This window comes from Terrimonas ferruginea DSM 30193, from assembly GCF_000425585.1.
Classification (GTDB): domain Bacteria; phylum Bacteroidota; class Bacteroidia; order Chitinophagales; family Chitinophagaceae; genus Terrimonas; species Terrimonas ferruginea.
This window is the reverse complement of record NZ_AUDS01000029.1, coordinates 1-48541: the sequence shown is the minus strand read 5'-3', so window position 1 is coordinate 48541 and position 48541 is coordinate 1. Positions and strand designations below refer to the sequence as shown.

The 48541-nt window shown below is 48.5% G+C and carries 40 protein-coding genes and 1 pseudogene; 17 read left to right on the top strand and 24 right to left on the bottom strand.

Going from position 1 to position 48541, the window contains the following annotated elements:
- The 6 genes and pseudogenes from H608_RS22120 to H608_RS0111360 form a co-directional block, all read right to left on the bottom strand.
- Window positions 1-377, bottom strand: a pseudogene (locus H608_RS22120) (hypothetical protein); the annotation flags it as partial.
- Between the two features lie 117 nt (window positions 378-494).
- Window positions 495-4184 (bottom strand): RHS repeat domain-containing protein, encoded by a 3690-nt coding sequence (locus tag H608_RS0111380; RefSeq protein WP_028787783.1) that lies wholly within the window; start codon window positions 4182-4184, stop codon window positions 495-497.
- A 51-nt stretch (window positions 4185-4235) separates the two neighbouring features.
- Window positions 4236-5621, bottom strand: coding sequence for a coiled-coil domain-containing protein (locus tag H608_RS0111375; RefSeq protein WP_155990136.1), 1386 nt, complete (start codon window positions 5619-5621; stop codon window positions 4236-4238).
- A 244-nt stretch (window positions 5622-5865) separates the two neighbouring features.
- Entirely contained in the window at window positions 5866-6336 is a 471-nt protein-coding gene (locus H608_RS0111370) for a hypothetical protein (RefSeq protein ID WP_028787781.1), read from the bottom strand.
- 133 nt (window positions 6337-6469) lie between these two features.
- Complete coding sequence (locus tag H608_RS0111365) at window positions 6470-8062, bottom strand: ABC-F family ATP-binding cassette domain-containing protein (RefSeq protein ID WP_028787780.1); 1593 nt, start codon at window positions 8060-8062, stop codon at window positions 6470-6472.
- A gap of 125 nt (window positions 8063-8187) precedes the next feature.
- On the bottom strand, window positions 8188-8574 hold the full coding sequence (locus tag H608_RS0111360) for a hypothetical protein (protein WP_028787779.1): 387 nt from the start codon (window positions 8572-8574) through the stop codon (window positions 8188-8190).
- A gap of 115 nt (window positions 8575-8689) precedes the next feature.
- On the opposite strand from H608_RS0111360, the gene H608_RS0111355 reads away from it, so the two are divergent.
- The gene (locus H608_RS0111355; protein WP_028787778.1) at window positions 8690-9022 is read left to right on the top strand and encodes an ArsR/SmtB family transcription factor; all 333 of its coding nucleotides are present in this window, start codon (window positions 8690-8692) and stop codon (window positions 9020-9022) included.
- Complete coding sequence (locus H608_RS0111350) at window positions 9022-9522, top strand: SRPBCC family protein (protein WP_028787777.1); 501 nt, start codon at window positions 9022-9024, stop codon at window positions 9520-9522. Before H608_RS0111355 ends, H608_RS0111350 begins: the two co-directional genes overlap by 1 nt.
- On the opposite strand, the gene H608_RS0111345 is transcribed toward H608_RS0111350, so the two are convergent.
- The 3 genes from H608_RS0111345 to H608_RS0111335 form a co-directional block, all read right to left on the bottom strand.
- Window positions 9507-10391 carry a retropepsin-like aspartic protease gene (locus H608_RS0111345; protein ID WP_028787776.1) on the bottom strand — a complete coding sequence of 295 codons (885 nt, stop codon included), beginning with the start codon at window positions 10389-10391 and terminating at the stop codon, window positions 9507-9509. The two genes, H608_RS0111350 and H608_RS0111345, sit on opposite strands and share 16 nt — an antisense overlap.
- 286 nt (window positions 10392-10677) lie before the next feature.
- A complete protein-coding gene (locus H608_RS22115) occupies window positions 10678-11055 on the bottom strand; it encodes an HPF/RaiA family ribosome-associated protein (protein WP_051268247.1) in 378 nt (125 codons plus the stop codon).
- Window positions 11056-11226: 171 nt separating this feature from the next.
- A complete protein-coding gene (locus tag H608_RS0111335) occupies window positions 11227-12726 on the bottom strand; it encodes a S10 family peptidase (protein WP_028787775.1) in 1500 nt (499 codons plus the stop codon).
- Between the two features lie 62 nt (window positions 12727-12788).
- Between H608_RS0111335 and H608_RS0111330 the strand changes: the two genes are divergently transcribed.
- Complete coding sequence (locus H608_RS0111330; protein ID WP_028787774.1) at window positions 12789-13475, top strand: class I SAM-dependent methyltransferase; 687 nt, start codon at window positions 12789-12791, stop codon at window positions 13473-13475.
- A gap of 45 nt (window positions 13476-13520) precedes the next feature.
- Window positions 13521-14186: a YdcF family protein gene (locus H608_RS22110; protein ID WP_071836952.1), complete on the top strand. Its 666-nt coding sequence runs from the start codon at window positions 13521-13523 to the stop codon at window positions 14184-14186.
- Between the two features lie 183 nt (window positions 14187-14369).
- On the opposite strand, the gene H608_RS0111320 is transcribed toward H608_RS22110, so the two are convergent.
- Window positions 14370-15479, bottom strand: a complete 1110-nt coding sequence (locus H608_RS0111320; RefSeq protein WP_028787773.1) for an AI-2E family transporter — start codon at window positions 15477-15479, stop codon at window positions 14370-14372.
- A 205-nt stretch (window positions 15480-15684) separates the two neighbouring features.
- Here H608_RS0111320 and H608_RS22105 point away from each other — a divergent pair, with 205 nt between their 5' ends.
- Window positions 15685-16005: an RNA recognition motif domain-containing protein gene (locus H608_RS22105; protein WP_051268248.1), complete on the top strand. Its 321-nt coding sequence runs from the start codon at window positions 15685-15687 to the stop codon at window positions 16003-16005.
- Window positions 16006-16201: 196 nt separating this feature from the next.
- On the opposite strand, the gene H608_RS0111310 is transcribed toward H608_RS22105, so the two are convergent.
- Window positions 16202-16798 (bottom strand): Crp/Fnr family transcriptional regulator, encoded by a 597-nt coding sequence (locus H608_RS0111310; protein ID WP_155990135.1) that lies wholly within the window; start codon window positions 16796-16798, stop codon window positions 16202-16204.
- A 123-nt stretch (window positions 16799-16921) separates the two neighbouring features.
- On the opposite strand from H608_RS0111310, the gene H608_RS0111305 reads away from it, so the two are divergent.
- The 3 genes from H608_RS0111305 (at window position 16922) to H608_RS0111295 (ending at window position 19244) form a co-directional block, all read left to right on the top strand.
- The gene (locus tag H608_RS0111305) at window positions 16922-17686 is read left to right on the top strand and encodes an SDR family NAD(P)-dependent oxidoreductase (protein ID WP_028787771.1); all 765 of its coding nucleotides are present in this window, start codon (window positions 16922-16924) and stop codon (window positions 17684-17686) included.
- Window positions 17687-17702: 16 nt separating this feature from the next.
- Entirely contained in the window at window positions 17703-18554 is an 852-nt protein-coding gene (locus H608_RS0111300) for a fumarylacetoacetate hydrolase family protein (protein WP_028787770.1), read from the top strand.
- Window positions 18555-18752: 198 nt separating this feature from the next.
- Window positions 18753-19244 carry a DinB family protein gene (locus tag H608_RS0111295; protein WP_028787769.1) on the top strand — a complete coding sequence of 164 codons (492 nt, stop codon included), beginning with the start codon at window positions 18753-18755 and terminating at the stop codon, window positions 19242-19244.
- Window positions 19245-19332: 88 nt separating this feature from the next.
- Here the strand turns inward: H608_RS0111295 and H608_RS0111285 are convergent, their stop codons facing one another.
- Entirely contained in the window at window positions 19333-19776 is a 444-nt protein-coding gene (locus H608_RS0111285; RefSeq protein WP_028787768.1) for a DUF1801 domain-containing protein, read from the bottom strand.
- A 145-nt stretch (window positions 19777-19921) separates the two neighbouring features.
- Complete coding sequence (locus H608_RS22100; RefSeq protein WP_081658872.1) at window positions 19922-21172, bottom strand: DEAD/DEAH box helicase; 1251 nt, start codon at window positions 21170-21172, stop codon at window positions 19922-19924.
- A 337-nt stretch (window positions 21173-21509) separates the two neighbouring features.
- On the opposite strand from H608_RS22100, the gene H608_RS0111275 reads away from it, so the two are divergent.
- Both H608_RS0111275 and H608_RS0111270 read left to right on the top strand, forming a co-directional pair.
- Window positions 21510-23252, top strand: coding sequence for a GMC family oxidoreductase (locus H608_RS0111275; RefSeq protein WP_028787767.1), 1743 nt, complete (start codon window positions 21510-21512; stop codon window positions 23250-23252).
- A complete protein-coding gene (locus tag H608_RS0111270; protein ID WP_028787766.1) occupies window positions 23252-23947 on the top strand; it encodes a gluconate 2-dehydrogenase subunit 3 family protein in 696 nt (231 codons plus the stop codon). Before H608_RS0111275 ends, H608_RS0111270 begins: the two co-directional genes overlap by 1 nt.
- A 5-nt stretch (window positions 23948-23952) precedes the next feature.
- Here H608_RS0111270 and H608_RS0111265 read toward each other — a convergent pair whose 3' ends face one another.
- The 6 genes from H608_RS0111265 to H608_RS0111235 all read right to left on the bottom strand — a co-directional run bounded on the left by H608_RS0111265 (window position 23953) and on the right by H608_RS0111235 (window position 35844).
- On the bottom strand, window positions 23953-26091 hold the full coding sequence (locus H608_RS0111265; RefSeq protein WP_028787765.1) for an elongation factor G: 2139 nt from the start codon (window positions 26089-26091) through the stop codon (window positions 23953-23955).
- A gap of 102 nt (window positions 26092-26193) precedes the next feature.
- Entirely contained in the window at window positions 26194-26565 is a 372-nt protein-coding gene (locus tag H608_RS0111260) for a hypothetical protein (protein WP_028787764.1), read from the bottom strand.
- 125 nt (window positions 26566-26690) lie between these two features.
- Entirely contained in the window at window positions 26691-27734 is a 1044-nt protein-coding gene (locus H608_RS0111255) for a PorP/SprF family type IX secretion system membrane protein (protein WP_028787763.1), read from the bottom strand.
- A 19-nt stretch (window positions 27735-27753) separates the two neighbouring features.
- Window positions 27754-32103 (bottom strand): T9SS C-terminal target domain-containing protein, encoded by a 4350-nt coding sequence (locus tag H608_RS0111250; RefSeq protein ID WP_028787762.1) that lies wholly within the window; start codon window positions 32101-32103, stop codon window positions 27754-27756.
- An 885-nt stretch (window positions 32104-32988) separates the two neighbouring features.
- On the bottom strand, window positions 32989-34242 hold the full coding sequence (locus tag H608_RS22095) for a DUF3748 domain-containing protein (protein ID WP_038008244.1): 1254 nt from the start codon (window positions 34240-34242) through the stop codon (window positions 32989-32991).
- Window positions 34243-34251: 9 nt separating this feature from the next.
- Window positions 34252-35844, bottom strand: coding sequence for a class I SAM-dependent methyltransferase (locus tag H608_RS0111235; RefSeq protein ID WP_028787761.1), 1593 nt, complete (start codon window positions 35842-35844; stop codon window positions 34252-34254).
- Between the two features lie 64 nt (window positions 35845-35908).
- Between H608_RS0111235 and H608_RS0111230 the strand changes: the two genes are divergently transcribed.
- From H608_RS0111230 to H608_RS0111215, 4 genes are all read left to right on the top strand, one after another.
- On the top strand, window positions 35909-36598 hold the full coding sequence (locus H608_RS0111230; protein WP_028787760.1) for an NUDIX hydrolase: 690 nt from the start codon (window positions 35909-35911) through the stop codon (window positions 36596-36598).
- Between the two features lie 76 nt (window positions 36599-36674).
- Window positions 36675-37586 (top strand): NUDIX domain-containing protein, encoded by a 912-nt coding sequence (locus tag H608_RS0111225; protein WP_028787759.1) that lies wholly within the window; start codon window positions 36675-36677, stop codon window positions 37584-37586.
- 11 nt (window positions 37587-37597) lie between these two features.
- Entirely contained in the window at window positions 37598-39058 is a 1461-nt protein-coding gene (locus H608_RS22090; protein ID WP_051268246.1) for a nicotinate phosphoribosyltransferase, read from the top strand.
- Between the two features lie 64 nt (window positions 39059-39122).
- Window positions 39123-39665, top strand: coding sequence for an RNA 2'-phosphotransferase (locus H608_RS0111215; RefSeq protein ID WP_028787758.1), 543 nt, complete (start codon window positions 39123-39125; stop codon window positions 39663-39665).
- A 75-nt stretch (window positions 39666-39740) separates the two neighbouring features.
- On the opposite strand, the gene H608_RS0111210 is transcribed toward H608_RS0111215, so the two are convergent.
- The 4 genes from H608_RS0111210 to H608_RS0111195 all read right to left on the bottom strand — a co-directional run bounded on the left by H608_RS0111210 (window position 39741) and on the right by H608_RS0111195 (window position 43481).
- A complete protein-coding gene (locus tag H608_RS0111210) occupies window positions 39741-41153 on the bottom strand; it encodes a DNA recombination protein RmuC (protein WP_038008241.1) in 1413 nt (470 codons plus the stop codon).
- A 72-nt stretch (window positions 41154-41225) separates the two neighbouring features.
- Window positions 41226-42260 (bottom strand): LLM class flavin-dependent oxidoreductase, encoded by a 1035-nt coding sequence (locus H608_RS0111205; RefSeq protein ID WP_028787756.1) that lies wholly within the window; start codon window positions 42258-42260, stop codon window positions 41226-41228.
- A gap of 161 nt (window positions 42261-42421) precedes the next feature.
- Window positions 42422-42895: an OsmC family protein gene (locus tag H608_RS0111200; RefSeq protein WP_028787755.1), complete on the bottom strand. Its 474-nt coding sequence runs from the start codon at window positions 42893-42895 to the stop codon at window positions 42422-42424.
- 109 nt (window positions 42896-43004) lie between these two features.
- Complete coding sequence (locus H608_RS0111195; protein ID WP_155990134.1) at window positions 43005-43481, bottom strand: hypothetical protein; 477 nt, start codon at window positions 43479-43481, stop codon at window positions 43005-43007.
- Window positions 43482-43831: 350 nt separating this feature from the next.
- Here H608_RS0111195 and H608_RS0111190 point away from each other — a divergent pair, with 350 nt between their 5' ends.
- The 3 genes from H608_RS0111190 to H608_RS0111180 are packed head-to-tail and all read left to right on the top strand — an operon-like array spanning window position 43832 to window position 48066.
- Complete coding sequence (locus H608_RS0111190) at window positions 43832-46426, top strand: phosphatidylglycerol lysyltransferase domain-containing protein (protein WP_028787753.1); 2595 nt, start codon at window positions 43832-43834, stop codon at window positions 46424-46426.
- Entirely contained in the window at window positions 46423-47079 is a 657-nt protein-coding gene (locus H608_RS22085) for an AcvB/VirJ family lysyl-phosphatidylglycerol hydrolase (RefSeq protein WP_051268245.1), read from the top strand. Before H608_RS0111190 ends, H608_RS22085 begins: the two co-directional genes overlap by 4 nt.
- Window positions 47080-47133: 54 nt before the next feature.
- Window positions 47134-48066, top strand: a complete 933-nt coding sequence (locus H608_RS0111180; RefSeq protein ID WP_162142869.1) for a DUF4421 family protein — start codon at window positions 47134-47136, stop codon at window positions 48064-48066.
- A gap of 201 nt (window positions 48067-48267) precedes the next feature.
- Here H608_RS0111180 and H608_RS22080 read toward each other — a convergent pair.
- Window positions 48268-48541 (bottom strand): hypothetical protein (locus H608_RS22080; RefSeq protein ID WP_038008236.1); only part of this gene is annotated, 274 nt, incomplete at its 5' end.

The following is a 48541-nucleotide window of genomic DNA, read 5'->3' as shown; positions in this document are numbered from 1 at the left end:
CAGGTATACACCGGAATCTGCTGCGCACCGAGCACATCGCCTTTTGCCGCAAGGCGGAAGGTCACGTTATACTGCGATGAACAAAACGAACGAATGGCACTGTCCGTACGCGATTCATTGCCAAAACTGTTGGTTGGAAAACCGATCACGATCAGGCTGTCCGCATGTTGTTGTTGCAGTTGCTGCAACTCCGCCAACTGCGCTACTTTATCGCTGCCGGTGGCGATATTAACCAACAGTAGTTTTTTCTGCTGAAAATCATTAAAGATAATCGTACTGCCATCCGCCGCGGGTTGCTGGTAGATGTAAATGCTTTCTACCGGAAGAGTCCAACTGAGCAGGAATGCTGCGGTAAGTGCGATGAATATTTTTTTCATATTGAGATGAGTTATAAGTAATAAGTTGTAAGTATTAAGTTTTTAAGCGTTGCACTGAGCTTGTCGAAGTGTAAACAGCCATTTATCGTTCGCTGCTTAAACAAACACTCCTGCTAATCAAAATTCAATGGTGTTACAGCCTCCGGTTCCGGGTGCCTCGTAGGTCGGACTCACACTGTTATCGCTGAACTTATAATGGTAATAGTGTTTCCAGGTATTTCGGTCCACGCGTACCACACTCTCACAAATCTTCTCTCCCGTTTCGCATACGCCGTTGATCACCTTCTTGCTTTCCCCTTCGCATACGCAGGTGGCATCAGGCTGAGCCGAAGTAACGGTACGTGTTTGGTTGAAAGTGGAACTGTTGGGGTTCATGTCTTTTTCCACGGTGATCAGGTATCCGGTGAAATTGCCGTTCGATACCTGGCAAGAACTGCTCTGTACCTGCCATTGGGGTGAGGTACCGCCGCCACAATCCTGCACCTGTCCATAATAATTATAACAGATGCGCTTCAGGATATTGTTATCCTGGTCGCGTACGAGGGTGAGGCGATTGTAGCTGTCATATTCGTAATACGCCGTGATGCCATTCGGGTCTGTTTCCGTCGTCACACCCACCAGTGGCGTATAAGTATACGTCGTCACCAGGCAATTGCTCAAGGCCCTGAGTTTGTTCAACTCCGTCAGCATGGCGGCATTGGAAGATGGATTGTTTAATACGGAAAGACTTACACCGCTCAAGCTTACCGCATCGTCATAGCTCTTGCCCGTTACTTTCGCTACCAGGTGTTGCTGGCGGTAACCCCAGATAAAGGCCGTTACCACGCCGTCGCGTGCTACATATTCGAGTACGTTGCGTTTGTCGTCGTATTTATTAAAGGTAATGTCCGTGATCAACGTACTGCTGCCATTCTCGCTGTGTTTGATGGTGGCCGGTGCGGTGATCGTATTGCTGTTCCACAGTGCATAATCCGTTTGTTTGGTCTGCAGTTGGTTTAACGGGCTGCCGTTTTCATACACATCCGCTACCACTACGGGGCTCAGGATGTTGCGGGTTTGCATGGTCGCTGCGATCGTTCCGGTTTCTGCCGCGTATTGCATCGCCTGCGTTTGTGTTTCGGCTTTACTATCAGTTGTGGTGCTGGTACGCAGGTAAGTGCTCGAAGGATCGTAGGTATTTTGTACCGTGGTGGTCAACACGGTGCTGCCGGCATATTCTTTAGTCAACGCCTGCGTCAGTTCTGTATGCGCAATCGTCATGCGATAGTTATCAACTGCATAGTATTTACCAGGAAAATCAACCCCCGAAGCGATCGCCCCCACTTTCAGGCTGCGGGCCGCAGCGGTGGTGTCCTGCTTGTAGGTTGTATTGTACGTGTTGATGGTCTCTCGCTGCAATACGGCCGAAGCATCCTTTGTTTTTTCTGTCATCAACATACCCGTCAATTGCGGATAGTCGTACAAGGGGATATAAGGAAATTTACCAGGATACACGTCATCATAAATATCGTCATAGGTCCGCTCGATGACACCCGCATTGGTCAGTTTCTCCGTTACTTTTTTATAAATGAGCGGCGCTCCCCCGCTGTAGTTGAGTGTGTAAGTGGGACTGCTGCTGCGGTGGATTTTTTGGGTAATCAGATCATGTCCCCCGTTAGTGGCCATATTGATAGTGGTGCGGTAGTAACCATAATTAGGTACTATACTCAGCGACGCGGATGAACGGCCGTCGGCACCATTGTAATCGTATTCTTTGCTGGTAACATTGCCCATACCATCGTCCATGAGTACTTTTTTGATACGCAAACCACCTACCAGTTTGTCCTGCGGCGTAGTCTTGTATTTAGCATAGGCCACTGCTTTGAAGGGATATTCGTAAGCACAGGTCATACCCGCATCGTACACCAGTTTGATCTGGTAATCGCCGCCCGTCAGCGGCATAGTCAGTGTGGCAATATAACCATTCAGGAAATGATTGTATTGGGCCTGCACTTCTTCATAATATACGCTTAACCCTTGGGTGATCTCAAAAGTAACCATGGTTACATCCTGCATTTCACCAAAACAGGTAGGAGGATTTGGTGTGCTACGAGGGCCGAGTTCAACGGTCTGGAAAAATATCTCCACGCCCTCTTCCGTTCTTCCCGGCATCAGCAATTGCATGTTGGTGTTAAAGTCTGCCAGGTTCCATTGCAGTGTCGAAGAAGTGGCCTCGTTTTCATAATAATTTAAAGTAGAAAATGCACGGTTATTCTCATACTCAAAACTATTACTGCCTCCGGTCGGGTAAATTATTTTTTCCAACACGGCCGCTTTCGTATACACCGGATCAGGGCTCAGGTCACCGCCACTCAACCAACGGCCATATCCGGGATTAACGCCCCACTCCTCGTCTTCCAAACGAATCCTTGGAATACCTCCACCGTTGGGACGGCTGGGAGAAATATTATATCCCCAGAAATCGTTCAGCTTCGAGTCGCGCAGATTCAACTGTAAAGGATTGTACTCAAATACCGTCGGACGCGAGATCACCCCGTCATTGGAGATTTCTTTGATGGAATCCAGGCGAAGACGCTTGTTATAATCATTGGCGGAAGAGCTGCCGAAAAGTGAGGTACCGGTAGAGAGGAAATAACTATAACTGAATAATGTCTTTTTTACCACATCCTGGTACATATTTTTAACCGTCAGCCCCGTTAACGCACTGCTGTTGGTAAGATCTTCGCGTGGAAAATTATAATCGAATGTAACGATTGAACTGTCGGGCAACCTGATTTTGCTCACCGCCCCTTCTTCCGTAATTTGAATATAGATATGGCTGCGAGACTGGTCATTAACCGTAAAATCGGTGCTGATAAAATAGTCCGCCTCGTTTCTTTTGGTGATGCCGAAAGTCTGGCTCTCATTAAAACCCGTTTCATAGGTGATGCCCGGAGTCGTAGGCGTAGCGGCATATTCAAACGTGATCTCATCATTGGTTTCCGGATCTTTTATAGACGTGATCAGCCAGCTCGAAGGAAGGGTTACAGAACCGGGAGTAACAGCCTGAGAGGTAGAATAAGTGGTTGCGTGCTGCACTTCCTTTTTGGCAAACGTGTAGACGATACCGATGTCAGAAGTAACCGTGAATGAGTTGATGCGGCCGTTAGTACCATCAAGCAAATAGGTAATCTTGTTATTATTTTTCTCCAGTTGCACCACGTCGCCATTTTTGTTGATCACAAAACGGCCGGATCCGCCAGGAAATGAATAGCTGAACAAATCTAATTCGCCATCGACTACACCTTCGGAAATATCGCGAACAAGATCTGAATAAGGTGAATTGTAAAGACTGATTGCCTCATTGGGATTTTTTGTAGCCCACAGACTCGTAATATATGCCGGCATGGCCACATATCCCCCATCGTACGAACTCGTTACCAGCAAAGGTAATGCTGCTGTATAAAGGCTCCCTTTTACAACCAGGTCATCCGGCAATCCTCTCACCGTACGCGACACACGGCCGATGCCGCTCAGCGCCCAACCCAGTCCCGTGTTCGGTGCCATGTCTTCTACTTTGTGGCCTCCTGCATGATAACTCAGTCCCAGGGCCAGCGACAGTTTGTTGCGTTTCCAGCTCCACAGCGGATAAGAAATCTGCGGCACACCCGTGGAATAATCCACCGGGATCGTTCCAAATTTGTCGATAGCGGCTGAGTTAGGTGTGGAAGGAATCACATTGTTCAATGCCTGGTTGAGTTCTTCTGAGGTTTGTGCAGAAGCCCCAAGGCTCCACCATAAACAGGCGGCTACTAATAATCTTCTCATCTTGGTTTTTATTAAAACTCCACCGGTGCTGATACCGGCTTCGTGGTTCGCTTAGAAATTATACCCTACCCTAAACAGGAACTGCTGTGTGCGTGGCACCTGCCGGTAGCTTAAGAAATCCCACAATAACTTTATGCTGGTCTTCTTGAATACTTTGCTTTGAAGGGAAACAACCTTGCTCACACCGATCAGCCCGCTCTGCTGCCAGGCATTCCTACCCTGCAACTCCTCCCATCGTTTAAATTCCGCGCGGTGATGTTGCTCATACCCGCCCGAGAGCCAGAAGCTGCCTTTCAGTTTTACATCTACAAAACTCCTGAACCCGATTCCCTGATGACTGATCCTGATCTTGCGGATGCCTTCATGCCCCCAGCCCATGCTGTAGTCCATGCCAATGCCCACAATACTTTTATCATTGATTTTATAGCCAACCGATAACCCCAGATCAGTACTCGTTGGCAAATAACCATTGCCCTTGCGGCTCTGCACCTGTGTGCTGTATTCCAGTCGCTGAAAGAATGATTTATTCTTCTGGTTGTTGGGTTTAAAACCTTCCGGCATTTCCACATCCCCGTTACCACCGGCTTTGTTGATCTTATCTTTTAAGGAGTTGAGTTGCGATTGCGCCTGTTGCAGGTTGTTGCGGAACTGCTCTCTTGCAGCAGGACCACCCGCTGCCAGTTGATTTTCGATGAGGTTGTTGATCTCTGTCCTGGTCTGCAAACCCGCGAGGGACGCGGCATTGCCATCTTGTCCCGGTGTGCGGAACAAAGAAGCCAGCATACTGTTGCGCTTCATGAAGTCGCGGAATACGCGCGTTTTGCTCAGCATTTCCAGTGCTTTCTTCTCTGCCTTCTTATGATCTTTTAATAACTCCTTGTATTCGGCAACCTGTGATTGGTAATAATAGACCTGTTTGTTGAGTTGTTTGAGTTCTTTGGCCCACCCCATTTTCAGCAATTGTTCTTTTAATTGCGCGCGGCGTTCTTTGATGAACTGCTGCACCGATTCTGCCTGCGCAAAGCTTTGCTGCAGTCCTTTTACTTTGTCCAATGATTGCGTTACATCTTTGGCAATCCCGTTTTGTTGAAGGAACTGCAGGCTGGTAGCCATAGTATCGATGGACGCATTATAAGAACCGGATTGTATGTGGGAGAGTTTGTCGCGGAGGCCGTCGTATTTGGCCTTGGTATCACCGAAGAGTTCGGCGGCTTTGGCGGAGTCTTTGCGCGCGAGTTTGCGGCGCATGCGTTCCTCCTGCTTTTGCAGGGAAGAAAGTAGTTTATCCGTTTTTTTATCGAGTTGTTTGTCGATGAACGCGGCTTTTTCGCCGATCTTATCAACGTAAGAAGCTGGTACCTTTTCAGGTGCCAACGTATCGTGTTGGGCAAATACTATTGCTGGCACCAGCAATAGCACGAGTAGCAGGTGGCGCATCGGTGGATGGACGGTTGGTTGGTTTGGACTGCATGCTCAGCGATGGCTCAGGTCGCCGGACATGGTTTATTCTTCTCAAATGCAAAACTCGGTTTTTTGCATAACAAATCCTGAACGACTTCCAAAGAAGTTTTCCACGAAAAGTAGAAAGTGTGAATCGTCAATCGTCAATAAACAGCCATGGTTCGTGTGTATACGAACCATGGCTGTTTATACTTAGAACTTATAACGGCTGTTTAACTTACTACTTATCACTCCTTATCATCTTCTTCATCACCACAATCTGCCCGAGGTGATAATGTGTATGTTCAATCAAACCAGACAAGTTGCGGTAATAGTTACCATATTTTTCGTCGGTGAAGTTTTCATCCAGTTTTTCATCGGGCAATGGTTCCATCAGGTCAGCCAACTCTTCGGCTGTTTTCCATACATCCAGTAAAAACAATTGCCATTGTTCTTCCGTTTCGATAGCCGGATGATCAAAACTGAATTTATCGTGCGCATCCAGCGGACCGCCACGCAGCACGCCACGAATTGTCACCACATAGTAGTGTATGTGATAGGTCAGCGCCAATATCGTATTGGTCAATCCGGGAATGGCCGTTACCGCTTCTTCGCGACTGATATCGGACAACTGATCTTTCAGGCAGGAAGCCGTCCAGTTGCCACCGAAATATACTTGCCGGAAGTGACCGGCGATTTGAGGAATCAGCATAGTTCAAAAAATCTTCAGGTTCTAAGATAATAAATATGCGAATCGGCTTCGCTTAGAAAGACGCAATTTTCACGCAAAGAAACATAAGGAGCAAAGGCGCTAAGTAACCATTCGATACCCTATACCCTATACCTTATACCTTTATCGTCAAATTAATTCCCACTCCTACCTCCTTCAAAAACCATTCATCATGCGATACCACTAACAAAGTGCCTTTGTACGATCGCACCGCTTCAGTGAGGATGGAGATATTCTGCAGGTCCAGATTATTGGTAGGCTCGTCCAGCACCAATAAGGACGGCGGCTCATCGGTTAGCGTAAGACAACACAGCAACAACCGCATGCGTTCACCTCCACTCAACCCATAGCAGGGTTTGTCCCAATCTTCCTGATAAAAAAGAAAATGTGTAAGGCGGCTGTTGAGTTCGTGTGGTTGCAGACCCGCCGTATTATAAGCAGCGGCCAGTTCCTGCACTGTCTGCCTCCCGCCGATTTGCGAATAATCCTGATCGATGTACAGGTAGTTAAATTCAGCCCTTTCCACTTTCCCTTCATCGGGTTGTCGCAGCCCGAGCAACAGCTGCAGCATGGTCGTTTTCCCGGAACCATTGTCACCGGCTATGGCAACACGATCACCGCTGAACAGGTCGAGGTTCAGCGGTTCTTTCCATAAACACCTGCCGTTTATTTTTACCTGTACATCTTTTGCTCCGATCAGCCGTTTGCCGCGGTGCATCGCTGCTTCATCGAAGTCGAGGCGCATGGTACTGCCATCGGGTTGTATTTCACGAAGACGTTTTACATCTCCTGATAACTGGCCCGTTTTTTCTTCGTGAATGCCTTTTAGTTTAGCGGTACTTTTTTCCGCGTTGTTGCGGAATGTATTCATGGAAATGGTGGGCAGACCTGCGTTTTCCTGTTTCTTTTTTCCGCGTGCATCCTGGCGCTGCCGCCGTTCTTTTGTCTCGCGCTCGAGCTCTTTTGCTTTGCGCAATGCTTTCTCCGCTTCTTTCAGTTCATGCTGAAGCGCCGACTGCTCCAGTTCTTTTTGTTCTTTATAAAAACTGTAATTACCGCCAAATGCCTGCAGCCCTTTTTCACTGAGTTCATAAATAAAAGGCAGCTGATCCAGCAATGTTCTGTCATGACTTACCACCAGCACCGTATCGCGTGTGTCGCGCAGGTAGGCGTACAATTGCTCACGACTTGATTTATCGAGATGATTACTCGGTTCATCGAGTAAGACCAATGCGGGCTGGCGCAGTGTGATGCCCGCCAGCAACACCCGCGTTTGCTGTCCCCTGCTTAAGCCCGCCATCAACTGATCCAATGCCACATCTTTCAGCCCCCATGCTTCGAGTGCTTCGACGCAGCGTTCTTCCAGTGTCCAGTCGTCATTGAGCAAAGTGAAATGATGTTCATTCACCTCACCCTTCAATATCGCATGCAGGGCATTGCGTTTGGCGGCGATGCCCCACACTTCCGCAATAGAAAAAGAGGAGAATTGATCCGCCAGCTGCGGCAGATAATAAACCGGGCGATCTGCGCGAACGGTACCCGACGAGGGTTTGAGCAACCCGGCTATGAGTTGGAGCAATACAGATTTACCAGCACCATTGGCGCCGACAATTCCTGCTTTCTGCTGCGGTAATATGTTCAGATGAATATCGCTGAATAACACATCTCCATTGGGATGCGTGTAGACCACATCTTGAAGAAACAACATACTTTTTTCCTTTAACGTGAAGAAACCAGGCAGCTGCCTGCTATTTTATTTATCCGGAAAAAAGTGAGGTCTACATGTTCAGTTCTGTGTTTGAGCCACAAAGATAATAAAACTATCCAAAAAATTTAACGGCATTGCGAAGCAGATACGGCCGTTGCTTCCACCACTACAGCCGGCGCTGATAAAGGAATGCCAACACAAACCAGGCAAGTTTCCCCATTGGTACGTGTTGTCTCCTTCAATTTCACATAGACGGTTGCGTTAGGCACTGCCCTCGTTGCTTCACGGATGGTACAGATGTTCAGGCAACTCACTACATTATCATAACGCTCACCCGAATTTGCATCATACCAATTATCCTCTCCGATCGGATAATCTTCGCTCAATTGCAAGACGACACGATCGCAATCATAACGTATTACCGTGGCTTTACGGTAATCGCAATCCTTTGATTTGGAACAGGCTGATAGACCAATCAATCCGATGATAGCCAGTATCGCGTAAATTCTCATAACAATCAGTTTTCATCACTGACAGACACGCTGGAAAAAACGTTGCCCTTTTTCATAAAAAAATTTGCGCAAGCAAATAGTTGCATTTACTTTTGCAAGTAAATACTTGCGTTTTATGAAAATCAGAAGAGATGTTTTTCAGGCCATCGCAGATCCTACGCGCCGTCATATATTGGAAACTGTTGCCCGCCAGCCTGTCAACCTTACGACTTTGGCCGACAAATACGACATGACCCGGCAGGCTGTATCGCTGCATGTAAAAATCCTTTCTGAATGCGGGTTGCTACAGATTACGCGGCAGGGACGCGAGCAATGGTGTGAAGCTAAACTAAAGGAACTCGATGAAGTAAGCCGCTGGGTGGATCATTGCCGCAAGTTTTGGAAAACAAAATTCCATTCCCTTGAACATTATCTCGACAAAGTACAAACAACTAAAAAACATAAGTAATGAGTACTCCTTCAACAAAAGAAGCACCGTTTAAACTGGTGCATGTATTCGATGCGCCGCGTGAATTGGTGTTCAACGCTTTTTCAACAGCCGAAGCGCTGGCGCAGTGGTGGGGACCTGCGGAAACTACCAACTCCGTACTCTCATTGGATTTCAGACCGGGTGGTGTTTTTCATTTTAAGATGGAACACAACGGCATTATCAACTATGGCCGCTTTCTATTTGGTACTATTCGTCCCTATGATGTGCTGGAGTTCAGCAATGCTTTTGCAGATGAAAAAGGAAATGTGATCCCCGCTCCCTTCGACATTCCCTTACCAAAAGAAATTCTTTACCGCCTGTATTTTACAGAGCATGCCGGCAAAACGACCCTCACCATCACAGGTGAACCGATCAATGCAACTTCCGAAGAAAAGGACGGCATGTTGCAGATCAGCGAGGACATGCAACGCGGATTTACGGCAACATGGGAAAAGCTGGAGCGTTATTTAGCTTCCTGACCTACTAACAATTCGCGGCGCGCCAGATCGAAGGTGAGCACCGGGCCCATCCAGTCGATGCTGATGATGCCATCGTAGATCAGTCCGTCAACGAATGCCGCCTTGAAAGCTGTATGCGGCCTGGCGCTTGTCTGATGAGGTTGCAATTTTTTGATCTCAGCGATATAAGTACGGCTGACAAATGCGGTGTCAATCTCGCTGCGGTGTTCGCGCACCTGTACTTTTGCTGAATCGCTTTTGTCAATGCCCAGTTGCGGCATATAACGCGGATTGAGACGAAACACACCCGAACCTGAACCGCTGTCGAGCAGGAATTGCAATGTCAATGTATCATTGACCTGGAAATAAGCAAAAATATCGAGCGAACGGCCCCGGGAATCTTCCAGCTGCAAGGGAACCGTAGCGGGATTTTTCTTGCGGATGGCCTGCAAACTCTTTGTGGTTTCCAGCACCAGTCTTTTCCCCGAATAATCGATCGTGAAAGGTTGTGTGCGGAAATTGACCAGCGAGATCAGTCCGTCGATGGGACCAAAATCGGCATCTAGTACTGCGATCTCGGGCTTGTCGATTTTGTAACTGCCGATGGCAATACTTTGCGATGCATAGAAGACTACATCTACGCGTTCGCCGGTAGCACGGAAGGCCGTGTAGCCACCGTCTTTTTGCAGGGTGATATTTGCTTTGTTTGCAAACTTTTTGGTAACCACATTCACTCCTCCGCCCGTATCGAATACAAAACTTCCTTCCACGCCGTTGACTACCGCTTTGATCAGGATATGCCCCTGCGGGGTTTGCTCAAAAGGAATTATCACCTGGGCGGATGATGCAATTGAAAGAGAAATCAGCAGGAAAAGAAATAACACGCGCATAGAAGTAAAAATTCAAAAGTCAAAATTAAAAAATTGAAATCTGAACGCAAAATAAGGATATCGTGAATCGTGAATGGTGATCCCGATGCTTCGGGAGTGAATCGTCAATAAACGGGCTTGGTTCTTATGCTCAAGAACCAGCGAGCTTAGTATTCTATCTCAAACAAAAAAGCACCGCTTGCGCGGTGCTCATTATAACTTAGGCTGGATATTATCAGCATAATGTGAATGTATGCGCATTTAACAACCATTTTCACATTTACACACTTTCACATTTACACATTTGTTACTTCACCACCTCCTCCAGATCCACCCAGTTGTCATTATCATCAGCCTGCTGGGCGATATCCTGGATCACAGCGGGATCTACCCGGCGATTAGTGCGTTTGTCTTTTTCTTCTTTCAGCTTCAGCGTTAATACGTCTACGCACTCGCTGACCGAGGTTTCAAAGTATTCACTGTTTTTCTTTACAAAAAGATCATTGCCGGGAACTTCAAGCCGGATTTCGCAGTAATCCTTCTCCTGCTCACTTCCCGCTCCCTTGAAGAGGGTCACATTGGCCCGTACGATCCGGTCGCCTTTAAGTGTATTTACTTTTTCCCGTACAAAATCTTCCAGTTTTTCTCCGGCGCGAAAGCCCAGAGATTGAATAATGATGTCCATATCCAATTGTTTTTGGTAAGTCAATTAATACCGGCAACACGTGTTTTCGTCCTGCCCGCTATTATTCCTACAACAATAAAGCCGGTTGAAATGTTGGGCGGAAATACCGGATTGTGAACGATATATTTTAACTATGCGGAATTCTTTCCACGTTTATCAGCCAGCCCCACCTCAGGGCTGTGTGGAAGGGCGCAGACTCCAGTCAAAAAATTCGTTAACATCTTTTTTAAATTGAACCATATCCGGTTCATTGATATAATACATGTGCCCGGAGTTGTAAAAATAATGACGCACATTGCCCTGCGCTTCTTTGCGGAGAAACATATGGGCTACATCATATTTTGCCGTGAAATAAGGCGTCGCAAAATCGTAATAACCCGAACCCACGTATACTTTCAAAGACGGATTTTTGGTCATGGCATCCCGCAGATTTTCGGCCACGTTGAGAAATTTGTTCTGGACATTGTTGTAATTCCACGGATAAACATTACCGAAAATATTATAGGCCTTTTCTTCCTTGAACAATAAATCACGGTTGATATAGTCATTCATGGCCGTGGTGAACGGTCCGTCGATATTGCTGAACGACGGATCATAACTTACATACTCACCCGCATCGTCGATATCCCGGCCGGTGAACCGCGCATCCAGGCGACCAATGGTCAGTCCTTCACTGCGGCGTAATTCTTTGTAGAAACGGTTTTCATCCACACGGAGATTGGCCTGCAAACAATACGCTTTGCTGAGACCCGTGTAGTAGCTCATTTTTTCTGCGATTTGCTCTTTTTCGGCATCACTCATCCAATCGCCTTTTAGCAAAGCCGTAGCATAAGCGCCTAATGCAAATTCTTCACTCTCCTTTAATGCTTTTTGCAGATCTGCCTGCAACGCGGGCGCCAGCTTTTTGTGATACCAGGCTGCTGCAGTATAGGAAGGAATATACAAAGCCCTCGGCAAATCATGCCCGACATAATAATCGTTGGTACCGAAATTCAATACGGGGGAAATGAGAAAAATACCATTGATATAAATGCGATAGCTGTCTTGGAGAAACTTGGCCAGTCCCGCAGCGCGGGTAGTACCATAGCTCTCGCCTGCCAGGAACTTCGGCGATCCCCAACGTTCGAAGCGTGAAAGAAAATGGCGGATAAACGAACCAACCGATTGTACATCTTCATTGAACCCATGAAACTGGCGTGGATTTTCGCCGGAAGCAGGCTGACTAAACCCCGTAGCCACGGGATCGATGAAAACGAGATCCGTTTTATCCAGCCAGGTATATTCATTGTTGATGATCTGGTAAGGCGGGGCCGGCGCCGTACCGTCTTTCTCCAGTTTCACGCGTTTGGGCCCCAATCCGCCCATGTGCAGCCATACAGACGAAGAACCCGGACCGCCATTGAAAGTAAATGTCAGCGGACGTTTTTCCACTGTTTCATTCTCTTTCCTGTAATAAGTAAAAAATACTTTCGCGATCAGCTTGCCGGTATCGTTTTTCAGATCGAGATATCCCGTATACGCTGTATAAGGGATAGTAGCCGTACCGGTTTTAACCGAGCCGCTGGATTTAACCACCTGCACACTTGCGGGTACTGAAAAATCTTTAACCTCTTTCTGGGCGCAGAGATATTGCGAAACAATCAGCGCAACGGACAGGAGAAGCAGTCGCATAAAATGTATTGGTTTTAGCTACGGAAGATACTACTTTTCCGGGCAGCTATTATCTTTACCGCATGCAGGATATACTCGGGCAAGCCATTGCCGATTACCAGGCCGGGCAACGGCGTACACGTTTATGGATACTTCCCTCTTATGGCCCACGGGAGCAAATGCCGGTGCGTGTTTATTTCCGTTCGCCCTCGGAAATGTCGGAACTGGAACATATCGCATTGGGTGCCTGCACGGGGCATATACTCGATGCCGGCGCAGGTGCAGGAAGTCATGCGCTTTACCTGCAACAGCAAGGCCGCAAGGTAACGGCACTCGATATCTCTCCGCTTAACTGTGCTGTGATGAAAGAACGCGGTGTAACAGATGTAAGAAAAGGCGATCTCCTGAAATGGAAAGGCCGCCGGTTCGATACCGTCTTGTTATTGATGAACGGCATCGGCATCACGGGAAGTATACAGGGACTGAAAGAGTTCCTGTCAACCGCATCGAATCTGCTGAAGCCCGGTGGGCAACTGCTGTTCGACTCATCCGACATCGCTTATTTATATGAAAAAAATCCAGCGCCAGGGCGCCGTTACTATGGCGAAGTAGATTATCAGTATAGCTACCGTGGACAGACATCCGGTCTTTTTTCCTGGTTATACATTGACAGCAAACGGCTGCGAAAGATTGCCCGCGCCACCGGATGGCATTGCGATGAGCTATACCGCGAAGAGAGCGGGCAATACCTGATGCGCCTGACACGGTAAATCTGGAATTAAAATTGCCTTTTACCAGTAAAAGACTGCTAACCCATGCAAATTCAGCAATTGACAAAAAGATGGCCGGTATATACGGCGCTTGCAATACTCCTTGCAGGTTGTTCATTCTCCCAATCCAAATCAAAAAAGCTGCTGCGCGCGGCAGAAGACGAAACATTTGACCTGATCATCGTTCCGGGTATTCCGTTGGAAAATGGCGAATGGGGCCGCATCATGAAAGCGCGTGTGTACTGGGCAAAATTCCTGTATGAGAAAGGAATTGCCCGGAATGTGATGTTTTCCGGATCTGCCGTCCACAGTCCCTATTACGAATCAAAGGTGATGGCGTTGTATGCCGAAGCCATCGGCATACCGAAAGAAAATATTTATACGGAAACCAAGGCCGAGCACAGCGTGGAGAACATTTATTATTCTTATAAGAAAGCGCGCAAACTGGGTTTCAAAAAAATCGCATTGGCCACCGATCCTTTTCAATCAAAAATGACCCGTGGCTTTACGCGCAAAAGAGTCAGCAAAGACATTCATTTATTGCCCATCGTATTCGACACCCTCAAATTGATGGAGCCGCAGATGACCAATCCTGAAATAAACTTCGAAACCGCCCGGGCTGAAAATTTCATTGCATTGAAAGAAAGAAAAAACTTTTGGCAAAGATTGAGAGGAACAAGAGGAAAAAGTATGGAGAAAGACCCTTATTAATTCAAAAGTAAAAAAGTCAATAGTGAATGGTGAATAGTCAATGCCCTGGTTCGTGTATACACTAACCAGGGGAAGTATCCGTGAAGCCTGACAACCCAGCTACTTATTACTTATTACTTATTACTTATTACTTACTACTTACTACTTACTACTTACTACTTACTACTTACTACTTACTACTTACTACTTACTACTTCCCTTCGCCTTTTCAATCCGTTTCCTTACTCTTGGATTGACCATCGACAGATCATCGCCCATCAGCATGCCCCAAGGTTTGAGATCATCGACACGATCGAAAATAGCTTTCATCACTGCGATGCCGGGTATCGACAGAAACATGCCCGAAACTCCGGCCAATGCACCTCCTATCAGCACACCGATAATACTGACTAATGCATTGATGCGCACTTTCGAACTCACCACGTAAGGCATCAGGAAATTATTGTCGATGAACTGTACAACAGTCAGTATCACCGCTACCCACAACACATCGCTGATATTGGTGGAGGTAGTAAGTGTAATCAGCATACAAAGAATGGTGGCCACCAGCATACCGATATAAGGAATCATATTGAGAATAGCAGCGAGCACAGCCAGGAAAATGGCATACTCGATACCGATGATAAAGAAACCAACCGCATTCAATACAGCTACGATGCCCATTTCAATCAGCAGTCCGACCATATACCCCTGTACGATGCTTTTTGATTCTTCCATCACTTCACTCACGCTGCCTTTATGTTTTTCATTGAAAATATCTTCAAAGAATTTACGGATCAGTTTGCGGTAATACATGATCAGAAAAGTGTACAGAGGTAGCAGGATCACCATCAGCAAAGCCTGCACGGCACCGAACAAGGTAGAGCCCACCATGCCGGTTCCAGAGTCTTTCATGCCATTGGTAGCTTCTTTTACAGCGGCGTCCTGTTGTTTGGTGCTGATGCCAAACTGGTCGCTGATCCATTGCTGGGCCGTGCGTGCGTGATCCATCAGGTGTTTCTTGATCGTAGGCATATCGTCTGCAAACGCTGAGATCTGCGACGAAAGAAACCAGATGATGCCGGCCAGGAAGATGATGGCCAGCAGGATCGACAAAAGCATGGAAGGCACTTTGGGTAATCCCCACTTTTCGAGCCGGTTATTGACGGGCAACAGCAGGATTGCCAGCACAATAGCGAAAAATAGCGGCATCAGGATATCCTTGGCGATATAGACAATACCGGCTACCAGTACGATTGCGAGCAGGTTAAGGGCAAACTTGTGGTAGAATGGCGGCGTCTGGTGGGCAGTCATGGTGCGTGTTTACAGGTTATTATATAAAAATCATACCAGCAACGGATTGGGCAGTCATTCCTGAATATACGCAAAAGAGTCCGCTTCCGAAACCCGGATATTCCCCGGAGTTTCACGGGAATGTCATTCCAGGGGTTTTCCCAAATTATTCCTCAAAAGCCCGCGAAACATGGATAAGTTATTTACTTTTGTAAAAATTACTATCATGAAGATTTTTGTTGCTGGCCTCCCGTACGACCTCGACGACGCTGAACTGACTGAGATTTTTGAGAAATTCGGCACGATTGCTTCGGCTAAAGTGGCGATGGACCGTGAAACCGGTAAAAGCAAAGGATTTGGTTTTGTAGAAATGCCGAACGAAGAAGAAGCTAAGGAAGCCATTGAAGGATTGAACGATATTTCCCTGGGAAAAAAACCCCTGGTTGTTAAAGCTGCGGAAGACCGTCCTGGTGGCGGTAGTGGCGGATCACGCCCCGGCGGACAAAGCCGTCCTCCCCGGTTCACCAACAACCGTCCACGGTTCTGATAACCCGTTGTTGAAAATCATCGAAGCGTTCCGTCAACGGGGCGCTTTTTTTGTGAATGGTGAATCGTCAATAAGTGAATAGTTGCGCTCCCTGAGCCCGAAGTGCCGGGCCGATAATCCGGCCACTCGAAGGGGCGCTCGTCAATCGTGAATGGTTCTTCCATTTCCACATTTACACATCGCCGCCGAAGGCGGCTCAAGCCTTCTTCTTTTTGCTGCGCAAACGGCTGAGCGTTTCCTCCGTCATGCCGAGATAAGAAGCAATGTATTTAAGCGGAGCACGATTGACAAGATCGGGACGCGATTCGATGAAATGCTGATAACGCATTTCTGCATTGGGAATGCGGCTGATGAATGCACGGGCTTCCGCATCTGCATAATATACCTGCAGGATCACCCGGCCGATAACATTTATTTCAACTGAATTTTCGTAGAGATAAGCAAGCGTGGTATAAGGAATAACAACCAGCTCCGCATCTTCCACCGCCTGGATGTTTTCCTTCGCAGGTTCCTGGTTCGACATACTCCGGATCGAAGTGACGAGTTGGTTTTCGGTATTCATCCAGGTAGTGATTTCCTTGTTGCCAAACAAGATGTAAGCACGCAACAAGCCTTTCATCACAAAATAATATTTGTCACAGATCTCTCCGGCTTTCAAGAGGTGCTCTCCTCTTTTCACACGGATCGCATGGCAATTCGCCTGAATGTAGTCTTCTACTTCACTTGTCAACGGATGAATGCTATTCAGAAATTGAACCAGCGGAGATATATCAACTTGTTTTCGTCGGCTCATGGGCGTATATGTTTCGCAGAGACAGGGTTTGTTCCGCAAGATAGAAAATATCTTCCGCAACTCCCAGTTGCATCCATGATCCGGCAGGACAGTTATATGTAGTGATCGATTATCTTTAGCACTATGTTTTCCTTACAAACAAAAAAGGCTGTTGTCACCGGCGGAGGCAGCGGCATCGGCCAGGCGATTGCCGTATTGCTGGCAAAACAAGGCGCTGAAGTGCATATACTCGAATTGGGTGAAGAACAGGCGGCGGACACCCACGCGCTGATCCGGGAAGCCGGCGGCACCGCATTCGTTCACGTATGCAACGTGGCTGCTCAACCTGATGTATTACGCGTTTTCGAAGAGATCGGCGCCATTCATATTCTGGTTAACAATGCCGGTATTGCCCACGTAGGTAAGGCGGATACAACCACAGAAGAAGATTTTGACCGCATCATGCAGGTCAATGTAAAAGGTGTGTACAATTGCCTCTATGCCGGCATTCCCCAATTGCGGAAAGCAGGTGGTGGCAGCATCATCAACATGACTTCCATCGCTTCGATCGTGGGCATTCCAGACCGCTTTGCCTATAGCACCGCGAAAGGCGCGGTGCGTGCCATGACCCTGAGCGTTGCCAAAGATTATCTGGCGGATAATATCCGTTGCAATTGCATCTCCCCTGCGCGTGTTCACACACCTTTTGTAGATGGATTCCTGGCAAAGAATTATCCGGACAACCGCGAGGAAATGTTTGAGAAACTTTCCCGTACACAACCAATCGGACGGATGGGACGCCCCGATGAAGTGGCCGCCCTTGCATTATACCTTTGCAGCGACGAAGCCTCGTTCGTTACCGGCTGCGACTATCCCATCGACGGAGGATTTACAACATTGAACAACTGATAAAATTTTTACCAACATGAAATTGATCCGCTATGGTCAACCTGGTCAGGAAAAGCCCGGTGTTTTTGCCGGCGACCAGTATTACGATGCTGCCCCTGTTACGAATGATTATGACAAAAACTTTTTTGCCAACGATGGTCTCGCGCGGCTGAAGGCCGCGCTCGACGCAAACGAACTGCCGGTTCTACCCACACCCCAAAGATTAGGTGCGCCACTCGCCGATCCGTCCAAGATCGTGTGCGTGGGACTTAATTATAAGGATCATGCGCGCGAAACCAACGCAGCTATTCCGGCAGAACCTATTTTGTTTTTCAAGTCCACCACCGCTATCTGCGGCCCTAACGATGCATTGGTGATTCCGCGCAACAGCACGAAGACCGATTGGGAAGTGGAACTCGCCGTTATTATCGGAAAAAAAGCCAGTTACGTTTCCATAGAGGAAGCCAACGATTATATCGCCGGTTATTGTTTGCATAATGACTACAGTGAGCGCGCATTTCAACTCGAGCGCGGTGGGCAATGGGTAAAAGGAAAAAGTTGCGATACGTTTGCACCACTCGGCCCCTGGCTCGTGACCACAGATGAGATCACGGACGACAGCAACCTCGGTCTCTGGCTTACCGTTAATGGTCAAAAAGTACAGGACGGCAATACCAGCAACCTGATTTTCGATGTACCGTTCCTCGTACATTATATCAGTCAGTTCATGACGCTCCTCCCCGGCGATATCATTTCTACCGGCACACCCGCAGGTGTTGGCCTCGGACAGAAACCTGAACCCTGGTACATCAAGCCGGGTGATGTGATCGAACTCGGGATAGATGGGTTGGGAAGCAGTAAGCAAATTGCCCAAGAAGAAAAATTCTGACTAATGTGTAAATGTGCCCCGCCCCCGGCGGGGACCATGTGTAAATTTATGTAGCAGTCATTTTCACATTTTCACATTTTCACATTTCCACATTTTCACATTATAAAAAAAACGCCCAAAAGGCGTTTTTTTTATTTCCTCCTGACACAGGGCTGTCACTCACCGGTAGTTTCTTTGATCTATAAAAATCATCCAACTATGTCACAGATCAAACAACTACTCAGGGAATTAGACAATGAAGCACAGACCACCCGCAAAATGCTAAGCCGCGTGCCCGCAGACAAATTCGACTGGAAGCCGCATCAGAAAAGTATGTCCCTGCGCGAACTGACCGGGCATATCGCAGAACTGCCGGGCTGGGTGCCCATGGTACTTACTACCGAAGAACTCGATTTTGCGAAGCAGGCTTACACACCGCCCCAGGTGAGCAACACGGATGAAGTATTGGTGTTACTGGAAAAGTCATTAGAAAACGCAAAAGCACAACTGGAAAGTTCGGAAGACGCTGACCTGGATCCGGAATGGCTGCTGCGCAATGGCGATATTATTTACAGCCGCTCGTCGCGCGGAGAATTTATCCGCACCACCTATTGCCAGATCGTACACCATCGCGCGCAATTGGGCGTATACCTTCGCCTGCTCGACATCCCGATTCCCGGCAGCTACGGACCAAGCGCGGATGAAAACTGAATCATGCGGTTCATGGCATATACCGGCCTTTATGCCGCACGCATGATGCGCATGATGGCAGAACAACTGAAGTGGGTGGTAAAGGGAATCAGCGCCTGAAGGCCGTCTCATACACGTTGATCCATTGATCAGGTGTCATCCTTTGCATCAACTGCCCGATCAATTCAAATGGTATAGACTCCGGCTTTTTAAACCGCACGCAACTCTTACCCATGTCCAGTTTTGTTTTGGAAAAATGGGGATACGATTCCGTGAACCATTGATACAGTTCAGGCACGGCATACATGCCCATATGATAAAGGGCGATGAAGTTTTTTTGCGAAGCAATGCTTACAAAGGGAAGCGGCAATTTGGGATCGCAATGATAGCCTGCGGGATAAGATGAATGAGGTACCACCCAGGACGGCATTTTATAGCCGATCACTTCTTTAAATCCGGGCGGCAGGTTTTTATTGATCACCTGTCGTAATTGCGTCATAGCCTCTTGTCTGTCGGCAGGAAGCGCCGCAATGTAGGCATCCACTTCGTTCATAAGCTTGTGTTGAGAAATGGAAGTTAGCATTTATAAAAAAAGAAAGCCCCTGCAGGGGCTTTCTTTTTTTCAATCAGTCAATCAATGAATAAGTGAATGACGGCAACTTACGCATTCATCATTGACTTATTCACCGATTGCATGGTTACATACGTTGGGTAAAACTGCGGCGTCCGCGTCCACCGGAAGTTCTGCGACCTCCGAATGCCGGTTGAGCAGCAACGGTGGCGGTAACAGGTTTAACGACACTGTGCATCAACGGTACATCGTAAGGATGTCCGGCGATCACCGGTACGTTTTTCTTGATCAGTCGCTCGATATCTTTCAGGAATATTTTTTCTTCATAATCACAGAAAGAGATCGCTGTGCCGTCTGCACCTGCGCGGCCTGTACGGCCAATGCGGTGTACATAGGTTTCCGGTACGTTGGGCAGATCGAAGTTGATCACGTGTGTGAGTTCATCGATGTCGATACCACGCGCAGCGATATCGGTCGCCACAAGAATGCGCGTACGGCGGCTCTTGAAATTGGTCAGTGCTGCCTGGCGTGCATTCTGTGATTTGTTGCCGTGGATCGCTTCGGCGCTGATACCTGCTTTGCTCAGATCACGCGCAATACGGTCAGCACCGTGTTTGGTACGGGCAAAGACCAATGCCGTGCGGATCTGCTCATCCTGTAAAAGATGTACCAGTAGTTGACGCTTATTGTTTTTGTCTACGTAATACAACGATTGCTGAATGGTATCGGCTGTAGAAGAAACGGGGGTTACTTCTATTTTCAGCGGATTGTCGAGCAGCATGTTCGCCAGTTGTTGCGCTTCAGGCGGCATGGTAGCCGAGAAGAACAACGTCTGACGACGCTGTGGAAGACGCGCGATAATTCTTTTAACGTCATGCACAAAACCCATGTCCAGCATACGGTCGGCTTCATCCAGCACGAAGTAGCGGATATCGTCCAGGGAAACGTGGCGCTGTTGCATCAGGTCGAGCAGACGTCCCGGTGTGGCCACCAGGATATCTACCCCTCTGCGAAGGCTGTTTACCTGGTGATGCTGGTTCACACCACCGAAGATCACCATATGGCGAAGCGGCAGGTGCCGCCCATAGGCTTTGAAACTCTCTTCGATCTGGATGGCCAGTTCGCGTGTAGGAGTAAGGATCAGTGCACGGATTTTTCTGCGGTCATTCTCTGCGGGTGCATTTTCCGACATCAGTTGAAGCAGCGGCAATGCGAAGGCAGCCGTTTTACCGGTACCGGTTTGCGCACAACCTAACAAATCTTTTCGCTGAAGTATAATGGGAATGGCTTGTTCCTGGATGGGAGTGGGTTGGGTATACCCCTCATCGTTCAACGCGTTGAGCAATGGCTCAATGAGCTGTAATTCACTAAATAACAATTGACTAAAATATTTGATTAATAATAATGGTAAGGCTATCAAAAAAGAAGTGATACTTTACCCGCCTTACGTTACGCCTTCACGGCAGTTGTTGATCAGAGGTCAACTAAAGAGTGAGAGATAACATAATAGATCACGAAGGTAAGTAAAAGATTTCAAATCAGGAAGCCCCCGTGTTAAGGATGTGTAAATGTGCAAATACGGAAATGTGGAAATGGAATGTTGCTCAAAACCCCACGCTTTCCCGATAAGGTTAGCCGTCGGAAGACATTTTCACATTTTCACACTTCCACATTTCCACATTCTTGCTATATTGTCGACTGAAAATGACCGCCATATGGGAGACGTTCAGGTTAAAAAACAACCTAAGAAATACGATGTAGTTATTGTAGGATCCGGTGCCGGAGGAGGCATGGCCGCTTACACACTGGCCAATGCAGGCCTTGAAGTGTGTATGATCGAAGCCGGCCCCATGTACGATCCGCAGAAAAATATCACCCAGCTTAAAAATCCCTGGGATTCGCCGCGACGCGGCGCTTCCACCAAATTCCGCCCTTTCGGCGATTTTGATGCCTGCTACTGGGGATGGAGCATCGACGGTGAACCCTACACCAAAAAAGAAGGTACACAGTTCGACTGGTGGCGCGCACGCATGCTGGGCGGACGTACCAATCACTGGGGACGTATCTCCCTTCGCTTTGGCCCTAAAGATTTTAAACGCCGCAGCATCGACGGGCTCGGGGAAGACTGGCCCATCGGCTACGATGATATCAAACCGTATTACGACCGTGTAGACAAATTGATCGGCGTATTTGGCACCAACGAAGGGTTGGAAAACGATCCCGACGGCATCTTTCTTCCACCGCCACGGCCACGCCTGCACGAATTATTTTTGAAAAAAGGCGCAACCGAAGCCGGCGTAAGAGTGATCCCTTCGCGCTTGTCCATTCTCACACAAAAGTTAAACGAAGACCGCGGCGTCTGCTTTTTCTGTGGTCAGTGCAACCGCAACTGCAGCATGGCAAAAGCCGACTTCTCCTCTCCCAACGTACTCATTTATCCTGCCTTAAAAACCGGCAAACTCACGGTGCTCGCCAACAGTATGGCCCGCGAAGTACTGACCAATAATGAAGGATTGGCCACCGGTGTTTCCTATGTCAACAAAGAAGATATGCAGGAATACCAGGTAGAAGGCAGGGTGGTCATCCTCGCGGCAAGCGCCTGCGAAAGCGCACGGCTTTTACTTAACTCCACTTCCACACGTCACGAGAACGGACTGGCCAACAACAGCAATGTAGTTGGTAAATATTTACACGATTCAACCGGTGCGGCACTCGGAGGTTTTATCCCCACCCTCTTCGGACGCAAGCGTTACAACGAAGACGGTGTAGGCGGTGCGCATATCTACTCACCCTGGTGGCTCGATAACCGCAAGCTCGATTTCCCGCGCGGCTATCACATCGAATACTGGGGCGGCATGGGCCAGCCTTCGTACGGCTTTAACTGGGGCATTGAAAAAATGAATGGCAAATATCCCGTCAACGGTCAGCAGAAAGAAGCAGGCGGATACGGTGCTTCCCTGAAAGAAGACAACCGTTTCTTCTGGGGAGCCAGCGTGGGCATGGCCGGCCGCGGTGAAGCCATTCCGGTGGAATCGAACTATTGCGAGATCGATCCTTCCGTAGTAGATAAATACGGCATTCCGGTGTTACGTTTCAATTTCAAATGGAGTGAAAACGAAATACGCCAGGCCCGCCACATGAAGCAAACCTTCAAAGAGATCATGCACAACATGGGTGCCGTCATCACCTGGGGCGGCGATGATGATGCCAGCAACAATTATGGCCTGAGCAAACCCGGCGAGATCATTCACGAAGCCGGTACGGTACGCATGGGCAATGATCCCAAACGTTCTGCCCTCAACAAATACAGCCAGGCGCACGATTGTAAAAATCTGTTCTGCGTAGATGGTGGTCAGTTTGTATCGCAGGCCGATAAAAACATTACCTGGACCATCCTGGCCCTGAGCATGCGCGCAAGTGAATACATTATTGAAGAAATGAAAAAACAAAATCTCTGATGGACCGTCGTCAATCCCTTAAACTCATCGCTACCGGAGCTATCGCCTCCGGCGCGCTCGTTGCTGGTTGTGCCACCGACGATAAGAAGGATAAAAAAGCAGATACGCCTGCTGCGGATAAACGGGAGTTTACCACGGACCGCAGTCCTGAAGAAGCAGAGTTTGAGCGCGCGCTGCGTGCCAAAGGCGCTTTCTTCAGCCCGCATGAAATGGCGACCATCACCGTATTGGCCGACATCATCATTCCGCGCGACAATGTAAGTGGCAGCGCGAGCGAAGCCGGTGTACCCGCCTTTATGGATTTTATTGTACAGGACATGCCGCAACACCAGACGCCCATGCGCGGCGGTCTTCGCTGGATGGATACGCAAAGCATCAAACGCTTCGGTAAAAATTTTGTGGAATGTACGCCAGCCGAACGCATCACTCTCGTAGACCTGATTGCCTATCCCGAACGCGAACACGTGAAGAAGGATAAAAAACTCGCACCCGGTGTCGCCTTCTTTTCTTTAATGCGCAACCTCACCGTGACAGGATTTTATACTTCCGAGATCGGCGTGAAAGATCTCGGTTATGCAGGCAACCGCCCCAACCAGTGGAACGGCGTGCCTGCAGATGTGTTGCAGCAATACAACGTAAGCTATACCGAGAAGGAGATAAAAGAATGCGTACAGTTTACCGACAACAACGGTTAAACCGGTTACGCGGTTACTTCCTCTTTGAATTGTGATTGATATTCATCGATAAGTTTGCGTTGCAACTCCGATGGCAAGGGTTCATGTGCGAGATAACGTCTGCTGAAGCGCGCCCTTCCCTGTGTAAGCGAACGGAGTGAAGACGAATAACCTTCCATTTCCGCTTGTGGTATCTGGGCAGTGATCCGCCGTTGGTTTCCATCATACCCCATATTCAATACGATACCTCTGCGTGTTTGCAGATCGCCCATCACCGCACCCGTCCATTCTTCCGGACAGGTTACCTGCACCTGGCAAACAGGCTCGAGCAATTGCGGATCGGCTTCGCGGAAGGCCTGGCGGAAGGCCTGCAGGCCGGCGAGTTTAAAGGAAACATCGTTACTGTCGACCGGATGCATTTTTCCATCCATCACACATACGCGTATGTCGCGGGCATAAGATCCCGTCAGCGGACCATGCTGCATTTTTTCCATCACACCTTTTAATATCGATGGCATAAAACGGTTATCGATAGCACCACCTACCACACAATTGCAGAAAACCAATTTGCCTCCCCAATCGAGTACGATCACTTCTTTGTTGCGCACGTTCAATCCTTCCGGATCGGGCATTCCATCGAACCACGGCTCGATGCGCAGCGTTACTTCGCCAAATTGACCCGCACCACCACTTTGTTTTTTATGCCGGTAGGAAGCTTCGGCGGGTCTGCGGATAGTCTCGCGATAAGGCACGCGTGGGCGTTCAAATTTTACATCGAGGTGAAATACATGTTGCATTTTCCATCGCACTACAGCGAGGTGCATGTCGCCCTGCAGGTGCAACAGCGTTTGCCGGAGCTCTGCTGATACTTCCAGGAGCAACGAAGGATCTTCTTCGCGGAGATGATGCAACGCCTGCGCCAGCTTTTCTTCTTCGCCTTTTTTCGCGGCTTCCACCGCCACCGTCATCACGGATGGCGGAAATTGTATCGGAGGCAGTTCATCTCTCCTGCCCTTTGCATGCAGCGTGTTGTTGACATGCGTATTTTTTAGTTTCAGTGTAGCGCCAATATCTCCCGCGGTAAGTTCGGGCACCGCGATCCGTTCGTTTCCCTCCACCAGGAATAATTGGGAAAGTCTTTCCGCCCCGCCGGTGGTTTCATTTTCCAACTCCATTCCACTGCGAACCGTTCCTGCATACACTTTGAAAAAGGAAAGTTCTCCGATATGCGGCTCGGCCACCGTTTTAAAAATAAACAAACAGGGCGGCGCCGACGGATCGATTGGTATTTCCTGCCCGCTGCGGGTAAGTTGCGCAGGCATTTCATTCGCACTGGGGCATACATGATCGATGAAACCCATCAATCGTCCACTACCCATGTTGCGCTCCGCAGAAAGACAGAATAAAGGAAACAATTCCTGGTTGATGAGTGCCTGCTTCATACCCATCCGCAGTTCTTCTTCATCCAGTTCCCCTTTGTCAAAGTAAACTTCCATTAGTTTTTCATCGTTACCTGCAACGGCCTCTACCAGCAATTTGTGCAGTTGCTCTGCACGCGGTCTTTCGGCTTCAGGAATCGGCAATTTTTCGGGCTTGCCTCCCGTATCGCGGAATTTGTACAGCGTCATCCGCAATACATCTATGATTTCATGAAAACCTGCGCCGGTTTGTAAAGGATACTGAACAACTGTTACGCGCGGACCGAAATGCCCGCGTGCTTCTTCTACCGTGCGATCGAAATCGGCCTGGTCGCTGTCGAGTTTGCTCACGGCAAATACTATGGGTGTTTTGAAGCGTTGCGTATAATCCCATATCGTATCAGTACCTGGTTCCACGCCGTTCTCCGCATTGAGCAGCATGATGCCGGTATCGGCCACGCGTAATGCGGCAATCACTTCTCCGGCAAAGTCCTGGTAACCGGGCGTATCGAGTATGTTGATTTTGTAACCGCGCCAGCGCACATGCAGCAACTTGCTGAAAATGGAATTGCCCCGCTCTTTTTCCAGCGGATGATAATCGGCTGTTGTATTTTGTTCGGTAATATTTCCCTGCCGGCGTATACAGCCGGTTTCGAAAAGCATGCACTCCGCTAAGGTGGTCTTACCCGAACCGGCATGGCCGAGCAAGACGATGTTTTTAACGTGTGCGGTATCAAATTCAGGCATGGCAGAGTGATTTAAAGGTGAGGAATAGGGATACAATAATGCCACCCGGTAAATAGTTACCGGTCTATGCCTGTCTGTAGTAACAGAAGCCTGTCTTGGATATTAAGCCTGGAGAAACCTGTTGAACTCTTCGCGCAATTCATCCAGCATCTGATCGAGGCGCTGGTATTCATCGAAAAGCTGTTCGTGTGCTGCATAGCGTTCATCACGCAGCCGGCTGTCATTGGCCTGTTCGGCTCCTACCGTGTTTGCGTGCAGTTTGATCGCCTGCTTGAGATCATGGATATTGATGAGCTGGATGTGAAGCTGATTGTCGAGATGCTCCAGGATCTGCAACTGGTCGCGGGAGAGTTGGCGGGAAGATACCTGCTGCAGTCTGACTCTGTTCTGCGTAAGTTCATTACGATAACCACGAAGTGTGTTGCGCCAGTTGATACACTCGTCGGTAAGCTGTGCTGTTTCTACCTGAACCATGGGAGTATTATTTAAGAGTGAAAAAATCAGTTTCCTCTATTATTCTTCCCCCGGGGCGGATGGTTTACGTAAGATAGGATAGTTTTTGGAAAAAAACAGCCGGACTTTTGCACATTAAAAGATCGTTACCACACATTGCGCGGGCAGGTGTCACCATACCGGTTACCAATCAGGAAACCAATCATTATTTCATGAGTACCACGGCTGTAAGTATTAAGATTTGTTTTGGTAAAATCGTATGAGTAACCCACATTGAACGTATTGCCTACATTGAGACCTACCATCGCTGCATATCCGTCGAACTGGCGGTAGCTGCCACCTACCCAGAGCAGGTCGCGGTACTGAAGTTTCAGGTTGACTTCTGCCTGGTAATCATTTTTGAAAGCACCACTGATATATTTTACCATCACCGACGGGATGGCGTTGACATCATCGTTCAGCAGGAAACGGTAACCACCGGTAAGGAAAATATGCGGAACCAGTTTGCCAGTTTTTTCAAAGCTGGCATCATCTACGAAAGCGAGTTTTTGTGGTATTACCTGCTGCGCAGAAAGTCCGATAAAATAATCCGCGGAATAAAGCCACAGGCCAACATTGAGATCAGGTTTTATTTTGCGCAACTCTCCTGTTGCCCCGTTTCCTACAGCCGGATCGGAAGGATTGGCACCAAAGAATGCTTTGCCATCTGCATTAAGGCTTACACTGGTTACACCGGCCGCAAAACCTGCAGAAAGATTGGTGCGTGGCGTAAGGCCGAGATGATAGGCATAGGAAAGGTTGGCGGTAAACCGATTAAAGTTGCCCGTTTTATCATTTACAACAGACATACCCACGCCATGATGTGGTTCTGAAGCGGTGTAAGATTCCCAATAAGCATTACCACGTGGATTTTCTCCGGGCACCTGGTAAGAAGTGGGTGTTGTCTTCCAGTCTTTTTTACCAATGGGTCCGTGAACGGTAGCGTACACGGTACGTGGTGCACCATTGAGGCCTACCCACTGATCACGCACACTCAGTTTAACGTCGGTATAGTTTTCAATACCGCTCAAAGCAGGGTTAAGAATATAATTGTTCAGGATGTATTGCGTGTAATGCGAGCGCTGCTGCCCGTAAACAGAGCAACCGATCACCAGTACCATCGCACAAAGCAGCATTAGTTTCTTCTTCATCTCCGGGAATTAAAACACATTAACGGATAATATCTACAAAGCCGGTCATCGGTTTCCGGCCGTTCTTAGGATCGATGATATAATAATAAGTACCAACCGGCGCATCTTTTCCATTGATACGGCCATCCCATGGTGTAGTGTAGTTAACGATCTGGTGGATCAACTGGCCATAACGGTTATAGATCTGCACTACACAGCCAGGATAACTTTCCAGGTATGGTATTTCCCAGCGGTCGTTGATACCGTCACCATTAGGGCTGAAAATATTCGGTATCACCGGCGTCTTGAGCAGTTTTACAAACACCGCATCGGATGTATGACAACCTTTATCGGAAACCACTTCCAGTGTATAGGTAATATCGTCTTCCGGCTTCACCACAATCGCAGAGGCAATGGAAGGATTGCTCAGGTAAGTAACAGGCGTCCAGTTGTAGCTCACCGGAATATTGCTGATGATGGTTGGCGTCAGTGTTACCTGCCCTCCTTCGAGTACTACTTTATCCGCACCGGCATTGGCAACCGGCGTCGGGTTTACCACAATTGTCTGCTGAACGGAATTGGAGCATCCGTTTGTTGCATCATACGCATACGTGATCGTGTGCGTGCCCGCTCCTGCGGCATCCGGATCAAAGTTGCCGCCTGTGCCTACACCCGTACCTGAATAAGCCGCAGTGCCGCTAAGAACACCACCGTTGAGAATCTGTGCCTGCGTGAGTACAAAGGCCGGCTCGTTGGAGCAAAGTGCCGTCAGCGGATCAAAGTTCAACTGCGGTGTGGCCCCGAGTGTGATATCACGTTCCAACACATTCACGCAGGTGATACCGGAGTAAGCTTCGTAACGCACGCGGTAAGTGCGCGTGGCCGGGCTGCCAAACTGCGGATAGGTATGCGTATACTCGCGGCCGTTGGCGGGACTGTTGTCCGTCGTTTTATTGGTTGGATCACCTGTGTAATCCCAATAAATCTCCAGGCGGATGATCTTACCCTGATCGATGGTAGAGGCATCTTTTATCACAATGTCCTTGTTGCTGCACAATGGACCGGTGTTCTGCACCGTAAAGTCTGCCACTACATTGCTGCTGTTTACCACAACGGAGCGCGTGGTTTGGGCGGTGCAACCTTCGTTGGTAGTAGCGATCAATGTGGCGGTATAAGTGCCCGCCTGTGTATAATGGTGCGTTGGGTTTTGCTGGGTCGAGGTATTCGGATTACCGGCGTTGGCATTCGGATCACCGAAATCCCATTGCCAGGCGGTAATGCTGCCACCGGCATACTGAGAGGCGTCAGTAAACGGTGCGGCTACGTCGTTGGTACAGGCATCAGGCGCTGTGAAAGCAGCAACCGGCAATGCATGAATGGTCACGGATCCCGACGTGGTAGTACTTACGCAGCCTTTGTCTGTTTCAACCTGTAAGGTAACGGTGTATGTTCCGGGGGTGGTATAGGTATTGGAAACCGTTCCACCGGTGGGTGCAAGCGTTTTAGGGCCTGTGCCGTCGCCGAAGTTCCAGGTCCACTTAACGATGTTGCCGGCGTTGGCCACGGAGTTATCGGTGAAGACGGCAGCCTGGTCTTTACAGCCGGGCAGTACCGGCGCAAAGGCGGCAACCGGCAGCGGGTTCACCACCACAGTGTTGGTGGCGATATTCGCTGGTGTTACGGATTCGCAACCTGCTGCGGATTTTACCTTCAAAATAATATTATAAGAACCGGCTGTTGCAAACGTATGGGTGAATGGTGCTCCGCTGTTACGCACATCATCGGTTACCCCGTCGCCGTTGAAATCCCATTGCCACTCGGTAACGGTGCTTCCGGGAGCCGTGCTGGCATCAGTCAGTGTGATGGTATTACCCAGACAAACCTCAGGCGCAGTAGTAAAAGAAGCCCTTGGCTCGGCATAGATCGTCGTGATATTTTTGGTTACCGGGGTAGCGCAACCGTTGTTGGAAGTAACGGTCAGTACCACATTATAAGGGCCCGTGGCCGAATAAGTATGTACACCCGGATTACCCGCTCCTGCTGCTGAACCATCGCCGAAATCCCAGGCATAAGTCAGTTGCGGACCTGTGCCATCCGGGATTGTTGCCGTAGCATTGAACGATGCATTGCCTGCAGGCAGACACACATTGGGCAATGCAAAGTCTGCGACCGGATTAGGATGAATCGTTACCTGTTGCGTGAAAGGTAAGCTGGCACAACCGCCTGCTGTGGTAACGGTAAGGCTAACCGTAAAGGTGCCTGTGGTTGCATAAATATGATTGACCGGCGCGTTGGTGTTGTTGGTTACCACCGGCGAACCGTCACCAAAATTCCAGGCCCATTTGTCGATGGTGCCTGTGGCGATCGTTGAATTGTCTGTAAAAGTAACGGCCTTCGTTGCGCAGTAAGGACCGGCCGACGTGAAGGAGGCCACCGGTGGATCGGAAACGACAACTGTTTTACGCACCGTATCGGCTTTACAACCCACATCTGTGATGAGCGTGTATTTGACTTCGTAAGAACCAGCCGTGGTGTAGGTATGCGTAGTGGTGGTTTCGTCGTCTTTTATATTGGTGTCACCAAAGCTCCAATGCTGATGGGAAATCGGGCGCCCGGACAAGGTGCCGGGATTACCCGTAAAGGAAACCGGTGAGGTGAGACAGCCATTGGTGCTGAAATTGAAATCGGCAGTTGGCAGGTCGAATACCTGGAGGTCGTAATCGATTTCCTGGTTACCGCTGCATCCGTCGGCCGTCGGGTTTTCGGCCAATACCTTGATGGGATAGATACCGGCAGCCGGTACTGTATAATTCGAAGGCAGCCTGTATTTGTATAAGGTACGTCCGTTCACAACGGTAGTGGAGGTGTAAACCGGTGCAGTCTCCGTTACGTCGGCGAACAGGCCGTTGAAGCGCCAGGTGATGCTGGTCGGTTGATACGGGAAGGTCATGGACAGTTCGAAAGGAGCGCCTTTACAAGCCGCGGGAAAATCGACCGAGGCATATTCGTTGTCTACGCTTACGTATTGATAAAGATCTTTTACGTTGGCTCCGGCAGAATAGCCATAAGACTCTGCATCGCCGAAACCGTAAGCAATGGCGTTGAAGCCGGAGTCGGACGCGAGTGTATGATATCCCTGCCCCACATTATCCAGGTATAAATAAGAATAGTTCGGATCGCCCGGGTGCGTTACCCAGCGCGATGGAGCCACGGGCACGTTGTCGAGTTTGAAGGAACTGATGCCCGTACCGCCATTGTTCATGATCACATGAATATGGTGTTGGTGACGGTAAGTGGCCTGACCTGCCAGCAGGTTGGAACTCACCAGGGTCACTTTATCGATGTTCTGTTCCACCGGGTTCAGCACGATCATGTCCGGATCGTAAGGTGCTGGGTTGCCGTTACAGCCTTGCGTGGTAAAATACTGGGTAACGGAAATCGGCTGGTCTGATTCGATCAGGTTCTGGGTGCCGTTGATGAATTCGTAGTAAATATTGTTGACAAAAGAAGCCGGGGGAATGAGTGCGCCGTTTACATACACGTTGGCGGTAGGAACGCTTTTAGCCACCCGGTAATAGTTGTTGGGGTGATTGTAGCTGGGTACCGTCAGGAATCGCTTGCCCCAGGATGCTACCGGATAAAGCTGTTGATAAAGGTTGTCGGAGCTGTTGTTGGCACAGGTTGCGGGAAGACGGATTTTGCCCGATCCCGAGAAAACAGCAATCTTTTTACAGGTGCCGCCAGCACCGGCTACTGACCGGATGTGAGAACCGCTGAGGTCAACGCCCGTGGTGCCATTACCTTGTCCGAGGATCTGGTAAATCTCTCCTTTGTTCAGGTTAACGGAATAAGTGGTGCCACCGATCCAGCCACCCTGGGTATTTCCGGAGGGAGTGATTTCCACGGTGGTGTTGTCCTCTACAGCCACCACTGTAACGAAAGAATAAGCCGGGCTTTCGTTGGAAACCTGGGTAAAACTCATCGCATAATATTCCTTGCCCAGTACGTTGACAGGCAGACATAATGTCGCACCGCTGGCCTGGCTACGGGTAATGTAGGAATAAACGACCACCGGTTTTGCGGCGGTCACGTGGATGCCCCGGTTGTAAAATTGCCCCTCGGTCTGCACAAAAGCAGTATTGGGAATAACGACCGAGATTACCTGGCCGGCGTTGAGACTACCATTCTGGATGGTGGTTGTGCCCACCTCCACGGAAAATGTAGTAGCCACATCGGAGGTAATATATAAGGTCATGGACAAGCCGGCACCACCGACGTGGTGTGAATACGAAAGCCAGAAGTCACGTCCTTTATTGGAAAAATCCTGGGCATGTAATACGGCCAATGGGCAGGCCAATGCCAGGAAAAAAAGCAGCGTCAATTTTCTCATCAGTCCAGAGCCTTGAATAGAGGCTTATGCAATTTAAGATAAAGGAACACATTGTCCAAAAACTGAAAATGAGCCGTGAAAAAAGCAATTTGAGGCCCGATCAGGTGGGCAAAATCTGCTATTCATGTCTTTTACTTAAGTTAATTAATAGATAATCTATACAAATAGATGATATTCATTGAAATAGATAATACTTTTTATGAAATAATATTAAGAGCCGTTTTAGGCAAAACCAAGGTAGGCAGGAGTAAATATCAGACACAATAAAATAACAGATAGACTAATTAAATTAATGAAAAACAGTTTTTTAAATAAAGAAAGTTGAGCTAAAAAAAATAGTAGATAAACCGGTGCAGACAAATGGCCTTTTTGCTAAAGAACTTGGATAAGAAACATCACTAATTTATCTGCCTCCTGCCCTGTTTAATCCATCCGACGACACTAATGGATAGATAAAACACACTCCTCCTCTGTGTCGTGTTTCATATTTTGGAAAACCTTCCCCTGCCCGATTTATGTGCCGGTGAAGGACAATTTTTACGAGTAGCCGCAACTTTATATTTAAAGGGAATGTAGGGATAGAAGAACCTGAGGAAGCAGGACTGACGAAAGTAAATCCGACGAAACGGGAACGAGGAAAGTAGCCCGGTTGGATGAGTTGTGGACCATTACCTGCAGTCGCTTTTTCCGGAGGGAGCCAAATTATTGACGGAAAAGGAAGTGGGAAATACGGGGCGGTTTTTGCGTTTATCCAAAAACTATCGAAGATATTGGACCGTTAAAAAAGTCGCCTTTTTGCCACAGGCATGAAAAAAGAAAGCGAAATTTTCACCTGTCAAAATTTCAGTTAGGCGGTCAAAAGTAAAGCGCAGGCGAGCTTGCCGGCTAGTCCACTCTCACCAAAAACACCTGCAAAAAACGACCTTCTGCTGCGTCGACATACCGGTTATAACAGAGCATTTTTCCGTTATTGCTCCAATTTACGGCCCCCACGGGACGGTCGTCATCTTCCGTTTTGGGTGTGATTCGCTCCGTTTTTCCGGTCATTACCTCTGTAATAAAAACGCTGTTGTCGGCTGTATATGCCAGCTTTTTTCCATCCGGGCTGAAGTTGAAAGGCCCCTGAACGGAGAAACCGTGACGCGTAAATTGTGTAATTTTTCCATCGGCCGGCGACACACCGAAGAGCTGAATATGGCCTTCCTTATCTTCCATCAGAAAGGCGATTTGTGAACCCCCGGCATTACTTCTCAGCCAGTGCCGGGGTGTTGCGCTCACCCCTTTTTCCGTAAAAGTGAGACGATGATGTTTAATCAGATCCGGCACAACCGGGAGCGAAGTTGAGGTACCCCGCAGGTCCGTTTCCGCCACCAATTCCAATATGTCCGAAGGAATCTCCGCCACAAAAATTTCCGTTTTGAGGCGCCCGTTTTCATCCCGCATTTTTCCCTGGTAAGCGATTGCGCGACGGTTTTTGCTGCTGCCGATCCAGGTCTCGTCGAAAGCTTTTTCCACTTCATCGCTGCCCGGAACTGCCTGCGCAACCACCGGTACCACGAGCATCGCGAACATTTCCCCGTTGTGATGCTCCCCTTTTTCGTCCGGTGATACGATCACCTGACGACCCGGAACCAGTATGCCGACCGTCCGCAGGCCTGGCTCCGTTACGGCATCATTGTAGGTAAAACTGATCCATTCACCATCGGCCGTCCAGGTATGGGCGTGTGTGCCGCCACGTAGCGCACCATTTGTATACGGCGCTGTCACATCACGTGCGTCAAGAAAAATAGGCTTCTGCGGATGGGCGATATCGACAGCCACACCCGTCCGGCGCGTAATACTATAGGGACTGTCTTTGCCGGCATTGCTGATTCCGTGGATAAACAACACGCGATCGGCTACCGGCGAAAAAGTGGCCGCGCCCACACCCGGACCGTAAGCCGTCTGCCCGGGCACTTTATAAAGCGTTCTGATTTCGCCGGTACCGGTGTGTACCATCGCAATAGTGCCGGTGCTGCCGATTTGCGAATCATCATTCCGGCCATCGAATACGATCCACTGATCGTCCGGGGAAAAACATTGGGTTGAATTGAGACAATGCCCTGAGGCGTCCCGCGTAAGTTGAATTTCCTTGTACATAGTTGCCTTTTATTGCCGCACACCGATCAATATCATGGTCGTTACCGGATATTCTTCAGGTATGAGCCGGTCATTTTCCAGTGTAAAAAGACGTGCATGTTGTTCCCAGCGATTCTTCACGATCCATTCATTCCGGAAAACTTTCGATCCGGTATGAATCGAAAACCCGGCAGTTTTCAGTTGCGCCTGCCATTCTTCAAAATCCCAGAAACAAAACGTTTCGTGCATCTCGCTTGTCCAGTTGTCTGTATAATCCTTGCGCGAAAGAAATTCCGTAGCATCCTGAAGGCTTACGCAGGCATATTGCTCACCCTCGTATTCTTCCCATTTAACCGGCATTACATAGCCTTCGGTCCGGCGGAAATCACGGGCAAAACGCAGAAAGCGCGCCTGCGTGGACAGTGAGGCTAGATGGTGCGCCAGTTCTTCATGCGTAGCAAATTCTTTCAGCGGTTCTTCATTTTTACCATCGGACTGGTTCAGCCACATCCGGACCGGTTTGTTTTTATCCGCCGGTCCCACCACATCGCGGTTGATCCAGACGCCGCCCGGCACCAGCTCTTCATACCGGTTGGCGATAAACTGCAACAGGTCTTCCCGGCCGCCATAGGACTCTATTTCGTGGGTGAGAGATGAGGTATGAATGGTGTTCATCGATGCCTGGGGAAATACCAATCCGGTTACGGCATTTTTCTGTGAAAAAAATACGAACGGATTGTTGAACTCGCGGTTGGTTTTGCGTTGCTGACATATTTCAAAAAGAAAACGCGACACCTCGATGCCATAGAAATCAGACTCACGCAATGAAGGTTCTATAGTGGCATATTTTATCCAGGAGCCGACTGCACAACCGATATCTCCCACCCGTCCGGGTTGAATGAAGGAGATCGTGTCGGCAAACTTCACCCCGGCGATCTCGTCCATTTGTCTGACATATACATTATAATCACGCGTTTCCGTGAGATCACCATCTTGTCCGATCATCTGATCATGAAACAGCCATTGTACTTTTTCCCCTAATCCATACTGTTGCCATATCCGGAGAGCGGCGGTATGCATTCGATCTGTCAGCCAGGCCTGCTGATCCCATGTTTTATTTTCAGCAATAAATTGTACGAGATCCCAGGGCATTTCCGTGTGGTGCGACCAGGTATGGCTATCGGATAATTCAGCCGGCAATATGGAAAAACCCAGATCGCGGTACATGGTCAATACGGGCGTAGAGCAGATCACCAATGTATTGACCGGTGATAATGTTAAACGCCCTTCGCTCTCGTGTGAAATACGTTTCAAGGTGTACGACGCATAATTACCAATCTCTCCCACATCATCGATACCATATACATACACCGGAACACCCAGCAGCTGGCCGAAGGACTGCAGCATCATCGCGCGCAGGTAAAACGGAACAGGATTGCGACGCGTATTGGAATGATTGGCTGATGTAACGGGAAACACAATTCCCTCCACCACATCCGTCCTCTCTATAGAAATTCCGTCCAGTCCGTTTACGTTACCGGGAAACGACTGCACCAGTTGCTGCAGATAAGAAAACTGAAATTGTGTAACGAGATGGTGCCGGCCAGGCATTAATAAAAACATAGGCAAAACGCGGATTAGGGTTTAAAGATAGGCATACCACCCTGAAAGTTTTTATATTGCGGGCATGAAAGAGCAAGCCGGAATCAGGGTGGCAGTGGATGCGATCGTTTTTGGTTATTCCAGGCAGGACGGAGTATCTGTGCTGCTGGTACAACGCAAATATGAACCGTATAAAAACAGTTGGGCACTTCCGGGAGGTTTTGTATTGGAAAAAGAATCACTGGAAGAAGCGGTGAAAAGAGAACTCTCCGAAGAGACCGGCATCCGCGTGCAATACCTCGAACAATTATACTCATTTGGTGATCCGGGCCGCGACCCCCGGCAACGCATCATTTCCATTGCTTACTGGGGATTGGTAAAAACGAGCCAGTTTGCGCAACTGCGGGCAAGCACCGACGCGCAGAACGCTGCCTGGTTCAATATCAAATCACTTCCTCCGCTTGCTTTCGATCATCGCACGATCGTACAAACCGGTATCGAACGGCTGCGCAGCAAAATCCGTTACCAACCCGTTGGCTTCGAACTACTCGACCGGAAATTTCCTTTTGCCGAACTCGAACAACTCTACACGGTGTTACTCGACCGCCCTATCGACCGGCGCAACTTTTCCAAAAAAATAATGGCACTCGGTATTCTTGATGAAACAGACGAGGTAGCCAAAAGCGAAGGGAAAGGCCGTCCGGGCAAACTTTTTCAATTCAATAAGAAACGTTACCAGGCGCTGTTAAAAGAAGGCATCAGTTTCGAAATCTGATATTTTGCGTATTTTTTACACAAATTATTTGGCCGTAATTCCAGGCGGTTTTATATTTGCGTAAATATTACACAAAATGAAACAGACAGCCGTTATCATCGCCAGGTTTCAGACACCTTATCTTCACGACGGGCATCAGCATCTGCTTCGCGGAATCAGGGAACAACACAAGAAGATCGTGGTGGTGTTGGGCGTTGCGCCTGTACGTTTTACAAAGAGAAATCCTTACGATTTTCATACACGGGAGAAAATGCTGAAGGCATTTGACCCGGAACTGATCATTCTTCCTTTGCCCGACAAACGCTCCGACGAAGTGTGGAGCCGGTCACTCGATCAGCTACTCCGCACCACCCTTCCCGGTGAGTCTTTTATTCTATACGGCAGCCGTGACAGTTTCTGCACCAGCTACAAGGGCGCATTTGAAACGATGGAATTGCCAGCCAGCAGTGCGCACAATGCCAGTGACATACGCGAGCAATTGGCTGATCACGTTTTAGCCAGCGAACCATTTCGCATGGGTGTGAATTATGTATGCCAGAACAGTTACTCCCGTCTCTTTCCTACTGTTGACATAGCGGTGATCGATGAAACAAACAATACCGTATTGATGGGTCAGAAATCCGAAGCAAGTGGCTGGCGGTTTCCCGGTGGTTATTGTGATGTAACCGATCAGCAACTGGAAGACGCGGCACTCCGTGAATTAGCAGAGGAATGCGGTGATGTCAAAACCGGTCCGCTTCACTATGTTGGTTCGTTGAGGGTAGATGACTGGCGTTATCGCCATGAATCCGACAAGATCATGACCACATTTTTCATCACAAAACTCAAAGAAGGACAACCGCAAGCCGGCGATGATCTGGCCCGTGTAACGTGGATTCCCATCGATAAGCTTCCTTCACTGATAACGCAGCAACAGATCATCCACGAGCATGAGCCCCTGTGCAAAAAGCTGCTGCAATTCCTGTCCGACAATCCTGTTCACTTCTAAACTCTTTTATCATGAACTCCTCCAATCTCCTCCTCTTGGCCGACGCTTATAAATACTCACATCACCGTTTGTATGCACCCGGCACGGAAAAGATCTACTCCTATCTTGAAAGCCGTGGCGGTGCTTTCGAACAAACCGTTTTCTTCGGCCTGCAATACCTGTTGAAAGAATATCTATCAGGTGTGGTTGTGACAAAAGAAAAAATAGACGAAGCGGAAGCAACCATGAAAGAAGTATTCGGCCGCGATGATGTATTTGACCGGTCGCGTTTTGACTACATCCTGAAGCGGCACCACGGCCGCCTGCCTGTTCGCATCAAAGCCGTTTGGGAAGGAACAGTGACAGGCACACATCAGGCATTGATGACGATCGAAAACACCGACCCCAACTGTTACTGGTTAACCAACTTCCTGGAAACATTGCTGATGCAGGTATGGTATCCTGTAACGGTTGCTTCGCAATCATACGAGATAAGAAAGATTGTAAAACATTATTATGATGAAACGGCCGCCACTGAAGCTTTGGATGGTATCGACTTTGTATTGAATGATTTTGGATTCCGCGGCGCGAGTTCGGTGGAAAGCGCTTCGATCGGAGGTGCCGCGCACCTGTTGAGTTTCCGGGGCAGCGATACGGTGATCGCCAATCAATGGCTGCGTAAATATTATAACGCGCCTGTTGCAGTGGGGCGTTCCGTGCCCGCCACCGAACACTCGGTTTGTACCTTGTTGGGAGAAGAAGGAGAACTGGAAGTATTTCGTCACGTGCTGGAAAGTTATCCCGAAGGAATTGTATCATGCGTGTCCGATTCATTCAACATTTTCCGGGCCTGCCGTGAATACTGGGGTACCGAATTAAAGGAGCTGATCCTTTCGCGTAAAGGCACCCTGGTGATCCGTCCCGATAGCGGTGATCCGGTCTTTACCCTGTTGCGTGTATTCGATATCCTGTTTGAAAAATTCGGTTATACAATCAATGACAAAGGTTATAAAGTATTACCACCCCAGGTGCGTGTGTTGCAGGGAGACGGGCTCAATCTGTCAACGATCCGTCTGATCTACGGAGCACTGACCGTCAATGGCATTTCCGCAGAAAACCTGGTACTGGGAATGGGTGGTGCGTTGCTACAAAAAGTAGACCGCGATACGTTGAAATTTGCGCTGAAATGTTCCTACGCAGAAATAAACGGCCGGGGCGTGGATGTACAAAAAAATCCTGTCGAGCTCGACCATCACGGGCAACTGGTTCATTCGTTTAAGGCGTCGAAATCAGGGCGACTGAAATTGATACAAAACGGTAATGAGTATCTTACAGTCCGCGAAGAAGAAGCACCTGAAACGGAAGATCAACTGCAATTGGTATTTGAAAACGGAGAACTTTTCAATGAGACCAGTTGGGAAGATGTACAGGAACAGATGAAGGGCTTGCGGGAAGCAGAACCTGAAACAGCCGTTGTAAGTAATAAGTATTAAGTAGTAAGTAAAAAGACGCCTGCAACGATGGGCGGTGCCATTTTACCTGTTAACAAGTCACAAAATGGAAAAAACACTCAAATCACTCAGCAAGCAACTTAGCTATATACTGCGACATCATCCCGGGTCGATCGGACTTGCCACCGATCAGGCCGGTTGGGTAAAGGTGGAATCGTTATTGAAAAACCTAAAAGAACACGGATGGGAAGTAAATCGCCAGATGCTCGACACCGTTGTAGCCACCAACGAAAAGAAAAGGTTTGCCTATAGCGAAGACGGCACACAAATCCGCGCCAGCCAGGGGCATAGTATTGAGGTAAATCTCGAGCTGGCCGAACAAACTCCACCACCCGTTCTCTATCACGGTACTGCGGAAAGAAATGTTTTGTCAATAAGGGAAAAAGGATTATTGCCCGGAACCAGACAACATGTTCACCTGACAGACAATACGGACACAGCCAAACAGGTCGGGCAAAGGCACGGCAAACCTGTTGTTCTTCATATTGATGCAGCATTGATGAATGCTGATGGATATGTTTTCTTTTGCTCCGCTAATGGTGTGTGGCTCACCGATGCTGTACCCGCGAAATATGTGAAGGAGGTGTAGGCAGGGATGTAAAGCCGGCACCCTTGGTTATGTACACTTATTACACCACTCACCATTCACTATTCATCCATTGGCTCATTCCTCCTCCGACTCCTTCACCAGGCTATCGGGTAACTGAAGATTGGCACTCGCGCCCATCTTGCGCAACTGCTCTGCCTGCCGCACCAGGTTGCCGCGACCGCTGCTCAATCTTTTCATGGCCTCTTCGTGTTGCTCTCCGGCTTTGCGTATATGCACGCCCACCTGGGAAAGGCTTTCGGCGAAACGAACAAATTTATCATACAGCGCACCCGCTTTCTCCGCGATCTCTATCGCATGCTGGCTTTGCCGCTCTACTTTCCATAGGTCGGCAATGATCTTCAGCACCGCCAGCAGGTTCGTCGGACTAACCAGCAGGATTCTTTTATCATAAGCGTATTTCCATAACAGCGTATCCTCTTTCACTGCGAGGAGAAAGGCGGGCTCCACCGGAATGAACAACACCACATAATCCAATGCATTCCCTGCATAACGCGGATAATTTTTTCCACTCAATCCATCGATATGCGAACGCAGTGAACGCAAATGTTCGCGGATGGCCGCGGCCTGTTCTTCAACCGTAACGGAGCGTGTGTATTGCTCGAATGCCACCAGCGAAACTTTGGAATCGATGATTACTTTTCGCTGATCGGGGTATACCACCACTACGTCGGGTTGTAAGGAGCGGCCATTTTCATCTTTCAATACATTACCCGCCGTATCACGCAAAAAGTCCTGTACAAAATATTCGCGACCACTGGTAAGGCCACTGTGTTCCAACAGACTTTCCAGTATCATTTCGCCCCAATTGCCCTGTGCCTTGTTATCATGCTTGAGTGCGCGCGTGAGATTATTGGCTTCTTCACCCAATTGTTTATTCAGGTCGATCAATGATTTCAATTCTTTTTCCAGGGAAAAGCGTTCCTTGCTTTCTTTATCGTAGGTGTCGGCTACCTGTTGCCGGAACTCTTTCAGGTGCAGTTGCAGCGGATCGAGGATATTTTTCATTTTCTCTTCGTTGACCGCGGTGAACTCCTGGCTTTTTTCTTTCAGAATTCCATTGGCCAATAACCTGAATTCATTGCGGAATACGTCCGAGAATTCTGTAAGCTCGCGTTTTTGCTCGGCGAGTCTTGTTTCGGCAGCGGCTAGTTTTTCTGTAAGCCGCGCGAGATTCATCCGGCTCTCGCTAAACGCCGATGTCTGCTGTTCGAGTTCTGTTTTATATTGCTGAGCTTCGGCATGCCGGCGTTCGAGCTGTCCGCGGAGTTCGCCTGCCTGAATAGCGGATTGTTGTTTCTCTGCAACCGCATGCTGGTATTGCTGTTGCCACTGCACTTTTTCTGTTTCGGATGAACGCAACCTTTCTTCCAGCATTCTTTTTGTTGCCGCAGCCTGCGACCTTGCGATCAGCCAACCGGCGGTTAAACCAAGCGCGACGGCCACGAGGATATAGATCCATTGTTCCATAATTAGTCAGGAGTTAAGTGCAAACGAAAGTAGCGGGTTCCGCATCAATATGCAACCCGGATTTTTCCGGCATTATTTGCCGAGCGCTTTGTGAATGGCTGGTGCTACTTTGGTGCCAAGCAATTCGATGGCGCGCATGAGTTCTTTATGTGGCATCGTGCCTACTTCCATCTGAGCTAAAAAACGGTCATGACCGAATAATTCGTGTTCATAAAGAATTTTATCGATCACTTCCTGCGGATCGCCGACAAGCAATGAGCCTCCGGGAGCACGCATTCTTTCAAATTGTGCACGGTTCATGGGAGGCCAGCCGCGCTCCTGTCCTATTTTACTCATTACATAAGCATAAGGACCATAATAAATATCGGCAGCAGCCTGACTGGTATCGGCAACAAATGCGTGAGAGTTGATGCTTACTTGTAATTGATCCCGGGCAAATCCGGCAGCTTCACCGGTGTCGCGATATAATTGCACAAGCGGTGCAAATTGGCGCGGATCGCCGCCAATGATCGCAAAGGCAATTGGCAGTCCGAGTTTGCCAGCCCGGATAACAGAACCGGGCGTACCGCCTACCGCAATCCAGACCGGAAGCGGATCCTGCAGCGGACGCGGATATACGCCCAACCCTTTTACGGGCGCGCGATGTTTGCCTTTCCAATTTAATTTTTCGTTGGAACGTATTTCCAGGAGCATTTCCAGTTTTTCCGAAAACAGGCTATCGTAATCATCGAGCGAATAACCAAATAAGGGAAATGATTCGATGAATGATCCGCGGCCGGCCATGATCTCGGCACGGCCACCGGACAAAAGATCAACGGTTGAGAACTGCTGAAACACACGCACCGGATCATCGGAACTCAATACTGTAACGGCACTGGAAAGACGGATATTTTTTGTTCTGGCGGCGGCCGCACCCAATATAACTGCCGGAGCCGATGCCACGTACTCGGGCCGGTGATGTTCTCCCACTGCAAAAACATCCAGTCCTACCTGGTCGGCGAGCTCCACTTCTTCCAGCAGGTCAGCCAAGCGTTGTGCGGCAGAAATGGTTTGGCCGGTTTGCGGATCCGGCGTGCGGTCTACGAAAGTGTATATGCCTATTTCCATAAAGTACTAAACAGTTTTGGCAATGGAAAGGTTTGGTGAGAGAAGGCGTAAGGGCTAAGGTGTAAGGTATAAGGTAATAGGTTCAATAACCTTGATTCGTGTATACACGAATCAAAGGCGGAAAGCAATCAAACCATCACTGTCCATTGACCATTCACCATTCACCATTCACCATTCACGATTGACGCTTCATGTCTCACGGGAAAATTCAACGAATTGGCTATGAAACAAAGTTCATTGGCCCTTTTGTGCAGCTCATTTGCTTTGGCAATCATGGACGCTTCCGTCACTTCGATTTTCGGGCGAAGGGTGATGCCGGTAAAACGTCCGCCGCCATCTGCTGTCTCGGCCATCTCACCTGCGGGATTGTCTTCGTAGCTCACCACTATCACGCCGGCTTCTGCACACAGATGCAGGTACCACAACATATGGCAACTGGAAACCGAAGCCAGTAAAAGTTCTTCGGGATTGTAGCGCGCAGGATCGCCGCGGAAAGCAGGATCGGATGAGCCGGGAAGTTCGGGCTTGCCGCTGATACGTATTACATGATCGCGTTTGTAAGCGGTATAACCAGAGGTTCCGTTGCCTTTATTGCCCGTCCATTCCAGTTGCAGGGTGTATTGATGAATTTTCATTTTAGTGAATGGTGAATGGTGAATCGTCAATCGTCAGTCGTGAATAAATCACTCATGCACTTATAACTTATTACTTACTACTTACTACTTACTACTTACTACTTACTACTTACAACCTCATCTTCACCACCTTCCTCATATCGGCAAACACATCGGTAAAACCTGCCGGAGCCGGGCCACGCACTTTTCCTGTGGTATCCAGGGTATAATGCAATGTCGTATCCAAATGTAATTTATTATCGTTGTCAGACATCAATATTCCTTCTTCAAAAGAATATTGTTCTTCTTCCACCTTCACACTGTCGCCACTGAACGTATAGATCAATTTACGTTGACCGGTTTCACCTGCGAGCAAAAGAACACATTGGTTGAGTTGTCCTTTCGTGTAGCGGGCAGTTGCTTCGCCTCCTTCAAGCGAGAGTTCCGCGATATCATAAGTAATCACGGAGTCGTCCGCATTACCTGCCGCAACAATGGCCGGTGTATCTTCTGCCAATTTTGTTTTGGTATTACCACATGCCGCAACAATCAGCAGCAGCATACAATAAAAAATAAACAGGGGGTGGATAGAGAGACTATTTTTCACGGCAACAATGTTTTTCGTTTCCGCCGGACCGGCGAAGTGTCAAAAATAAAAAAAGGCCGGATATTCCGGCCCTGTAGGTTAAGGTTTAACAGATATTGGTCGCAAATCACCAGTCGTAGCCAACTTTTTACAAATAGCGGCTTTAAATAAAAGGTTCTCACGGAATTCTGTCATAAAGTTTCGTCGGTTCAGCCGCCGGATCAATACATAATTTGTAGTAGACAAACAGGCGCTGTGCCTGTCCGGCGTGCGTTTTTGCCTTTCCGGCGATTTAACATTTTCACTCCTGGCAACGGCGCTATTTTTACCCCGTAAAAACTATCCGGCAGATCGTTTGCTCCCGGAGACTTATGAAGAAAATATTCAATTCACTGCGAAAGCTCTTGCGCACGCCATCGTCTAAAGTACGTTGGAAGGAAATAATGGCATTGCTGGTTTTGTTACTTGCCGTTGTTTTTTTCCGCAGCGAACGAAAAGAACTGGGCAATATTGTTCCTCATCTGAAAGCTGCTGATCCCTTCTGGTTGATCATGCTTTCCGCATTCACCGCGCTCACGTTTCTTTGTCAGGCAGGTATTTACCGAAACAGTTTTGCGGCCACCGGGCGTGCACTCTCATGGCCAATGGCCCTGCAGCTTTACCTCAAAAGAAATTTCCTTGGCGTATTTCTGCCCGCTGGCGGCGTAAGCGCTCTTGCCTATTCTCCTTCACAGCTACGTAAGTCGGGATTTTCGACGATCCGCATACACCAGTCCGGCGCTTTGTTTGCTTTTGCCAGCCTGGTTTCAGTTTTTGTTGCCGGTCTGCCAATCGTGGGCATCGCGATGAGCAGCAACTCCAATCTTCATGAAGCCTGGCTGGCGCTGGTTGTGTTGGCTGCCCTGATCGGATTGATCCTGCTGGCTATACGGTCGTTGCGAACCAAAGGAAAATTGTATCAAACGATCATCAGACGTTTTCCCTCTTTCGCCCCAACCATCACGGAACTATTCGATACCAATATCAACTATCGCCGTTTCTTTATCGCCATTCTTTATTCCGTTGGTGTAGAATTATGTGGCATGCTGACCATCTGGGCAGCCATGCAGGCCCTGGGATTTCCCGCGCGGGTGGAAGTTGCCGCAACCGCCTATATCATAAGTATCCTGATGAGTGTGATTTCTCCTTTCCTGCGAGGTCTCGGCGCTGTGGAGCTGGCACTTGTTTATATACTGGGACAATACGGATACATAGGTGTGGCAGCGCTCTCCATCACTGTATTGTACCGCGTATTTGAATTCTGGTTACCGCTGGCATCCGGTTTTATTGCCTTTGTGTGGAAAGCGAAGAATATTTTTCTCCGTGCCTTTCCTGCGCTGCTCACGTTTACGCTGGGTATCGTCAATATCATTTCAGCTATAACGCCACCAATTAATACGCGGATGCATTGGCTGCACAACTATGTTCCGTTATCCTCCATTCATGCGACCAACCTCCTGGTACTATTTGCAGGTCTCGCCCTGTTGGTAACAGCCGCTTTCCTGATCCGGGGAATGCGCAACGCCTGGACATTTGCCGTGGCGCTCGCGGTAGTTTCCATCGTCGGCAACCTGGTAAAAGCGCTCGATTATGAAGAATCCATCCTGTCGGTGGTCACCTTGCTCACTTTATTGTTTACAGCCGATCAGTACCGGAGACGGAGCAGTAATAAATGGATGCGAACCGGTATTCAGTCGTCTGCCATTGTATTCGGTTCTGTATTGTTTTTCGGTTTTATCAGTTTTTATTTTATAGATAAAAGGCATTTCAATATCGATTTCACGTGGCGGCAGTCATTGATGTATACGTTCAGAATGTTTGTATTGGTGGACGACCCCGAACTGCATCCCGTTACGCGGTTTGGTCATGAGTTTACAATGCTGATCCGTTTCCTCGGATTTTTCACCTGGGGTTTTTTCTTTTTCACACTGATGCGGCCCTTTCGTCAGCAACATGCCGCCAGTGAAAGCAACCGGGAAAAAGCGCGATTGTTATTGGAACAATACGGTCAATCGCCAATCGATTATTTCAAAACCTACAAAGACAAACTCATCTTCTTCTCCGACCTGTACGATGCTTTTATTGCTTATCGTATTGCAGGAGGATTTGCAATTGTACTGGAAGAGCCGGTGTGCAGTGAAGAGCATAAAGTAGATGTGCTAAAGGAATTTGACCAAGAATGTAAGAAAATGGGATTAAAAACCGCCTTTTACAGAGTGGATGAAAACGGCATTCCCTGGTTCAACCAGCTAAGCAAACAAAAGCTGATGATCGGACAAGAAGCGATTGTCGAAGTAGATAAATTTTCATTAGAAGGAAAGGAACGTAAGTCGCTGCGGAACGGATTGAATGCACTTCAGAAAAAAGGCTATACGGTCGCGCTGTATACCGCGCCACATACGCTTTCTTTTGTGAAAAATTTAAAGAAAGTTTCCGATGAATGGCTTGATGTGTACGATGTTGAGGAAGTAGTTTTTTCGCAAGGCATGTTTGACGAAGAGGAATTACGGAAACAAGATATAATAGCCGTGCAGGATGAAAACGGTGCCATCAAGGCGTTCCTGAATATCATTCCCGATTATGCAGGTGAAGACTGCACCTACGACCTGATCCGTAAAACAGAAGATGCACCGGGAGCGGCGATGGACGCGTTGATCGTCCGGCTCGTTGAGTATGCAAAAGAGCATCGTAAACAATACGTCAACCTCGGGCTTGCGCCGATGACGGGCATTACTGCGCCGGATAATACGGCGGAACGTATCATCCGGCTGGCATCAGAACGTATCAGGCGTTTCCGGCATTATAAAGGTCTCCGGGAGTTCAAAGAGAAGTATGCTAATATCTGGGAAAATAAATACCTCGTTTATGAAAACGATTTCGATCTGTTGCAACTGCCATCTGCTTTAAATAAAGTGATCAAACCATGAAACTTCTTTTATCCTTATTGAGCATTTTTATGCTGCCGGTTGTGAATCCTGTTGCGGCGCAATCAACCATGCCCTTAAAAGAATGGACAAATAAATCCGACTCGTTGCTGGTGTTTTATATCAGTGGGGATGGCGGCATGAATAGTTTCTCTACTTCTTTGTGCAGTTCGGTCAATCAGTCGGGGCACAACATTACGGCGCTGGATGCCAAAAGTTATTTCTGGCGTAAGAAGACACCGGAGAAAAGTGCAGCGGATGTAGCGGCTTATATCCAATCGCAGCCGCCTTCGCGCCAGATCGTGCTGATCGGGTATTCTTTTGGCGCCGATGTGTTACCATTTATTGTCAACCGTCTTCCCGATGCTGTTCTCCGGCGGGTGCGTTCGGTGATTATGCTGTCACCATCCGCTTCCACTGATTTCGAAGTGAAGATCAGTGGGATGTTGGGGTTTAGCGGCAAAGGCAGTTGGGACGTTGCGGCTGAAATTGGCCGTTTGCGGTCACAAAAAAATGTTATCATTGCCGGGTCTGACGAGAATAGCGATTATGGCAACAAGAAAAACAGGAACTATTCGTTTCAAACCTTACCTGGCGGACATCATTTTGGCGACAATGCCTCCGATGTTGCCAGAACCATTATCAGTCACTTTTAAGCAAGAGTCGTCTTGAAGTTTCCTACTGGTTTAATTATACTTTTTTGTTTGTTTGTGGCGGAGATTGCTGCAGCGCAAGGTTTCCACGTCGACTCTGCTTATATACAGTCGTTTGACAAACAAAACAATGTTGAGTTCAATGCGGGCACATCGCGCAACCGTTTCCAGTTTTCACAAATCGGTATGAACAAAACGGGCTTCCGGATGTTGGCTAACACAAGTGCTTATGCGGGCGTCAACTTGTCTTATAAATGGTTGTCGTTACGTTATTCAACGGCGGTACCGGGCACGCGACTGGATCAGAAAACGCAGTTGAAGTATACCTCTTTGTCTTTTACATTTGGTACGCGGCGCTGGCGGTTCCGTCCTTTTTATGAGCGTTATAATGGGCTGTTGATACCGGGTGATGTTCCGCGTAGTTATGAGCCATTCAAGAATATCCGTTTTACCGGATTCGGATCTGACTTTTACTGGTATGCCAACCCCAGGAAATATTCCTTACGCGCTGCCCGTTCCATGTCTGAAGCTCAATTAAAACGTGCAGGATCGCTCTTTGCGATTGTGACACCGATGTGGCAGCAAATCAACTGGCAGCAGCCCAATCCTGACTTTATCACCGACGAGGAGACTTATAAATTACTGTCATCAAATCCGTCCTGGATATCGGTAACAGCGCAGGTTGGCTATGGCTATAACTTTAGTCTCGCCAATGGTAAATGGATCGTGTCACCGATCATTGCTGCAGGTGGAGGTTTTTTGAAAGAGACCTATCATATCCGTCACAAGATCCAGGGGATCTCGCTTGCGCAGGCTTTGATCAGCGGTGGATATAACGGCAGGAAGTATTACTGTTATTTATCCGGTAGCTGGAGCATTCAACAGAGCCGCTTGCTGACGCGTAAGATGGAACGGTTGAATACACGCGTGTCGTTAACGGCTGGTGTTCGTTTTGGTGATCTGAAGAAGAAGATACTGGGGTTGCTGTGAATCGTCAATCGTGAATAAGCCATGATGAAGATTAATAAGCCAACGGCCATTTTTACTCACTAAGGATTCCGAAAGACGGGCAATGCTTTTCCCTTCGCCTTCTGTTATTTGAGAGTACCTGGTGGTTCGTGATAACACCATAGCCGTCAACTTAAGGGAAAGACAAAACCCTGCGGTTATCCGCAGGGACAATTTTTTTCCTCATATCTTTGGTTTTTGTTTTTGAAGCCATCGGCATTGGTCGTTACCTGTGTGCTGATGGCTTTGTTTTTTGTAGTACTGCAAAGATAAAGTGTTCCGGGTTTGGGTATCGGGTATTTGTAATAGTTGTTGCAAAGACACGGTGTTGGTCTTGGTTTCTTTGTCGCCGTATAGCACCACCAGTTTGGTGGTTTCTATCAGCCAGCTTTTGAGCCGTTGCCGGCTGCGGCCGATCACCTGTCGCAGTGGTAAGGCCATCGCTTTTATTATCGCC

Bases quoted from the DNA above. Each gene is read 5' to 3' on its own strand.
- H608_RS22090 (WP_051268246.1), top strand. From the start codon at position 37,598: ATGAACTCCTCCAATCTCCTCCTCTTGGCCGACGCTTATAAATACTCA.
- H608_RS22095 (WP_038008244.1), bottom strand. From the start codon at position 34,242: ATGTACAAGGAAATTCAACTTACGCGGGACGCCTCAGGGCATTGTCTC.
- H608_RS0111255 (WP_028787763.1), bottom strand. From the start codon at position 27,734: ATGAAGAAGAAACTAATGCTGCTTTGTGCGATGGTACTGGTGATCGGT.
- H608_RS0111380 (WP_028787783.1), bottom strand. From the start codon at position 4,184: ATGAGAAGATTATTAGTAGCCGCCTGTTTATGGTGGAGCCTTGGGGCT.
- H608_RS22105 (WP_051268248.1), top strand. From the start codon at position 15,685: ATGAAGATTTTTGTTGCTGGCCTCCCGTACGACCTCGACGACGCTGAA.
- H608_RS0111275 (WP_028787767.1), top strand. From the start codon at position 21,510: ATGGGAGACGTTCAGGTTAAAAAACAACCTAAGAAATACGATGTAGTT.
- H608_RS0111215 (WP_028787758.1), top strand. From the start codon at position 39,123: ATGGAAAAAACACTCAAATCACTCAGCAAGCAACTTAGCTATATACTG.
- H608_RS22110 (WP_071836952.1), top strand. From the start codon at position 13,521: ATGCAAATTCAGCAATTGACAAAAAGATGGCCGGTATATACGGCGCTT.
- H608_RS0111305 (WP_028787771.1), top strand. From the start codon at position 16,922: ATGTTTTCCTTACAAACAAAAAAGGCTGTTGTCACCGGCGGAGGCAGC.
- H608_RS0111230 (WP_028787760.1), top strand. From the start codon at position 35,909: ATGAAAGAGCAAGCCGGAATCAGGGTGGCAGTGGATGCGATCGTTTTT.
- H608_RS22115 (WP_051268247.1), bottom strand. From the start codon at position 11,055: ATGGACATCATTATTCAATCTCTGGGCTTTCGCGCCGGAGAAAAACTG.
- H608_RS0111300 (WP_028787770.1), top strand. From the start codon at position 17,703: ATGAAATTGATCCGCTATGGTCAACCTGGTCAGGAAAAGCCCGGTGTT.
- H608_RS0111205 (WP_028787756.1), bottom strand. From the start codon at position 42,260: ATGGAAATAGGCATATACACTTTCGTAGACCGCACGCCGGATCCGCAA.
- H608_RS0111285 (WP_028787768.1), bottom strand. From the start codon at position 19,776: ATGAACGAAGTGGATGCCTACATTGCGGCGCTTCCTGCCGACAGACAA.
- H608_RS0111335 (WP_028787775.1), bottom strand. From the start codon at position 12,726: ATGCGACTGCTTCTCCTGTCCGTTGCGCTGATTGTTTCGCAATATCTC.
- H608_RS0111265 (WP_028787765.1), bottom strand. From the start codon at position 26,091: ATGCCTGAATTTGATACCGCACACGTTAAAAACATCGTCTTGCTCGGC.
- H608_RS0111365 (WP_028787780.1), bottom strand. From the start codon at position 8,062: ATGTTGTTTCTTCAAGATGTGGTCTACACGCATCCCAATGGAGATGTG.
- H608_RS0111295 (WP_028787769.1), top strand. From the start codon at position 18,753: ATGTCACAGATCAAACAACTACTCAGGGAATTAGACAATGAAGCACAG.
- H608_RS0111355 (WP_028787778.1), top strand. From the start codon at position 8,690: ATGAAAATCAGAAGAGATGTTTTTCAGGCCATCGCAGATCCTACGCGC.
- H608_RS0111330 (WP_028787774.1), top strand. From the start codon at position 12,789: ATGCAGGATATACTCGGGCAAGCCATTGCCGATTACCAGGCCGGGCAA.
- H608_RS0111260 (WP_028787764.1), bottom strand. From the start codon at position 26,565: ATGGTTCAGGTAGAAACAGCACAGCTTACCGACGAGTGTATCAACTGG.
- H608_RS0111225 (WP_028787759.1), top strand. From the start codon at position 36,675: ATGAAACAGACAGCCGTTATCATCGCCAGGTTTCAGACACCTTATCTT.
- H608_RS0111190 (WP_028787753.1), top strand. From the start codon at position 43,832: ATGAAGAAAATATTCAATTCACTGCGAAAGCTCTTGCGCACGCCATCG.
- H608_RS0111235 (WP_028787761.1), bottom strand. From the start codon at position 35,844: ATGTTTTTATTAATGCCTGGCCGGCACCATCTCGTTACACAATTTCAG.
- H608_RS0111345 (WP_028787776.1), bottom strand. From the start codon at position 10,391: ATGCGCGTGTTATTTCTTTTCCTGCTGATTTCTCTTTCAATTGCATCA.
- H608_RS0111350 (WP_028787777.1), top strand. From the start codon at position 9,022: ATGAGTACTCCTTCAACAAAAGAAGCACCGTTTAAACTGGTGCATGTA.
- H608_RS0111210 (WP_038008241.1), bottom strand. From the start codon at position 41,153: ATGGAACAATGGATCTATATCCTCGTGGCCGTCGCGCTTGGTTTAACC.
- H608_RS0111375 (WP_155990136.1), bottom strand. From the start codon at position 5,621: ATGCGCCACCTGCTACTCGTGCTATTGCTGGTGCCAGCAATAGTATTT.
- H608_RS0111360 (WP_028787779.1), bottom strand. From the start codon at position 8,574: ATGAGAATTTACGCGATACTGGCTATCATCGGATTGATTGGTCTATCA.
- H608_RS0111370 (WP_028787781.1), bottom strand. From the start codon at position 6,336: ATGCTGATTCCTCAAATCGCCGGTCACTTCCGGCAAGTATATTTCGGT.
- H608_RS0111250 (WP_028787762.1), bottom strand. From the start codon at position 32,103: ATGAGAAAATTGACGCTGCTTTTTTTCCTGGCATTGGCCTGCCCATTG.
- H608_RS0111320 (WP_028787773.1), bottom strand. From the start codon at position 15,479: ATGACTGCCCACCAGACGCCGCCATTCTACCACAAGTTTGCCCTTAAC.
- H608_RS0111310 (WP_155990135.1), bottom strand. From the start codon at position 16,798: ATGAGCCGACGAAAACAAGTTGATATATCTCCGCTGGTTCAATTTCTG.
- H608_RS22085 (WP_051268245.1), top strand. From the start codon at position 46,423: ATGAAACTTCTTTTATCCTTATTGAGCATTTTTATGCTGCCGGTTGTG.
- H608_RS0111270 (WP_028787766.1), top strand. From the start codon at position 23,252: ATGGACCGTCGTCAATCCCTTAAACTCATCGCTACCGGAGCTATCGCC.
- H608_RS0111200 (WP_028787755.1), bottom strand. From the start codon at position 42,895: ATGAAAATTCATCAATACACCCTGCAACTGGAATGGACGGGCAATAAA.